55 protein-coding genes, 1 tRNA gene and 3 pseudogenes (2 of these 59 only partly in view) are annotated in these 54,298 nt (G+C 73.0%); 30 read left to right on the top strand and 29 right to left on the bottom strand.

The window, feature by feature from the left end; translation table 11 throughout:
- On the bottom strand, positions 1–111 hold the 5' portion of the coding sequence (locus ACFVUY_RS19535; protein ID WP_387731384.1) for a D-alanyl-D-alanine carboxypeptidase family protein. 1,239 nt of this gene lie to the left of the window's left edge; only the first 111 of its 1,350 coding nucleotides appear in the window; it begins with the start codon at positions 109–111; its stop codon lies beyond the left edge, outside the window.
- A 189-nt stretch (positions 112–300) separates the two neighbouring features.
- Between ACFVUY_RS19535 and ACFVUY_RS19530 the strand changes: the two genes are divergently transcribed.
- The gene (locus ACFVUY_RS19530; protein ID WP_380544189.1) at positions 301–498 is read left to right on the top strand and encodes a hypothetical protein; all 198 of its coding nucleotides are present in this window, start codon (positions 301–303) and stop codon (positions 496–498) included.
- Positions 499–596: 98 nt separating this feature from the next.
- Here ACFVUY_RS19530 and ACFVUY_RS19525 read toward each other — a convergent pair whose 3' ends face one another.
- From ACFVUY_RS19525 to ACFVUY_RS19510, 4 genes are all read right to left on the bottom strand, one after another.
- On the bottom strand, positions 597–1,400 hold the full coding sequence (locus tag ACFVUY_RS19525; protein WP_387731382.1) for a L,D-transpeptidase family protein: 804 nt from the start codon (positions 1,398–1,400) through the stop codon (positions 597–599).
- Positions 1,401–1,504: 104 nt separating this feature from the next.
- Positions 1,505–2,302, bottom strand: a complete 798-nt coding sequence (locus ACFVUY_RS19520) for a hypothetical protein (RefSeq protein WP_387731380.1) — start codon at positions 2,300–2,302, stop codon at positions 1,505–1,507.
- A complete protein-coding gene (locus tag ACFVUY_RS19515; protein WP_387731377.1) occupies positions 2,289–2,813 on the bottom strand; it encodes a SigE family RNA polymerase sigma factor in 525 nt (174 codons plus the stop codon). The genes ACFVUY_RS19520 and ACFVUY_RS19515 overlap by 14 nt, the downstream gene beginning before the upstream one ends.
- Positions 2,814–2,974: 161 nt before the next feature.
- Complete coding sequence (locus ACFVUY_RS19510) at positions 2,975–3,868, bottom strand: TetR/AcrR family transcriptional regulator (RefSeq protein ID WP_387731375.1); 894 nt, start codon at positions 3,866–3,868, stop codon at positions 2,975–2,977.
- A gap of 81 nt (positions 3,869–3,949) precedes the next feature.
- Between ACFVUY_RS19510 and ACFVUY_RS19505 the strand changes: the two genes are divergently transcribed.
- From ACFVUY_RS19505 to ACFVUY_RS19495, 3 genes are all read left to right on the top strand, one after another.
- Positions 3,950–4,801 (top strand): siderophore-interacting protein, encoded by an 852-nt coding sequence (locus ACFVUY_RS19505; RefSeq protein ID WP_387731372.1) that lies wholly within the window; start codon positions 3,950–3,952, stop codon positions 4,799–4,801.
- Between the two features lie 322 nt (positions 4,802–5,123).
- Positions 5,124–8,621, top strand: coding sequence for a S8 family serine peptidase (locus ACFVUY_RS19500; RefSeq protein ID WP_387731370.1), 3,498 nt, complete (start codon positions 5,124–5,126; stop codon positions 8,619–8,621).
- 137 nt (positions 8,622–8,758) lie between these two features.
- Entirely contained in the window at positions 8,759–9,742 is a 984-nt protein-coding gene (locus ACFVUY_RS19495; protein WP_387731367.1) for an alpha/beta fold hydrolase, read from the top strand.
- A 71-nt stretch (positions 9,743–9,813) separates the two neighbouring features.
- Here the strand turns inward: ACFVUY_RS19495 and ACFVUY_RS19490 are convergent, their stop codons facing one another.
- The 3 genes from ACFVUY_RS19490 to ACFVUY_RS19480 form a co-directional block, all read right to left on the bottom strand.
- Positions 9,814–11,238, bottom strand: coding sequence for a VWA domain-containing protein (locus ACFVUY_RS19490; protein ID WP_387731364.1), 1,425 nt, complete (start codon positions 11,236–11,238; stop codon positions 9,814–9,816).
- A complete protein-coding gene (locus tag ACFVUY_RS19485) occupies positions 11,235–12,107 on the bottom strand; it encodes an AAA family ATPase (RefSeq protein ID WP_387731362.1) in 873 nt (290 codons plus the stop codon). The genes ACFVUY_RS19490 and ACFVUY_RS19485 overlap by 4 nt, the downstream gene beginning before the upstream one ends.
- A gap of 185 nt (positions 12,108–12,292) precedes the next feature.
- A complete protein-coding gene (locus ACFVUY_RS19480) occupies positions 12,293–12,961 on the bottom strand; it encodes a Tat pathway signal sequence domain protein (protein ID WP_380544167.1) in 669 nt (222 codons plus the stop codon).
- Between the two features lie 586 nt (positions 12,962–13,547).
- On the opposite strand from ACFVUY_RS19480, the gene ACFVUY_RS19475 reads away from it, so the two are divergent.
- The 4 genes from ACFVUY_RS19475 (at position 13,548) to ACFVUY_RS19460 (ending at position 17,198) form a co-directional block, all read left to right on the top strand.
- A complete protein-coding gene (locus tag ACFVUY_RS19475) occupies positions 13,548–14,276 on the top strand; it encodes a TetR/AcrR family transcriptional regulator (protein WP_359900973.1) in 729 nt (242 codons plus the stop codon).
- 189 nt (positions 14,277–14,465) lie between these two features.
- The gene (locus ACFVUY_RS19470) at positions 14,466–15,122 is read left to right on the top strand and encodes a DUF6230 family protein (protein WP_359900974.1); all 657 of its coding nucleotides are present in this window, start codon (positions 14,466–14,468) and stop codon (positions 15,120–15,122) included.
- Positions 15,123–15,124: 2 nt separating this feature from the next.
- On the top strand, positions 15,125–15,655 hold the full coding sequence (locus ACFVUY_RS19465; protein WP_359900976.1) for a DUF6114 domain-containing protein: 531 nt from the start codon (positions 15,125–15,127) through the stop codon (positions 15,653–15,655).
- 307 nt (positions 15,656–15,962) lie between these two features.
- On the top strand, positions 15,963–17,198 hold the full coding sequence (locus ACFVUY_RS19460) for a globin domain-containing protein (RefSeq protein ID WP_387731359.1): 1,236 nt from the start codon (positions 15,963–15,965) through the stop codon (positions 17,196–17,198).
- A gap of 64 nt (positions 17,199–17,262) precedes the next feature.
- Here the strand turns inward: ACFVUY_RS19460 and ACFVUY_RS19455 are convergent, their stop codons facing one another.
- Entirely contained in the window at positions 17,263–18,666 is a 1,404-nt protein-coding gene (locus ACFVUY_RS19455) for a selenium-binding protein SBP56-related protein (protein ID WP_387687191.1), read from the bottom strand.
- 109 nt (positions 18,667–18,775) lie between these two features.
- On the opposite strand from ACFVUY_RS19455, the gene ACFVUY_RS19450 reads away from it, so the two are divergent.
- The 5 genes from ACFVUY_RS19450 (at position 18,776) to ACFVUY_RS19430 (ending at position 24,595) form a co-directional block, all read left to right on the top strand.
- The gene (locus tag ACFVUY_RS19450) at positions 18,776–21,088 is read left to right on the top strand and encodes a tetratricopeptide repeat protein (RefSeq protein ID WP_387731356.1); all 2,313 of its coding nucleotides are present in this window, start codon (positions 18,776–18,778) and stop codon (positions 21,086–21,088) included.
- Between the two features lie 18 nt (positions 21,089–21,106).
- Complete coding sequence (locus ACFVUY_RS19445) at positions 21,107–22,078, top strand: alpha/beta hydrolase (RefSeq protein ID WP_387731353.1); 972 nt, start codon at positions 21,107–21,109, stop codon at positions 22,076–22,078.
- 89 nt (positions 22,079–22,167) lie between these two features.
- Positions 22,168–22,962, top strand: a complete 795-nt coding sequence (locus tag ACFVUY_RS19440; protein WP_387731639.1) for a spermidine synthase — start codon at positions 22,168–22,170, stop codon at positions 22,960–22,962.
- A 94-nt stretch (positions 22,963–23,056) separates the two neighbouring features.
- Positions 23,057–23,605 carry a hypothetical protein gene (locus tag ACFVUY_RS19435; protein WP_387731350.1) on the top strand — a complete coding sequence of 183 codons (549 nt, stop codon included), beginning with the start codon at positions 23,057–23,059 and terminating at the stop codon, positions 23,603–23,605.
- A 666-nt stretch (positions 23,606–24,271) separates the two neighbouring features.
- Entirely contained in the window at positions 24,272–24,595 is a 324-nt protein-coding gene (locus ACFVUY_RS19430; RefSeq protein WP_387731348.1) for a hypothetical protein, read from the top strand.
- Positions 24,596–24,602: 7 nt separating this feature from the next.
- Here the strand turns inward: ACFVUY_RS19430 and ACFVUY_RS19425 are convergent, their stop codons facing one another.
- The 4 genes from ACFVUY_RS19425 to ACFVUY_RS19410 form a co-directional block, all read right to left on the bottom strand.
- Entirely contained in the window at positions 24,603–24,866 is a 264-nt protein-coding gene (locus ACFVUY_RS19425) for a hypothetical protein (RefSeq protein ID WP_387731345.1), read from the bottom strand.
- A 256-nt stretch (positions 24,867–25,122) separates the two neighbouring features.
- Positions 25,123–25,368: a hypothetical protein gene (locus tag ACFVUY_RS19420; RefSeq protein WP_387731343.1), complete on the bottom strand. Its 246-nt coding sequence runs from the start codon at positions 25,366–25,368 to the stop codon at positions 25,123–25,125.
- Between the two features lie 105 nt (positions 25,369–25,473).
- Positions 25,474–25,602, bottom strand: a complete 129-nt coding sequence (locus tag ACFVUY_RS19415; RefSeq protein WP_387731340.1) for a hypothetical protein — start codon at positions 25,600–25,602, stop codon at positions 25,474–25,476.
- 255 nt (positions 25,603–25,857) lie between these two features.
- The gene (locus ACFVUY_RS19410) at positions 25,858–26,052 is read right to left on the bottom strand and encodes a hypothetical protein (protein WP_387731337.1); all 195 of its coding nucleotides are present in this window, start codon (positions 26,050–26,052) and stop codon (positions 25,858–25,860) included.
- Between the two features lie 618 nt (positions 26,053–26,670).
- On the opposite strand from ACFVUY_RS19410, the gene ACFVUY_RS19405 reads away from it, so the two are divergent.
- Positions 26,671–27,075 carry a RidA family protein gene (locus ACFVUY_RS19405; protein ID WP_387731334.1) on the top strand — a complete coding sequence of 135 codons (405 nt, stop codon included), beginning with the start codon at positions 26,671–26,673 and terminating at the stop codon, positions 27,073–27,075.
- 45 nt (positions 27,076–27,120) lie between these two features.
- Here ACFVUY_RS19405 and ACFVUY_RS19400 read toward each other — a convergent pair.
- Positions 27,121–27,252 (bottom strand): annotated as a pseudogene (locus ACFVUY_RS19400) (IS5/IS1182 family transposase); the annotation flags it as partial.
- 269 nt (positions 27,253–27,521) lie between these two features.
- On the opposite strand from ACFVUY_RS19400, the gene ACFVUY_RS19395 reads away from it, so the two are divergent.
- The gene (locus tag ACFVUY_RS19395; RefSeq protein ID WP_387731332.1) at positions 27,522–27,857 is read left to right on the top strand and encodes an HNH endonuclease; all 336 of its coding nucleotides are present in this window, start codon (positions 27,522–27,524) and stop codon (positions 27,855–27,857) included.
- A complete protein-coding gene (locus tag ACFVUY_RS19390; protein ID WP_387731330.1) occupies positions 27,854–28,021 on the top strand; it encodes a hypothetical protein in 168 nt (55 codons plus the stop codon). The genes ACFVUY_RS19395 and ACFVUY_RS19390 overlap by 4 nt, the downstream gene beginning before the upstream one ends.
- 4 nt (positions 28,022–28,025) lie before the next feature.
- On the opposite strand, the gene ACFVUY_RS19385 is transcribed toward ACFVUY_RS19390, so the two are convergent.
- Positions 28,026–28,436 (bottom strand): hypothetical protein, encoded by a 411-nt coding sequence (locus ACFVUY_RS19385; RefSeq protein ID WP_387731328.1) that lies wholly within the window; start codon positions 28,434–28,436, stop codon positions 28,026–28,028.
- A gap of 221 nt (positions 28,437–28,657) precedes the next feature.
- Between ACFVUY_RS19385 and ACFVUY_RS19380 the strand changes: the two are divergent.
- Positions 28,658–29,286: pseudogene (locus ACFVUY_RS19380) on the top strand (transposase family protein); the annotation flags it as partial.
- Positions 29,287–29,571: 285 nt separating this feature from the next.
- On the opposite strand, the gene ACFVUY_RS19375 reads toward ACFVUY_RS19380, so the two are convergent.
- The gene (locus ACFVUY_RS19375; RefSeq protein WP_387731325.1) at positions 29,572–29,760 is read right to left on the bottom strand and encodes a DUF4177 domain-containing protein; all 189 of its coding nucleotides are present in this window, start codon (positions 29,758–29,760) and stop codon (positions 29,572–29,574) included.
- Positions 29,761–29,899: 139 nt separating this feature from the next.
- On the opposite strand from ACFVUY_RS19375, the gene ACFVUY_RS19370 reads away from it, so the two are divergent.
- Positions 29,900–30,370 carry a hypothetical protein gene (locus tag ACFVUY_RS19370; protein WP_387731323.1) on the top strand — a complete coding sequence of 157 codons (471 nt, stop codon included), beginning with the start codon at positions 29,900–29,902 and terminating at the stop codon, positions 30,368–30,370.
- Positions 30,371–30,422: 52 nt separating this feature from the next.
- Here the strand turns inward: ACFVUY_RS19370 and ACFVUY_RS19365 are convergent, their stop codons facing one another.
- Positions 30,423–30,578, bottom strand: a complete 156-nt coding sequence (locus ACFVUY_RS19365; RefSeq protein ID WP_387731321.1) for a hypothetical protein — start codon at positions 30,576–30,578, stop codon at positions 30,423–30,425.
- 306 nt (positions 30,579–30,884) lie between these two features.
- Between ACFVUY_RS19365 and ACFVUY_RS19360 the strand changes: the two genes are divergently transcribed.
- Complete coding sequence (locus tag ACFVUY_RS19360) at positions 30,885–32,081, top strand: hypothetical protein (RefSeq protein ID WP_387731319.1); 1,197 nt, start codon at positions 30,885–30,887, stop codon at positions 32,079–32,081.
- A 27-nt stretch (positions 32,082–32,108) separates the two neighbouring features.
- Here ACFVUY_RS19360 and ACFVUY_RS19355 read toward each other — a convergent pair whose 3' ends face one another.
- From ACFVUY_RS19355 to ACFVUY_RS19335, 5 genes are all read right to left on the bottom strand, one after another.
- The gene (locus ACFVUY_RS19355) at positions 32,109–32,879 is read right to left on the bottom strand and encodes a hypothetical protein (protein ID WP_387731316.1); all 771 of its coding nucleotides are present in this window, start codon (positions 32,877–32,879) and stop codon (positions 32,109–32,111) included.
- Positions 32,863–34,092: a hypothetical protein gene (locus ACFVUY_RS19350; RefSeq protein ID WP_387731636.1), complete on the bottom strand. Its 1,230-nt coding sequence runs from the start codon at positions 34,090–34,092 to the stop codon at positions 32,863–32,865. Before ACFVUY_RS19350 ends, ACFVUY_RS19355 begins: the two co-directional genes overlap by 17 nt.
- 74 nt (positions 34,093–34,166) lie before the next feature.
- On the bottom strand, positions 34,167–34,841 hold the full coding sequence (locus ACFVUY_RS19345) for a hypothetical protein (RefSeq protein WP_387731313.1): 675 nt from the start codon (positions 34,839–34,841) through the stop codon (positions 34,167–34,169).
- Between the two features lie 85 nt (positions 34,842–34,926).
- Positions 34,927–35,148: a hypothetical protein gene (locus tag ACFVUY_RS19340; RefSeq protein ID WP_387731310.1), complete on the bottom strand. Its 222-nt coding sequence runs from the start codon at positions 35,146–35,148 to the stop codon at positions 34,927–34,929.
- A gap of 42 nt (positions 35,149–35,190) precedes the next feature.
- Entirely contained in the window at positions 35,191–35,343 is a 153-nt protein-coding gene (locus ACFVUY_RS19335) for a hypothetical protein (protein ID WP_387731651.1), read from the bottom strand.
- On the opposite strand from ACFVUY_RS19335, the pseudogene ACFVUY_RS19330 reads away from it, so the two are divergent.
- Positions 35,320–35,523: pseudogene (locus tag ACFVUY_RS19330) on the top strand (SRPBCC family protein); the annotation flags it as partial. The gene ACFVUY_RS19335 and the pseudogene ACFVUY_RS19330 overlap by 24 nt on opposite strands.
- A 103-nt stretch (positions 35,524–35,626) precedes the next feature.
- Here the strand turns inward: ACFVUY_RS19330 and ACFVUY_RS19325 are convergent.
- Both ACFVUY_RS19325 and ACFVUY_RS19320 read right to left on the bottom strand, forming a co-directional pair.
- Positions 35,627–36,208: a hypothetical protein gene (locus tag ACFVUY_RS19325; protein WP_387687232.1), complete on the bottom strand. Its 582-nt coding sequence runs from the start codon at positions 36,206–36,208 to the stop codon at positions 35,627–35,629.
- A 70-nt stretch (positions 36,209–36,278) separates the two neighbouring features.
- Positions 36,279–36,485 (bottom strand): cold-shock protein, encoded by a 207-nt coding sequence (locus ACFVUY_RS19320; RefSeq protein ID WP_387687403.1) that lies wholly within the window; start codon positions 36,483–36,485, stop codon positions 36,279–36,281.
- A gap of 635 nt (positions 36,486–37,120) precedes the next feature.
- Here ACFVUY_RS19320 and ACFVUY_RS19315 point away from each other — a divergent pair.
- From ACFVUY_RS19315 to ACFVUY_RS19300, 4 genes are all read left to right on the top strand, one after another.
- Positions 37,121–37,933 carry a class I SAM-dependent methyltransferase gene (locus ACFVUY_RS19315; RefSeq protein WP_387731307.1) on the top strand — a complete coding sequence of 271 codons (813 nt, stop codon included), beginning with the start codon at positions 37,121–37,123 and terminating at the stop codon, positions 37,931–37,933.
- 202 nt (positions 37,934–38,135) lie between these two features.
- Positions 38,136–38,801, top strand: a complete 666-nt coding sequence (locus ACFVUY_RS19310) for a DedA family protein (RefSeq protein WP_387731305.1) — start codon at positions 38,136–38,138, stop codon at positions 38,799–38,801.
- Positions 38,802–38,959: 158 nt separating this feature from the next.
- Positions 38,960–39,631 carry an O-methyltransferase gene (locus tag ACFVUY_RS19305; protein ID WP_387731303.1) on the top strand — a complete coding sequence of 224 codons (672 nt, stop codon included), beginning with the start codon at positions 38,960–38,962 and terminating at the stop codon, positions 39,629–39,631.
- Positions 39,632–39,798: 167 nt separating this feature from the next.
- Positions 39,799–40,698 carry a Gfo/Idh/MocA family protein gene (locus ACFVUY_RS19300; protein WP_387731301.1) on the top strand — a complete coding sequence of 300 codons (900 nt, stop codon included), beginning with the start codon at positions 39,799–39,801 and terminating at the stop codon, positions 40,696–40,698.
- A 181-nt stretch (positions 40,699–40,879) separates the two neighbouring features.
- Here ACFVUY_RS19300 and ACFVUY_RS19295 read toward each other — a convergent pair whose 3' ends face one another.
- Together ACFVUY_RS19295 and ACFVUY_RS19290 are read right to left on the bottom strand one after the other, a co-directional pair.
- Positions 40,880–41,386, bottom strand: a complete 507-nt coding sequence (locus ACFVUY_RS19295; protein ID WP_387731298.1) for a GNAT family N-acetyltransferase — start codon at positions 41,384–41,386, stop codon at positions 40,880–40,882.
- Between the two features lie 223 nt (positions 41,387–41,609).
- A complete protein-coding gene (locus ACFVUY_RS19290; RefSeq protein ID WP_387687244.1) occupies positions 41,610–42,740 on the bottom strand; it encodes a hypothetical protein in 1,131 nt (376 codons plus the stop codon).
- A 542-nt stretch (positions 42,741–43,282) separates the two neighbouring features.
- Between ACFVUY_RS19290 and ACFVUY_RS19285 the strand changes: the two genes are divergently transcribed.
- The 3 genes from ACFVUY_RS19285 to ACFVUY_RS19275 all read left to right on the top strand — a co-directional run bounded on the left by ACFVUY_RS19285 (position 43,283) and on the right by ACFVUY_RS19275 (position 48,733).
- Positions 43,283–45,151, top strand: a complete 1,869-nt coding sequence (locus ACFVUY_RS19285; RefSeq protein WP_387731295.1) for a transglycosylase domain-containing protein — start codon at positions 43,283–43,285, stop codon at positions 45,149–45,151.
- 138 nt (positions 45,152–45,289) lie between these two features.
- Entirely contained in the window at positions 45,290–45,541 is a 252-nt protein-coding gene (locus ACFVUY_RS19280; RefSeq protein ID WP_387731292.1) for a ribosomal protein L7/L12, read from the top strand.
- Between the two features lie 132 nt (positions 45,542–45,673).
- Positions 45,674–48,733: an ATP-binding protein gene (locus ACFVUY_RS19275; protein WP_387731290.1), complete on the top strand. Its 3,060-nt coding sequence runs from the start codon at positions 45,674–45,676 to the stop codon at positions 48,731–48,733.
- A 308-nt stretch (positions 48,734–49,041) separates the two neighbouring features.
- Here ACFVUY_RS19275 and ACFVUY_RS19270 read toward each other — a convergent pair whose 3' ends face one another.
- Positions 49,042–50,259, bottom strand: coding sequence for an alpha/beta fold hydrolase (locus tag ACFVUY_RS19270; protein ID WP_387731288.1), 1,218 nt, complete (start codon positions 50,257–50,259; stop codon positions 49,042–49,044).
- A 107-nt stretch (positions 50,260–50,366) separates the two neighbouring features.
- On the opposite strand from ACFVUY_RS19270, the gene ACFVUY_RS19265 reads away from it, so the two are divergent.
- Positions 50,367–51,002: a TetR-like C-terminal domain-containing protein gene (locus ACFVUY_RS19265; protein ID WP_387687260.1), complete on the top strand. Its 636-nt coding sequence runs from the start codon at positions 50,367–50,369 to the stop codon at positions 51,000–51,002.
- Positions 51,003–51,203: 201 nt separating this feature from the next.
- Here the strand turns inward: ACFVUY_RS19265 and ACFVUY_RS19260 are convergent, their stop codons facing one another.
- Entirely contained in the window at positions 51,204–51,647 is a 444-nt protein-coding gene (locus tag ACFVUY_RS19260; protein ID WP_359909300.1) for a hypothetical protein, read from the bottom strand.
- 171 nt (positions 51,648–51,818) lie between these two features.
- Positions 51,819–52,517: a hypothetical protein gene (locus tag ACFVUY_RS19255; RefSeq protein ID WP_387731285.1), complete on the bottom strand. Its 699-nt coding sequence runs from the start codon at positions 52,515–52,517 to the stop codon at positions 51,819–51,821.
- Positions 52,518–52,730: 213 nt separating this feature from the next.
- Between ACFVUY_RS19255 and ACFVUY_RS19250 the strand changes: the two genes are divergently transcribed.
- Positions 52,731–52,802, top strand: a tRNA-Ser gene (locus tag ACFVUY_RS19250).
- A 3-nt stretch (positions 52,803–52,805) separates the two neighbouring features.
- Positions 52,806–54,298, top strand: the 5' portion of a protein-coding gene (locus tag ACFVUY_RS19245; protein ID WP_387731283.1) for a hypothetical protein. It continues 946 nt past the right edge of the window; only the first 1,493 of its 2,439 coding nucleotides appear in the window; its start codon is at positions 52,806–52,808; its stop codon lies beyond the right edge, outside the window.

Here is a 54,298-nt window from a genome sequence, read left to right as displayed (position 1 = left end):
GGCGAGGGCCGCCGGGGCGGCGACGGAGAGCACCAGGGCGGCACAGGCGGCGGTCCCGGCCGCGGCCCTGGTGACGTACGGGGACTTCTGCTGCTCACGCTTGGGCTGCACACGGCGAACGTACCCGCGCCGCCGCCGGGCCGCCGGGCCTGCTGCTCCGTCCGGAGTTCTGCGGACGCGTGCGGAGCCCGGGGGCCGCCCGGAGCCGTGCGGACCGTGCGGAAGGGACGACTTTGGTGGCGCGGGTCCGCACCGAAAGTCGGACGTCCGGCGACCGGCCGCCTTCCTAGGCTCGGGGGCATGAAGACCCTGCTCGGCTACCTCGGTTCGGTGTTGATCGTCGGCGGCGCCTCGGGCCTGTTGTCCACCTGGATCGAGGGCTTCCGGCTGTTCGGCTTCGTCCGGGTCCTGGTGCCGGCGGGCCACGAGATCGCCGGGTACGCGACCCTGGTGGTGCTCGGTGTCCTGCTGACGCTCCCCGCCGCCCGGCACGGTTAGCGGGGTGGGGTGGGGCGGCCGGGCGGCGGGGAGCGGTGGCGCGGCGGCGAACCGCGGTGCGGCCGCCGCCGACGGGGTCCGCACCGGGCGCCCGGCCCTCAGCGGGCCAGGGCCGGGGCGTCGCCCATGACCACCACCGGGTGCAGGGCGGGGTCGAGGGCGAGGAGCAGTTCGCGCATCCGGTCGGGGGTCAGGCCGATGCAGCCGTGGGTGGGCCCGCCGTGGTCGACGTGCAGCCAGATGCCACCGCCGTACTGCCCGCCGCGCGGGCGGCGCCGGTCGAGCGGGGAGGCGCCGGGCACGCGGTTGTAGTCGATGGCCACCACGAAGTCGAAGGCCCCGGCGAGTGGCTCGCCCGCGAAACCGGTGCCGGAGATGCTGAAGTCGTCGGTGTGGTCGTAGGGCAGCCGGGTGCCCGGGTCGGGCAGGCGTCCGCCGGCGTCGCCGAGGGTGAACACGCCGATGGGCGAGCGCAGATCGCCCTCGTGGTGGTCCGAGGTCCAGCCGTGCAGGGCGTTGCGGGTGGGCCAGGTCGGGCCGGCGAGCCAGCCCGTGCCGTCGTCGCGGTAGAGGACGGCGCGGCCGGTCGAGGCGTCGGGGCCGTCGCCGGTGACGACCAGCGCCTGCCGCGTCCCGGCGGGCACGGCCGCCAGCAGGCGGGGCCCGATCCCGGGCAGTCGGCGCGGCAGTTCGGGCGGAGCGGGCCGGGCGGCCACGGCGGCCGCGGTGGGGTGCGGCGTGGGCGCTGCGGGCGCGGGGGCGCCGGGGGCGCCGGGGGCGCCGGGGGCGCCCGGGGTGTCGGGGACGGCCGCGGCCGGCGGCACGGGCCCTGCGGCGGTGTTGGGCGCGCAGCTCACGAGGAGCAGCGCCAGCCCGGCCAGGGCGCGACGGGGTAGGGACATGGCGGTTCGGCCTTCGGGACAGGAGCTTCCGGAAAGGAACTCGGGGAGAGGGGCTTCGGGAGGAGCCGGGAGAGGAACGCCGGGGAGGGAGGAGGGAGTTCGGATCAGCCGCGCGGGGTGTTCGCCGGCGTGCTGCCGCCTCCGGAGGTGGTCCGCAGGGAGTCGAGCACCTGGCGTACCTGTCGCAGTGTCGGGTCGGACGGCTCGCGCAGGCAGGCCGTCAGCTCGATCAGCGCGGGACGGCCGCCCCGGACGACGACGCGGTGCCCGACGAGCTGCCGGGTGCCGCCGTACGTCGTGCAGAACGCCTCGGGCCTGCCCTCGGTGAGGGTGGCCGGGCCTGCGGCGGCCTGCTGGATCCGGGCCTGGTCGTCGACCAGTTGGAGCATGACGAAGGCGTCGTCGGCGGTGAGCGGTCCGACGGGCACGCAGAGGCCGCCCTCCGGGCAGGACGACTTCACGTCGAGCGGGTGGGTGGCCAGGAAGCCGATACCGTCCCGGGGGTCGTCGGTGAGGCCGTCGCGGGTGCGCCAGCCGTGCGGTACGTCGACGGACACGTCCGGCAGGGCCGGGAAGCGGAGGGTCGCCTCCGGGGGCGGGACCGTGGCCACGGCGGACGGTGCCGCCGCTGGCCCCGCGGCCGCTCCTCGTTCCGGGGCCGGGGCGACGGCCGGTGCGGCCGCCAGCGCCGCGGCGACCAGCCCGCCGGTCAGTCCGGCGCCGATCGTGGCGGTCCGCCGCCGGGAGCGGGTGCGGGCGGCGCGGGCGCGGACCCGGTCCATCCGGTCCTCGGGGGCGTCCAGGTCCGGTACGGCCCGCTGGAGCAGGAACCGCAGCTCCTGTTCCTCGTCGCCGCCGGCGGGCCCGTGCGCGTCCGGGTCCAGCAGGTCACATCCGGTCACGGTGTCCTCCGTCCAGCAGCAGTTCCCGGGTGGGCAGCCGGCCGCGCAGGGCGGCCAGTGCGTGGTGCGTCTGGCTCTTGACCGTGCCGGTGGAGCAGCGCAGCGCCTCGGCGGTCTCCTCCACGCTGAGGTCCTCGAAGAAGCGCAGCACGACCACGGCCCGCTGACGCGGCGGCAGCGCCCGGACGGCCTGGGCGACGACCCGCCCGACCACCACGTCCTCGTACGGGTCCGCGCCCGGCGACGGCCGGTCCGGCAGTTCGCCGTGCGGCAGTTCCCCGGTCCAGCGGCGGCGCCACCAGGAGACGTGGCAGTTGACCAGGACCTTGCGCAGGTACGCCTCGGGACGGTCGGGGGCGATCCGCTCCCACTTGGGCCAGACCTTGGCCAGTGCGGTCTGCAGCAGGTCCTCGGCCTGGTGCCGGTCGCCGGTCAGCATCCAGGCCGTGCGCAGCAGCTTCGGTCCGCAGGCGGAGACGAACTCCTCGAAGTCCGGTGTCGCGTCCCTCATCGTGCTGTCCCCGCCATGGTGCTCGTGCCGTTCCCGTTCGCTGCGGCGGCCTGGTCGGCCGCGGTGGTGGTCTCATTCTCACGGCTGCTGAACGCGATGGGTGACGGGGCGGGTTGCCTGCCTGCGGAAAAAAGTTTTTCGGGCCGGCTCCCGGGGCCGCGTCACCGCGGATCCGTCGGGAGGCCCTCCGCCGCGATGCCGTCGAGCAGCACGGCGAGCCCGCTGCGGAAGGCCTCCCGGTGGCCGTCCTCCGGGGCGCCGCCGCCTTCGCTCTGCAGGGCGACGAGCAGGGGGAAGCGTTCCGCGAAGTCCGGGGCGAGTTCGACCAGTCGGGCGGAGCGGCCGGCCCACCAGTCCTCGTCGGTGACGCCGGTCGCGGCGGCCGCGCCGCGCGCGTCGGCGGTGGTGGCGGCCAGGCCGCGGACGAACTGCCAGAGTGCGGCGACCGCCCCGCGCAGCCGCCGGGGAGCCAGCGCGGCCGGTCGCAGCGCGCGCAACAGCGCCTCCATCGCGGCGAGTTCGGCGGGGCCGAGCACCGGGCGGGCCTGCGAGACCTGGAGCACCCAGGGGTGGCGCAGGTAGCAGTCGTACAGGTTCTCGGCCCAGGCGGTGACGGCCCCCCTCCAGTCCTCGGCGGCAAAGAGGTCGTCCGGGAGTTCGTCGGGGAGTCCGTCGGGGAGTCCGGACGGGAATTCGGCGGGGCGCTCACCGGGGTGCTCACCGGGGAGTTCGGAGGGGTATTCGGCGGGGCGTTCGGTCGGGCGTTCGACCGGGAGCTCGGCGAGCACCCGGTCGTGCATCAGGTCGAGCAGTTCGGCCTTGCCGGGCACGTAGGTGTAGAGCGCCATCGCGGTGCGGCCGAGCCGTTCGCCCACGGCGCGCATCGACAGTGCGGCCATGCCCTCGGCGTCGGCCACCGCGATTCCGGCCGACACGATCGCGTCCACGCTCAGGCCCGGCTTGGGGCCGCTGCGCCCGGTGCGCGGTTCCGCGGGCGCACCCCAGAGCAGGGCGAGCGAGCGATGGGCGTCGCCCTGTCCGGCGTAGACGGTCATCCGACATCTCCTTATGGCGTAAAGTATCGCCCCTGCGGCAACTCTTTATGCCGTAAGGTTACCAACCGAAGGGGTTTCGCGATGACATTGCCCGTCACCTTCGTCGAGGTCGTCGAGGTCCGCCGGATCACGCCGCGCACCGCCCGGATCACCTTCGCCGCCGAGGAACTGCCCGACGCCGTCGGTACCGCCCCCGACCAGCAGCTCAAGCTCTGCTTCCCCCGCCCCGGCCAGCGCGAGCCGGTACTGCCCGCCCGGCAGGACGACCCGATGGGCTGGTACCGGGCCTACCTGGCGATCCCCGAGGAGCGGCGCCCGCTGCTGCGCGGCTTCACCCTGCGCGGCCGGCGCCCCGGCACCCGGCTGGTCGAGATCGACTTCGTGCTGCACGGCGACACCGGGCCGGCCGCCGCCTGGGCGCTGCGGGCCGCGCCGGGGGACCGGCTCGGGATGGTCGGCCCCTCCGCGCTGTACGCCCCGCCGGTCCCGTTCGCCGAGGCCGCGGCGGCGGCCGACTGGGTGCTGCTGGCCGGTGACGAGACCGCGCTGCCGGCGCTCGCGACGCTGGTCGGGGCGCTGCCCGCCGGGGTGCCGGCGGTGGCGTACGTCGAGGTCGCGGACGAGGCCGAGCGGCAGCCGCTGGAGGGGCCGGAGGGCCTCGCCGTGCACTGGCTGCACCGGGACGGCGCCGCCCCGGGCGCCGTGCTGACCGGGGCCGTCCGGTCCGCCGAGCTGCCGCCGGGCCGGCCGTTCGCCTGGCTGGCCGGCGAGGCGGGGGCGGTCCGGGCGCTGCGCCGCCACCTGGTCGAGGAGCGCGGGGTGCCGAAGGCGTCCGTCGACTTCACCGGCTACTGGCGCCACCGGCTGACCCAGGACGACGCGCCGACCGCCGAGGACCTGGCGGACGTTCAGGAGCGGCTGGCCGGGTACTGACCGGGGCGGGCCGGGCGGGCCGGGCGGACCGGACGGCGGGTGGGCGGCGGTCTCGGCAGGAGCCGGACGCGCCGGTTCGCCGGGCAGGTCGTTTCGCCGGGCGGTGGCGCGGGAAGGGAGCCGCCACCGCCCTTCCCGCGGTGGAGTCGCTCCGGGGCCGGTAAGGGCCGATCGGCTGAAAGATGATGATTCGGCCCGATTTCCTCCGTGAATTTTACTGATTGATGGTCAACTTTACTTTCTGATGGGGATTTACCCCCTTGTCGTGATCCTCTCAGGTGCGTTGGAATGCGTCAGCTATCCATCTGACGAGAGGATTTATATGATCGGCTGGCGGAAAACCCAGCTGGCGGCGGCCGTCACGGTCACCGCCGCGTCGATGGTCCTGAGCCTCGGGACCATGGCGAGCGCGGCCCCGGCCCCCGACCCGCAGAACGCCCAGGCGGCGTCCGCGGACGGGGCCCCGGTGCCGGTGATCGTGATTCTGAAGGACCAGATCGCGGACGCCCCGGCCGACCACGGCCACCTCGGCGCCCGGCAGCAGAAGACCGCCGACGCCCAGGCGCCGCTGCTGAAGAAGGTCAAGGCGGCCGGCGGCACCGACATCAAGAGCTTCGTGGTCGGCAACGCCTTCTCGGCCACGGTCAGCCCCGCCCTGCGCGCCCAGCTCCAGGCGGACCCGGCCGTCTCCACCGTGGTGGCCGACGCCCAGGTCCAGGTCGCCCCGGCAGCCGCCGGAAAGGCGAAGGCGGCCAAGGACGCGGCCGCCGCCGGCGCCAAGGCGCCCAAGGCCGATGCCGCTCCGCAGGCCGTTTCGGGCAGTAACGGCCAGGGGGCGGAGGAGAACGCGACCAACACGGTCTGCCCCTCCGACCCGAGCAAGCCGCTGCTGGAGCCCGAGGGCCTCTACTCGACCCGGGCCGTCACCGGCAACGGCAAGCCCGGCGTGGAGGACCTGGCCACCGGCAAGGGCGTCAAGGTCGCCTACATCGCCGACGGCCTCGACCCCAACAACCCGGACTTCATCCGGGCCGACGGCTCGCACGCCGTGGTCGACTACCAGGACTTCGCGGGCGACGGCTGGGACGCGCCGACCGGTGCGGCCGAGGCCTTCGGCGACGCCTCGGCGGTCATCGCCCAGGGCCGCCAGGTCTACGACGTCTCCAAGTTCGTGAACTCCTCGCACCCGCTCCCGGCCGGCTGCAACATCCGCATCCGCGGCCTCGCCCCGGACGCCGACCTGGTCGCGCTGAAGGCCGGCGGCGAGATGATGTCCAACTCCTCGATCCTGCAGTCGATCGACTACGCGGTGCGGGTCGCCCACGTCGACGTGCTGAACGAGTCCTTCGGCGGCAACGTCACCCCGGACAGCGGCGCGCACGACACCATCTCGCTCTTCAACGAGCAGGCCGTCAAGGCCGGTGTCACCGTCGCCGTCTCCAGCGGTGACGCCGGCATCAGCGGCACGGTCGGCACCCCGGCCACCGACCCGTACGTGATCGCGGTCGGCGCCTCCACCGACAACCAGAACTACCAGCAGACCGGCTACGCGGCCTCCCAGTTCTCCAACCGGACCTGGAGCAACAGCCGGATCTCCGCGCTCTCCTCGGGCGGCTTCACCCAGGCCGGCCGGACCGTCGACCTGGTCGCCCCGGGCGAGTCGGACTGGGCGCTGTGCACGCCCGACACCAGCAAGTACACCGACTGCACGGGCTACAACGGCCAGCCCTCGCCGATCCAGCCGTTCGGCGGCACCAGCCAGTCGGCCCCGTTCGTCACCGGCGCCGCGGCCCTGGTCATCCAGGCCTACCGCGACACCCACGGCGGCGACTCGCCCGCCCCGGCGCTGGTGAAGAAGTTCCTCACCGGCACCGCCACCGACCTCGGCGTGCCGGCCGAGGAGCAGGGCGCCGGCCTGCTGAACGTCCGCGCCGCCGTCGAGGCCGCCCGCGGCTACGACGACGGGGACGGCACCGACGGCGCCAAGACCGTCGTGGTCAACACCGGCCAGGTCGACATCGCCGGCGCCCCCGGCTCGACCCATACCGCCGACGTGTCCGTCACCAACACCAGTGACACCACCCAGACGGTGAGCGCCGCGACCCGCAGCTTCGCCCCGCAGTCGGGCAACCAGCAGACCGTCCAGCTGGACCCGTCCTCGAAGGACACCTTCAAGTACGCGACCAACGGCGCGGACTGGGTGCAGAAGCAGGTCAAGTTCACCGTCCCGGCCGGCGCCGACCGCCTCGCGGCCTCGATCGCCTGGCAGGGCGCGCCCAACCCGGTCACCAACGGACCGGTGGTCCGCATGACGCTGCTCGACCCCTCGGGCCGCTTCGAGACCAACACCCGTCCGCAGGGCGGCGCCACCCCGGCGAACTTCGGCCTGGTGGACGTTCCGCACCCGGTGGCCGGCGAGTGGACCGCGATCCTCTACACCCCGGCCGGCAAGGCCGGCTACAGCGGCGCCGTCCAGCTGGGCACCGCCACCCAGCGCGCGGTGCCGGCCGGCACCGTGAGCCCGAACACCACCGACCTGAAGCCGGGCCAGACCAAGACCCTCAAGGTCCAGCTCACCACCCCGGCCACCAGCGGTGACTCCAGCGAGGCCGTCCTGGTCTCCAGCTCCAACGGCAACACCACCAGCGTCCCGGTCGTGCTGCGCAGCCTCGTCCCGGTCAACCAGGGCAAGGGCACCTTCACCGGCACCGTCACCGGTGGCAACGGCCGCAGCGCCTCGCCGACCCAGAGCTTCGCGTACGCCTTCGACGTCCCGAAGGGCCAGAAGGACCTGCGGGTCGGCGTGACCGTCGGCAAGGACCCGAAGCTGCTCATGCAGGGCGCGCTGATCAGCCCGAACGGCACCCCGGTCGACATCGAGGGCAACGGGCAGTTCGACGCCCAGGGCAACCTGTCCGGCACCGGCAACGGCGTCTCGGCCACCGCCGTCAACCCGGCCGCCGGCCGCTGGCGCTTCGTCCTGAACGTGCTCGGCCCGGTCAGCGGCCAGGAGCTCGCCCAGGACTTCGCCGGCACCGTCGCGTTCAACCAGAACCAGGCCACCGCGGCCGGTCTGCCGAACGACGCCCGCACCAAGCTGGCGGCCGGCAAGCCGGTCACCGTCCAGGTGAACTACACCAACAACACCGTCGCGACCCAGCGGATCGCGGCCGACGGCCGGCTGGACCGCCGGGTCGACCTGGCGCTGGTGCCGCAGGGCGCCTCGGCGACCGTCAGCCTGCCGCTGAGCCTCAGCTCCGCGGTGCCGTCCTTCCTGGTGCCCCCGGGCACCGACCGGCTCAAGGCCGTGGCGGCGTCCTCGACGCCGGCGCAGATCGAGCTGAGCGCCACCACCGGCTCGCCGGACCTGTTCGGCGACCTGAAGAAGGCCCAGGACGGCTCGACCGTCTCGGTGGTCACCGACAACGGCACCGCCGAGCAGCCGGTCGTCCCCGGCACCTGGGGCACCTTCGTCCAGCAGATCGGCCCGTTCGGCAGCGGCTCCGCGCCCGCCGGCACCTCCACCATCACGGCCACCGCGCACACCCAGGCCTTCGACCCGGCGCTGACCTCCAGCACCGGTGACCCGTACGCCGCCTCGGTGAACGCCTCGGCCGCGGCCGCCACCCCGGTGACCGTCGCCCCCGGCGCCACCGGCTCGCTCCAGGTGACGCTGACCCCGACCGGCCCGAAGGGCAGCACCGTCAAGGGCGTGCTGTACCTGGTGTCCGGCCCGACCGGCGTGGCCACCGCCAACAACGTCCTGAACACCACCGGTTCGGTGCTCGCGGCGATCCCGTACAGCTACACCGTGAACTGACGCTACGTCAACTGCTTCAAGACCGAGGCCGTCCCGGGATTCCGGGGCGGCCTCGGCCGCTTCCGCCGCCCGGAGCCGGCGGGGTTCCGGGGGCGGTCGGCTGGGCAGGGTCGGAAGTGACGGCATGTCTTCACCGGATGGGGAGTGGCGAGTTGAACGACGCGATCAAGCACGGCGAGATCGAGGTGAACGGCGTCCGGCTGCACTACGCGGAGCAGGGCGAAGGCCCGCTGGTCCTGCTGCTGCACGGCTTTCCGGAGAGCTGGTACTCCTGGCGCCACCAGTTCGCGCCGCTCGCCGAGGCCGGCTACCGGGTCGTCGCGCCGGACCAGCGCGGATTCGCCCGCAGCGACCGGCCCGAGCGGGTGGACCAGTACAGCCTGCTGCACCTGGTCGGCGACGTGACGGCGCTGATCGGCGCGCTCGGCGAGGAACGGGCGGTCGTGGTCGGGCACGACTGGGGCGCGCCGGTGGCCTGGGCCACCGCGGCGCTGCGGCCGGACCTGGTGCGCGCGGTGGCCGGGCTGAGCGTGCCGCCGCTGCCGGTGGGCGGGCCGCCGCCGCTGGAGGCCGCCCGGGCGGCCTTCGGCGAGGGCTACTACCAGGTCTACTTCCAGGAGCCCGGCCGGGCCGACGCCGAACTGGCCGCGGACGTCCGGACCAGCCTGCGCCGCATCCTGTCCGCGAAGTCGCCGGACGGCACGCCGCGCGTGTGGATCGTCCCCGAGGGCCAGGGACTGCTGGACAGCCTCCCGGAGCCGGAACGCCTGCCGGACTGGCTCACCGAGGCGGACCTCGACGCCTTCGAGGCCGACTACGCCCCGCACGGCGAGAAGGCCTTCACCGGCGGGCTCAACTGGTACCGCAACCTCGACCGCAACGCCGAACTGCTGGCCGCCTTCACCGGGGTGACGGTCGACGTGCCCGCGCTCTTCGTGGTGGGGGAGCAGGACCTCGTCAACGCGATGGTCCCGCGCCCGGTGCTGGACCACCTGCTGAGCCGGGTGCCCAGGCTGCACGGGCACGTCCGGCTGCCGGAGACCGGGCACTGGACGCAGCAGGAGCGCCCGGCCGAGGTCAACGCGGCGCTGCTGGACTTCCTGGCGCACGTCGACAAGTAGACCCCGGGGCACCGGTCGCGGCCGTCCGGGGACGGGGGCCGCGACCGGCGCCCCGCACCGTCGGACCGGCGTCAGACCGGCAGCAGGCGGGCGATCAGCTCGCCGAGGCGGCGCGCGTTGCGGCAGGAGTGCATCTCCACCACGCCCGCGTACACGAGGGCGGCGGAGTCGCCGGTCGGCCAGAGCGAGGGCTGCTCGGGGTTGAGCCAGAACACCCGGCGGGCCCGGCCGGCGATCCGGCGCAGCGCGTCCGCGTTGGGGTCGCGCTGGTTGTTCCTGGCGTCGCCGAGGACCAGCACGCAGGTGCGCGGGCCGACGGCGTCCAGGTGCCGCTCGGCGAACTCGCCGAGCGCGGCGCCGTAGTCGCTGTTGCCGTGGTAGCCCGTCACCCCGGCCTCGGCGAGGATCCGCGCGGCCAGGCGGGCCGGGTCGTCGCCGCCGCGCAGCAGGCCGGTCACCTCGGCGGTGCGGTTGACGAACGCGAACACCCGGACCTTGCTGAACTGTTCGCTCATCGCCTGCACCAGCAGCATGGTGAAGTCGGCGAAGCCCGCCACCGAGCCGGAGACGTCGCACAGCAGCACCAGCTCCGGGCGGGCCGGGCGGCGCAGCCGGTACGCGGGGCGCAGCGGCACCCCGCCGGTGCTCAGCGAGCGGCGCAGGGTGCGGCGCAGGTCGATCTCGCCGCGGGCGGCGCGGCGGCGCCGGGCGGCCAGCCGGGTGGCCAGCTTGCGGGCCAAGGGGTGGACGGTGCGGCGCAGTTCGGCGAGCTGGTCGCGCCCCGCGTAGAGGAAGTCGACCAGGTCGGCGGTGGGGGCGACGGCGCGTTCGGCGATCCGCTCGGGGCCGCGCAGCTCGGCGACCCGGCGGCGGGCCTCGCCGGCGGCCAGGGCGCGGAAGTCCTGGATGCGGCGGCGGATCTCGTCGGCGAGCACCAGGTCGGAGAGGTCCGGGGCGCTCCGCCGCTCGCGCAGGGCGGCCAGGACGCGGGCGAGCAGCGTCTCGGGGGCGAGCCGGCCGAGCGCCTGCTGGGCGGACCAGCCGTCCGAGCCCGGCGTGCCGCCGGCGCCGTACCGGCCGAACGCCTCCACTACCTCGCCGGCCAGCCGGGCCTGGGCGGCGCGGTCGTCGTCGGCCAGCGCGGCGGCCAGGCGTTCGCGCAGCTGCTCGCGCAGCGGGTCGGGGCGGCCGAAGCGCGGCGGCTCGGGGTCGTCGGGGACGGGCGGCGGGTCGGCCCGGACGGCCTCCGGGGTGCCGACACCGAGGGGGAAGAACAGGTCGAAGGCGGCGTCGAAGACGCCCCGCTGGCCCTCCGAGCGCAGCAGGGCCGCGGCCACACCGGCCCGCATCTGCTCGCGGTCGGCGAAACCGAGGACCTCCAGCACGGCGGCGGCGTCCACCGTCTCGGCCGGGCCGATCCGCAGGCCGTGCCCGCGCAGGGCGCGGACCAGGCCGGTGAGGCGGGCGGCGGTGTCGGCCCGCGGGGGCGCCGTCACGCGAGGGTGAGCTTCTGGGCGGCCTTGCGGACGTCGTCCTGGTGCTTGAGGATCACCCCGAGGGTCTCCCGGACGACCGTCCCGTCGAGGGTGTCGGCGCCGAGGGCGAGCAGGGTGCGGGCCCAGTCGATGGTCTCGGCGACGGACGGCGCCTTGCGCAGGTCCATCGCGCGCAGCGCGCCGACGACCCGGACCAGCGACTCGGCCAGCGTCCCGTCCAGGCCGGGCACCTTGAGGCGGACGATCCGGCGCTCCAACTCGGCCTCGGGGTAGTCGAGGTGGAGGAAGAGGCAGCGGCGGCGCAGCGCCTCGGAGAGCTCGCGGGTGGCGTTCGAGGTGAGCAGGACGAAGGGGCGGCGGGTGGCGGTGATGGTGCCGAGCTCGGGGACGGTGACCTGGAAGTCGCTGAGCACCTCCAGCAGCAGCGCCTCCACCTCGACGTCGGCCTTGTCCATCTCGTCGATCAGCAGCACCGTCGGCTCCTCGCCGCGGATCGCGGTGAGCAGCGGGCGGGTGAGCAGGAACTCCTCGCCGAAGATGTCGGTGCGGGCCTCCTGCCAGCCCTCGTCGCGGCCGGCTGTGATCCGCAGCAACTGCTTGGCGTGGTTCCACTCGTAGAGCGCGCGGGCCTCGTCGATGCCCTCGTAGCACTGGAGCCGGACCAGCCGGGCGTGGCCGATCGCGGCCACCGCCTTGGCGAGTTCGGTCTTGCCGACCCCGGCCGGGCCCTCGACCAGCAGCGGCTTTCCGAGCCGGTCGGCGAGGAAGACGGTGGTGGCCACGGCCGTGGAGGCCAGGTAGCCGGTGGCGGCCAGCTGTTCGGTGGCGTCCGCCACCGAGGTGAAGAAACCCGTGCCGTTGTCGCTCATCCGCTCGCCCCGTTCCGGTTCGCCGTCTCCGTGCGGCGCCACCCTACCGGCCGGTCACTTCGCTGTCCCGGGGGTGGGCGTCCGGGGCCGGGGGCGTGCCGGGGGAGCGGTCGGCGCGGCGGCGCACGGCCCGGTGAGGGTGCCGTACGCCGCCGCCGACGGGACGGGCCGGGAGGGCCCTGGCGTCAGTTGACGAACAGGGCCGGGCTGCCGGCGACCGAGGTGTCGAGGACCGGGCCGTAGGTGGCGCTGAAGTAGCCGGTCGCGAAGCACAGGCTCGGCCCGGAGGCCAGGGCGAACGGCTGGCCGGTGAAGCCGATGGTGTTGCCGGTGTTGGAGGTGGTGCCGTTGATCCCGGTGGTGTTCTGGTAGTTGCAGCTGATGCTGCCCAGGATGGTGTTGAGCACCACGGTGGTGCCCATCACGCCGGCCGCGCCGGGGGTGAGCTTGACCGGGTTGCCGGGGCCGTCGCTGACGGTGTTGGTGAACGGCAGGCTGGTGACCGTGACGCTCTTGACGCCGGTGACGCCGATGACGTTGGAGGTGCAGGAGCCGAAGGTCTGGGTGTTGAGCTGCTCGGTGGCGCTGCCCGGCGCGGCCGGGTTGGAGGTCACCGTCGCCGAGAAGGAGGAGGCGGCACACTTGACGCCGGTCGTCCCGGTGGCGCTGTTGTAGAAGGTCGCGGAGGTGCCGGAGACCAGGTTGGCGGTCAGTACGTCGCCGACGGCGACGGCCGGGCCGGTCGGGCTGCCGGTGGTCAGGACCGCGCCGGCGGCCTGGGCGGGGGCGACGGCCGCGCCGGTGAGGGCGAGTGCGGCGAGGGCGGCGGTGGCGAGGGTGCGGCTGATGCGCATGAGGGTGCCTCTCTCCGTCCGACGGACGGGTGGGGGAATCCCCGCGTGCGGGTGTGGTGGTGTGCACGACGGGGGAGGTGCATGGCGTACCGGAGTGCTTCGTACCGGAGGGCTTCGTGCCGGTGGTTCGGCGCCGGTGGCCCGGTGCCGGGGCAGCGCCCCGCGGGCTTCGGCACCGGCCGGCGTGCGGGCGGGCCCGGCGCCACGGGCCCGCCCGCTCGGTACGGCGGTGCGGACGTACGCAAGGGTGGGCGTACGGCGGTGCGGTGGTACGGCATTGCGGTGGCACGGTCCTGCGGTGGTGGTGCGGCGTTGCGGTGGCACGGTCGTGCGTACGGACGGCGGCGTGGAACACCAACGGCACCGCGCCGTTCGGTCGGGGACGTGCGGTGCCGTGGGGCACGTCGACGGCTGCCGCCGTCGCGCCCCGTCTCCGCCGTGGTCCCGTGGCCCGGGCGTTCGTCCGGGCTCCCCGGAGCCTCCGGAGGTCCGGCCGGTGGGGGCCTGCTGGCCCACCGGTTGGAAACCTGTCAGTGTTGTAAACCCAGTGTTCCGTCAATGTCAATACAGGACACAGGAGTTGGTGATGGATCGGAAGAACCTCCGTGGAGCCGACGTGGTCCTGCTGCCGGGCGCCCGGACCGGCCGCGATCCGGCCCGCTCGATCAAGCCCGGGCCGCGCCGGCTGCCCGCCGGCGTGGTCGCCGCGACCCAGCGCGAGCGGCTGCTGGACGGCCTGGTGCGGACCGTCGCCGAGCGCGGCTACCAGCACGCGACGATCAGCGACATCTGCCGCGCGGCGGGCGTGACCAGGCCGGTCTTCTACGAGCTGTTCAGCGGCAAGGAGGACGCCTTCCTGGCCGCGCACCGGCACGGCACCGGTGTGGTGATCCGGCGGATGGCGGCGGCCTTCACGGCCGAATCCGACTGGTGCCGGGGCATCCGGAAGGCGCTCGGTGCGATGCTCCAACTTCTCGCCGGAACACCGGCGTTCGCCACGATGGCGGTGATCGAGGTCGAGGCGGTCGGCCCGGCGGGCCGACGTGAGCGGGCCCAACTGCTGACCAGGTTCCGGGCGTTCTTCGACGAGGTGCCCCAACTGCCGGGCGGGGTCGACTCGAAGGAGATGGTGGACTCGGTGGTGGGCGGCGTCTACAGCGCGATCTACCGGTGGATCGACTCCGGCCGGACCGAACAACTGATGGAACTGCTACCGGTGTTGAGCATGTTCTGTCTGTCGCCGTTCCTCGGCCCGGCGGAAGCGGCCGAGAGGATGGGGGTGCGGGACTGGCCGAAGCGGGTCGCCGATTGGTGAAGATCCCTTCGTGCACCCGTATTGACCCGGCCAATACCGGGCAGTAGCTTCCCAGTTACTTACCGCGTGCTGACCGGACCCGCCCCGCTGCCGAGGGGCGGACGGCCCGGTCGCGCCCGGGGAACGCTGTCCGCGCCAGGACAACGTGCCAAGTGCCTGCAGACCCATCCACCCACAGGGAGCACACACATGGCCATGTCCGAGGACGCCGCCACGGCGGCCGAGACCCCGCAGACGCCGAGCGGGCCGAGAAGAGGACGGGTCCGGCTGAAGCGCACCGCCCTGATGGCCGTCCCGGCCGTCGCCGCCGGGGGCGTCCTGATGGCGCTCACCGCCCAGGGCGTGCTCGCCGCCCAGTTCTCCATCTCCGGAATGCCGTTCACCATCACCGCGGACAAGCTGGACGGCGAGGGCTTCGCCCAGTTCGGCGCGCTGGACTCGATGATCCCCGACAGCCCCAACGCCGGCTCCACCGGCGGTCAGGTGCTGGTCGCGGTGTCGGCGATCAAGAAGGCCGAGATCACCAACCTGTGCCAGAGCGTCGACCTCGGCGGCATCAACCTGGTGATCCACGCGGGCGACGGCGGCACCCCCGTCACCGCCTCCGACCTCACCACCGACTCCGACCTGCTGTCCGGTGACGCGGAGTTCAAGAACATCGAGATCGGCGGCGACGCCAGCACCTACACCAAGGCCGGCCCGGTCGGCAAGGGCGGTGCCGGTGTCTTCGGCCAGCAGGCCGACCACGTCACCCTGACCCACCTGAACCAGCACAACTACGCGAGCACCGCCGTCGGGTTCAAGCTGCCCAACCTGCGGCTGAGCTTCAGCTCCACGGGCTGCTGACCATGACGGAGTCCGTACCGGAGCCGGCCGGCACCGGCGAGGGCACCGCGGCACGGGCCGAGGGGGTGGCCGCCGAGGGGACGGCGGCCGCGCCCGCCCAGGCCGCGGCGGCCACCGCCGCCGAGCCGACCGCGCGCCCGACCAAGCGCGACTGGCGGGGCAAGCGGCCGTTCTGGGGCGGGCTGCTGGTGACGCTCGGCGGCGCCGAGATCCTCTTCACCCTGAAGGCCCCGCTGCCCGTCATCCTGCACATCGGGATGCAGGGGCTGGCCGGGTACCTGGTGCCGGCGGTGATGATGCTGTGCGGCCTGCTGATCCTGTTCAATCCGGCGCAGCGGCTGTTCTACTCCATCCTCGCCGTGCTGGCCTCGCTGGCCAGCTGGCTCACCTCCAACCTGGGCGGCTTCGTGATCGGGATGCTGCTCGGAGTGGTCGGCGCCTGTCTCACCTTCGGGTGGCTGCCCGAACAGCCGCTGCGCCAGGGCCGGCAGCGGCGGCTGGAGCGCCGGGAGACGCACCGGGCAGGGGTCTGACGACGGCGGTGCCCCGGGTCCTGGTGGTGGGAGAGCACCGGGGCGTGGGGCACCCGCCCGTCGCACCCGTTCCTTCGCGGCCGTCCTGCCGCGGGTGTCCTTCGGCCGCTGTCCTTCCGGGGTCGTGCCCGCCCTTCCGGGGCCGTACCGGCTCTTCCGGGCGGTCCGGTCCGCGGTGGCCGAGAACCATCCCGGTCCACACGTACCAACGCAAGGGGTCGATGGTCCCGGGTTCCTCCGGGGCGATCGGCCCTTCTCGCGCTCGGCGACCCGGCAGTTGACTGGACGGGACATGGACAACAGCAGCATGAGCACTGGCACCGCCACCGCCACCGCCGAGTACGACCGCCTGATCGCCCGCCATCACGCGATGCGCCTGCGACGCCAACTCCTCGCCCCGTCCTCCTCGGGCGGCGGCGACTTCGGGTACGGCGCGTACGGCGAGGACGGCGGCTACGACGGCGCCGCCGACCAGCACCTGATCCGGCGCGACCTCGACCTGATCTCCCCGCTCGCGGATCTGATCGACCACCTCTACGCGGTGATGTTCAGCCATCGCCCGTATCTGCGACCGCTCTTCCCCGCTTCGATGGAGTTCCAGCAGCTCCACCTGGAACGGATCTTCCACCACCTGATCGACCACCTCGACCGCCCGGCCGAACTGGAGCAGACACTGCGCCAACTCGGCCGCGACCACCGGAAGCTGGGTGTCCGGCCGGTGCACTACGAGGCCTTCGAGGAGGCCCTGTGCGCGGCCGTGCGGCACCGGGCCGGCGAGCGCTGGACCGAGGACCTGGAGGGCGCCTGGGTGCGGATGCTGCGTTTCGCCGTCGGCGCGATGGTGGCCGGAGCCGACTCCGCGCTCACCGAACCCCCGTACTGGCACGCCGTGGTGACCGGCCACGAACGCCGCCGCCCCGACCTCGCCGTGCTGCGGGTGCGCACCGGCGAGCCGTACCCGTACCGGGCCGGGCAGTACGGCACCGTCGAGCACCCGGCGCTGCCGCACACCTGGCGGCAGTACTCGATGGGCTGCGCCCCGCGCGCCGACAACGAGCTGGAGTTCCACGTCCGCCGCACCGGCCCCGGCGGGGTCAGCGCCGCCCTGGTCGAGCACATCGCCGTCGGCGACCGGCTGCGCCTCGGCCCGCCGCGCGGCAGCCTGCTGCCCGACGACGACGCCCGCGACCTGCTGCTGGTCGCGGGAGGCACCGGCCTCGCCCCGATGAAGGCGATCATCGAGCAGCAGACCACCAGCCGGCCGACCGGCCGCCGGGTCCACCTGTTCGTCGGCGCCCGGGAGCGCGCGGACCTCTACGACTGGCAGTCGCTGGCCGAACTCGGCCAGCACAAGCCGTGGTTGACCGTCACCCCGGTCACCGTCGGCGAGCTCGCCGACACCGTCGCCTCGGCCGGCGACTGGCGCGAGCACCTGGCCTGCGTCACCGGGCCGATCGGCATGGTCGGCTCCGTCCGCACCCGGCTGGCGGCGGCCGGGCTGCCGTCCACGCAGGTGCGGTTCGACCAGGCGCTGTTCCGGTGACGCCGGCCGGACGGCCGTCGGACCGGCGGCCGCCGACCGGGCGGCCGTCCGCTCCGTCGGCCGGTCAGCGGTAGCAGTAGGAGTCGGAGGAGGCGTCGCCGCCCGCCAGGTGGGTCTGGTGGACGCGCAGGCCCCGGAAGTCGGCGCCGTGCGGGAAGAAGCGCTCGTCGACGCTCAGCCCGCCGGCCTCCGGGTCGGCGTCCAGCTTGACCATCCAGGGCTCGATGCCCTCCGGGTAGAACTGGTCGTCCCAGGCGCCGTAGAGCGAGTTGGTGAGGTACAGCCGCCGGCCGTCCCGGCTGATCTCCACCATCTGCGGCGCCCCGCTCAGCGGACGGCCGGGCTCCGCCGGGTGCGGGGTGCGGGCGGCGATCCCGCCGAGCCGCACCGAGCCCGCCAGGCGGGGGTGGAACGGGTCCGAGACGTCGTACTGGAACAGCTCCCCGGTGCCCCACGCCGAGACGTACAGCCAGCGGTCGTCCACCGACAGGTTGATGTCCGTGACCAGCGGCGGCACCGCGCCGAACGGCTGCAGCGCGGGCGGCAGGTCCTCGGCCTTGGCCGGCTCGGCGGGGATCTCGATCACCTTGCGCGCGGTGAACGCCGGCCCGTCCCGGTACCAGAGCCACACCGAGGAGGAGAGGTCCTCGACGTTGGTGACCACGCCGACGAAGCCCCACTCCGCCTGCGGATCGTGCGCCGGGCGCAGCTCCAGCACCATCTGGTACTGGTCGCCGAGGTCCACCCGCTGGAGGTGGCGCCCGGAGTCCAGCTCCCAGAAGTGCAGCGCGTGGCCGTACTTGCGCCCGAGCAGGAGGTCCGGCACCACCCCGTCCTCGACCATCGACGGGGTGCCCCACTCGCTGGTGATGCCCACGTTGGTGCCCAGGTGCCACCAGACGTCGTACGCGAAGTGCTGCGGACCGCGCTCGGTCTCCCAGGGGCGCAGCACCTCGAAGGTGGTGTGGTCGAGCAGCGCCACCCCGCCCGGCCCGTCCTCGCCGTCGGCGCCGCCGAGGCAGGAGAGGAAGACGCCGTCGGGGCCGCAGTGCAGGGTGTGCGGGCGCGAGTAGCCGGCCTTGGCGGCCAGTTCCTCGGCCTCGATCGTCTTCACCAGGCGCGGGCGGACCGGGTCGGGCCGGGTGTCCAGGACGTGCAGCCGGGAGGAGCGCAGCCCGGGCAGCAGCAGGTAGCGCCGCTCGGGGTTCTCGTGGCAGGCGTGGGCGAGGGCGCTGGAGCAGGCGTTCCAGCCGAAGTGGTGCAACTCGTCGCCGAGCGTGGGCAGTTCGGCGAAGTTCAGAACCTTCCCGTAGCTCGCCGAGTCCGGATCGGTGTCGACGCTCAGCAGTGCGTCCGGCTGCTGCCCCGACCGGTCGAACCCGGCCACGTACGCCAGCTTCTCCGGCGGAGCGGCGATCGCCTCGGCGGCCGAACGGTAGAGCGACGGATCGGTATGCCCGTGCTGCATGCAAACTCCCCAACTCGCCTGGTCTGTCCGGGAAGCGTTCCACAGAACCACCGGCGCACAGGAGGCGCACGAGAAGCGGCCGGGAGGCGCGGGCGGCTACCCTGACCGGGTGCACAACAGCATTCGCGGGGGGAACTTCCACGGCCCGGTCGTCCAGGCGCACACCGCGCATGTGACGGTCACCCCCCGGCCGCCCACCATCGCCGGCCTCCCGCCGCTCCCCTCCGCCTTCACCGGACGGAAACAGGACCTCGCCGAACTCCGGGCCCTGCTGACCACGGACGGCCCGCCGACGGTGACGGTCACCGGCCTCGGCGGCATCGGCAAGACGACGCTGGCGATCGCCGTCGGCCATGCCCTCCTGGACGCCGAGCACTTCTCCGCGGCCCTCCTCGTCGACCTCCGGGGCTACGACGAGACCCCGGTCGAGGCCGGGCAGGCCCTCGACACCCTGCTGCGCGCCCTCAGCGTCCCGGCGGAGCACATCCCCCCGGATCCGGAGACCCGGGCCGCCCTCTACCGCGCCCGGCTGGAGCAGCACGGCGGCGGCGTCCTGGTCGTCGCCGACAACGCCTCCGCCGCCGACCAGGTCCGCCTCCTCCAGCCGCCGTCCACCCGCCACCGCCTCCTGGTCACCTCCCGCGAGACCCTCCCCGGCCTCGGCGCCCGCCTCCACCGCCTCGGCGTCCTCGGACCCGAGGCGGCCGTCGCCCTCCTCGACACCGTCGTCCGCGCCGCCCGCGCGGACGACGAGCGGGTCATGGCCGACCCGGCGGCCGCCCGTCGCATCGCGGAGCTGTGCAGCCGCCTCCCGCTCGCCCTGCGGCTCGCCGCCGCCCAGCTCGTCCTGGACCCGCACCTCCGCTCCGACGAGCTCGGCACGGACCTGGCCGATCACGCCGCCCGGCTCGACCTCCTGGACGACGGCGAGGTCGGCATCCGCATCGTGCTCGACCGCTCGTACCGGAGGCTCACCGAGCCGCAGGCGGAGCTGTTCCGGCTGCTGGCCCTCAACCTCGGTCCCGACATCTCGACCGAGGCCGCCGCCGCACTGGCCGACGGGAAGGTCCGCGAGGTCCGCTCCCGGCTCGCCCGGCTCGTCGGCAGCGCGCTGGTCGAACAGACGGCGGGCGGCCGCTGGTACCTCCACGACCTGGTCCGGGACTACGCCCTGGAACACGCCGGTCGCCACCGGGCGGCCGGCGGGAGCGCCCTGCAGCGCCTGCTGGTGCACTACGCGCAGACGGCCGTGGCCGCCGACGAGGAGATCGAGGCGCTTCCCGGAAGGCCGGGCCCCGGCCGGTTCCGCGACCGGGGCGAGGCCCTGGCGTGGCTGGAGTGCGAGCGCGCCAACCTGGTCGTGACCGTGCGTCTGGCGGCGGCGATCGGCCTTCCCTCGGTGGCGATGCCGCTGTCCTCGGCGCTGGTCGGCCATCTGGTCCGGTGGTGCCGGAACGACGACGCCGTCGCGATGACGACGGCGGCGCTGTCCGCCGCCCTCGCCGTCGGGATCAGGTCCGAGGAGGCGACGGCGTGGCACAACCTCGGCTTCGCACAGGGCCGGGCCCGCCGGTTCGAGGAGGCGATGGAGGCCCTGCTGACCGCCGGCGAGATCTTCCAGGAGGTCGACGACCGGAAAGGGGAGGCCTCGGCCTACGCGAACCTCGCCGAAGTCCTGGCGAGCCTGCACCAGCGGCAGCCGGCCATCGCCGCGACCCGGCACGCCCTCACCCTGGTGCACGGCCGGGGCGACCCGCGATGGGAGGCCCGGTTGTCGTTCAACCTCGGCATCCTGCTGATCGACGCGGAACAGCTGGACGAGGCCGACGAGACGTTCCGCCGGACGGCAACGGTCTTCCGGGACCTCGGTGACCGGAGCGGCGAAGGGATGTCCTGGGGCTGCGTCGCCCAGATCCTCAGCCTCCGGGGTCGTTACGACGAGGCGATCGAGGTCCATCAGCGGGCGCGGATCACCTGCCAGGAGGCCGGCGACCGGTACAACGAAGCGCTGGTGCTGGGCGATCTCGGCGTCACCCTCGTCCGGGCGGGCCGGGCCGGGGAAGCGGTGGACGCACACGAGCGGGCCGGCCGCCTGCTGCGGGAGACGGGGAACCCTCAGGGGGAGAGCCTGAGCCTGCGCAACCTCGGTATCGCCCTGCGGCGCGTCGGGAGGGCGGACGAAGCCCTGGCGGCCCACCGGCGGTCCCTGGCCGTCTGTCAGGAACTCGGCGACCGCACCGGTGAGGGCAGCACCTGGACCGCACTCCGAGCCGTGTTCGAGGACCTCGGCCGGCACGAGGAGGCCGAGGAGGCCCGCCGGCAGGCCGATCGTGCCATCGACGACGCCTGTGCGGCGCTCTCCGAAAGCATTGCGATCATCACATCCCAGCAGGTCGGCGATGCCGGGGACGAGCAGGGTTGAGCCAGTACAGTCACCCTCATGGAGTTCCGTGAAGACATCCTGGGTGCCCCCTACGAGGCCGCCGAGCTGACGCTGCGGCCGGACGACGAAGGGGCGGTGTGCGCGACACTCGTCCGCCGGCCGGTGCCCGGCGCGGACCGGGCCGTGCTGTACATCCACGGGTACAACGACTACTTCTTCCAGACCAACCTCGCGGACCACTACACCGCGCTCGGCTTCTCCTTCTACGCCCTCGACCTGCGCAAGTACGGCCGCTCGCTGCGCCCCCACCAGTCGCCGAACTTCGTCCGCGACCTCGCCGAGTACGACGAGGAGATCGACGAGGCCGTCCGGATCATCCGCGAAGTGGACGGGCACCGTCAGCTGCTGCTCAACGGGCACTCCACCGGCGGGCTGATCGGGGCCCTGTGGGCCGGCCGCCGGGCCGGGCGCGGGGTGGTGGACGGGCTGTTCCTCAACAGTCCGTTCCTGTCGATGCCGGTCGGGCCCGCGGCCCGCACCCTCGGCGGGCCCGCCGTGACGGCGGTCGGGCGGCTGGCGCCGACCCGCGTCCTGCCGTCCGCGCTCAACCCGCACTACACCCACAGCCTGCACAAGGACCACCAGGGCGAGTGGGACTTCGACCTCACCCTCAAGCGCCCCGAGAGCTTCCCGCTGTACGCGGGCTGGCTGTCGGCGATCCACCAGGGCCACCGGCGGCTGCACCGGGGACTGGGCATCGACGTGCCGGTGCTGCTGATGGCCTCGACCCGGTCCATCTCCACCACCAAGTGGCACAGCGCGCTGCACCACGCCGACGCCGTCCTGCGCGCCGACGACATCGCCGCGCAGGCGCCGCGGCTCGGCCGGCACGTCACCGTCGTGCGGATCAAGGGCGGCATGCACGACCTGGTGCTGTCCGGTGCGCAGGCCCGCACCGAGGTGTTCGCCGAACTGGACCGCTGGCTCACCGCCTACCTCGACGTCGAGCCCGTCGGGGAGCACGCGTGACCTTCCCGCAGCACGAGGGCGCCGAGGACGACGAGCACGACGAGCCGGTGCCCGTCGGGCGGCGGACCGACCTCGGCTTCGCCAAGCTCATGCCCGACCTCGACCGGGACGGCGGCTGGCTGCTCACCCTGGACGGCACCCCCCAGTCCTACGTCGACCTCGCCGACCCGACCCACCTGGAGTTCGAGTACACCCGGCGCCTCGGCCACCTCGCCGACGCCCTCGCCCCCGCCGGACAGCCGCTCGACGCGCTGCACCTCGGCGGCGGCGCCCTCACCCTGCCCCGCTACCTGGCCGCCACCCGACCCGGCTCCCGGCAACGGGTGGCGGAGGTGGACGGACCGCTGCTGGAACTGGTCGCCGAACAGCTGCCCTGGCAGGGCCCCGGCGCGGACATCACCGCGACCGTCGGCGACGCCCGGAAGGCCCTCGCCGAGACCCCGGCCGGCTCGCAGGACCTGGTGATCGCCGACGTCTTCCACGGCTCGCGCACCCCCGCCCACCTCACCTCCGTGGAATTCCTGCGCCTGGCCGCGGCCGTGCTGCGCCCCGGCGGCTGCTACGCGGCGAACCTGGCGGACGGCCCGCCACTGGCCTTCGCCAAGGCGCAGGCGGCGACGGTGCGGGCGGTGTTCCCGTACGTCTGCCTGGTGGCGGAGGCGCCGGTGCTGCGCGGACGCCGGTACGGCAACATCCTGCTGGCCGGCTCGACGGCGCCCCTGCCGGTGGCCGAGCTGACCCGGCTGCTCGCCGGCGACATCTTCCCCGCCCGGCTCACCGACGGGGACGACCTGGCGGACCTGGTCGGCCGGACCGCCCCGGTCACCGACGCCGAGGCCACCGACTCCCCACCCCCACCGGACGGCGCGTTCAGCATCGGCTGAGCCCAGGCCCCGCATGCACGGCGGCCGGAAATCCGGTGGGCCTCCTCCTTCCGCCCGGGTAGCGTGCGGGGACGATCCCGGAGGAGGCGAGGCGATGCGGCCGCTGCTGCTGGTGGACGTCGACGGACCGCTGAACCCGTGCGCGGCGAAGCCCTACCGGCGGCCCGAGGGCTACGAGACCCACCGGTTGATGACGCCGCGCTGGGAGGCGGCCGAGCGCCGTCGGCTCACGGCCTGGGGCCTTCCCCACAAGGCGCCGAAGCCCCTGCGGGTCTGGCTCAACCCGGCCCACGGCCCGGCCCTCGCGGCGCTGCCCTTCGACCTGGCGTGGGCGACGACGTGGCAGGAGGAGGCCAACGCCTTCATCGGTCCCTTGCTGGGGCTGCCCGGCCTGCCGTACATCCCCTGGTCCGAGCCGCGGCCCGAGCCGGGCGGCGGGGTGTTCTGGAAGACCCCGCAGATCGTCGCCTGGGCGAAGGGCCGCCCGTTCGCCTGGGTCGACGACCTGATCACGGACGCCGACCGGGCCTGGGTCGAAGCCCACCACCCAGGCCCGGCGCTGCTCCACCACGTCGACCCGAAGGTCGGCCTGACGGCCCAGGACTTCGCCCGGCTGGCGGACTGGTCCGACGCGCTCGGCTGACCGCACGAACGAGCCGGGAGTTCGTGGGTCACCCAGAGGCTGGCGGCGGCTAGCTCCAGGCGGGGGTGAGCGCGGCCCGCAGCGCGGCGCGGCGCTGGGGACCCGCGCGCGGGCGATGCAGTCGGCGCAGATCACCCCAGGGCGGTGCCGCCTCCGGGTATCCAGGGGGCGCGGGCGGGGGTGTGCACTGGTGTCTCCTGGGGAGGGGCCTGTGGTCACGCTGGGTGGTGGAGGGGGAGTGCGGCGTAAGGGCCATGTCGGTAGTGTCGTTTTACTGACACTCTTAGAAAGATCTATACACAGCACTCTTACGGTGGGGCTCAATGCCAACGGGGGGCCGACACCCGGCACTTCGACACCGGCCCCACCCCGGGTGGACGGGGTGGGGCCTGGTGCCGGTGGGGGCTCTGTCGGTCGGTGCCGGCCCTTCGACCCGCGACCCGGCAGGACCGAATGGCGAGCCCGTCAGCCGTATTCTGGGCGCGCCCTCGCACGAGTGACACATGGTGGTTCGTGGGCGGATGGGCGCTATATCTGGACGCACGATCACCCTCGGCGGCGAGGCCGAGGTCACCCGCCAGCGCCCACACGCCACGACAGTGCGCAGGCACCCCACCTTCAACGGGAGTACACGTGAACGTGCGCAGGAAGATCACCGTCTTGGTCATGGCCACCGCGTTGACGGCCGGCCTGGCCGCGATCGGTTTCCCGGCATCCGCCGCAGACTGCGGTGTCCGTTCCGATGGCCGGCTGTACTGCGAGCACAAGGCCGGAGCCAAGGGCTACGAGCAGCGCTCCTACCGCTCGCTGTCCAAGGGCCAACTCGGCGGCACCTTCGATTGGTTCGAGTGCTGGGGCCACGGCGACCCGCACGCGGGCGGCAACAACATCTGGTACTGGACCCAGCTCGACAACGGTGCGTGGGGCAACGTGCCCGCCTTCGACGTCAGCAGTCCAGTGGATCCGGCTCCCGGTCTGCGCGAGTGCTGACCCTGGCTCAGCGGTGTGCGGTGGCGAGGTGTCGCTCACGGCACTCGTCGGTGTAGCCCTTGCCTGCGTTCTTCGTCTCCCACCCGCAGGTGCAGACGGCCCGGGAGTACGCCCGGCCGGGGCAGCCCTCGGTGAGCGGCTTGCCGCTGCTGGTGTGCTTGTGGGTGGGCGGGCATTCGGTGCCGTCGGCGTGGTGGTCGGTGCGGGGCGCCTTGAACGTGGCCGCGGGGGCGTTCTTCTTCGGCCAGCTGGCCCGGGGCGGGGCGGTCACAGCTGGTGCACACGGCCTCGGCGTACTCGACGTCCAGGCCGATGATCGTGAGCTGTGGAGGGAGGTCCGCATCCGGGTGGTCGACCCGGAGGAACGCTGGGGCTGTGATCACGAGGGTTTCGCCGCACTGGCAGCGAAGGAGTTCGGTGGTGGTCGTCGGGGCGGGCATGGCGCTGTTCCTTCGGGGCGGGGGTGGGGCCCGGTGTCTGAGGGGCCACGGCGGGGCCGGAGCGTGTCCGGCCGCCCCCGAAGCGGCTCAGGCCTGTGTGCCGGTCAGTGCCTGCGTGAACGGCCGCATGGCGTCCGTGATGATCCGGTCCTGTTCGTTCGACGCGTCCCGGCCGCAGTCGGCGCAGCGGACCGTGGACAGTTCGAGTTCGAGGCCGGACAGGTCGGCGGTTGCGGTGCCGTCGGGGAGGCGGCGGACGACGAAGCACAGCGGGGCGGAGGCTTCGAGGGTCCCTCCGCAGTAGAGGCACTGGAAGCGGTCGCCGTCGGTCATGGCCGGCTCCGGGGTTGTTGGGGAGGTGAGGGGGCGGGTCTGGTGTCTGTGCACCCTTGGCGTGGACCCTGCGCGGGGGCTGGGCCGCCACCAGGGGGGCACAGCTCAGAGCGACCGGAAGACGTAGTTGCCCGCTGTGTGGGTGTAGTCGCACTCCCACGCGGTCATGTCCAGGGAGGCACGCCACCCCCGGCAGCTCTCGCGTACCGCGCGGTATTCGGCGTCCGTATCCATGAGCTGGTCGTGGGCGAAGTCCTCCAAGTCGTCCCACTGGCCGCAGCAGGCGTCTTCGAAGGCGGCTACGGCGTACTCGGCGCTGCCCTACGTACGCGGCGTAGGCGGTGAGGGCTTCCAGCTCGGCGACGACTCCGGCGTCCTCGGCAAGCTCGGTCAGGTAGTCGGCGGTGCGGCTCATGGTGGTCTCTCTCGGGCCGGTGCGGGGGCGGTGGGCAGGTTCGTTGCGGTGGTGCGGTTCGGGCGGGGCGGTGGTTAGCGGGAGAGCCAGTCGCAGGCGTACGCGCTGTCCTGGTCGCAGGCGTCGGCCATCGCGTCGGTCCATCCGTCGTTGAAGGCTTCGACCTTGACGGCGTCGGCCGGTGCGGCGGTTGTGTGGCCAACCAGCCAGCCGCCGAAGGCGGTTGCGGCGGACAGGGCGATCGCGGCGAGGATGCGGCGGGGGTTCATCGCGGGTGCTCCGAGGGGTTGAGCCGGGGTGGTCAGCGGGCGTCGCGGTCGCGGTCGTAGGCGTTCACCGGCACGGGCCCCAGAGTGGCCACACCCGGACCTTGGACGGCCCGCTTGACCAGGGCCGGAACCTTGCGCCCCGTGGGCGACAAGGCCCGTCAGCAGGGCCGCAGCGATCCCGCCGCCCCAGTTGCCGGTCTGCCACGGGTTACCCGCCAGCAGCATGACCAGAGCGAGGCGGCGGGGACAAGATTCTTACGCACAGTGACCGCGTTCAGGGCCGAGGGGCGCGGCCATTGCGCGCCGCCATTCGGGGGATTTCGAGTCGGATGCTCTGGCGGTGCATTTCGTCCGTGGCAGCGGCATTTCGTCTTTGCTGTGCCGGTGAAACGGGCTGGCCGACGAATGTGGTGAGGACGCAGGGCGCCTCGTCGTGGCGTAGAGGTTCCACTCACCACACCGGTGCCCGGAGGAGCCCCCTGCAGCCAATTTTGTGCGCGCAGAGAAAACTTGGATGGCGCTACCAGAAAAGAATCGTTTATGCGGACCCGTAACTTCTATGCGCAAGGGGCCTGTCTGCAACTGGCGGCTCCACGCGCTGTATCAAGGGAGTGAGTCATGAGTTCTCAGGTGAGGGCATTCGGGTTCGGCATGCCGTGGGAATCGTTGTACGGGTACAGTCAGGCCACCCAGGTCGGTGACACGGTTTATGTGTCGGGGCAGCTGTCTCATGACCGTCACGGCAACTTCGTGGGTGCCGGCGAATTCGAACTGCAGGTCCGCACCGCGCTGGAGAATCTGGACCTGGTGCTGAGGCATTTCGGGGCCGAGCGTAGCCAGATAGTGGAGACCACGGTTCTGGTGAGGAACCTGCGGGAGAACTTCGACGCGACAGCACGCCTCCACGCCCAGTACTTCGGGGAGCATCGGCCCACCAGCACGGTCATGGGCGTTTCCGACTTGGCGCTGCCGGACCAACTCGTGGAGATCGGCGCGCTCGTGCGTCTCGATGTGAAGCCGTAGGCGAGGAGGCCGGCCTGATTCCCTCGGCCTCTTTCATCCTGAATAGTTGCGGGTCCGGCGGTGCTCGCACAGCAGCCAGGCAACATGCTCGACGAGCTCATGCGGGACGTCGAGCGTGGCTCGATACGGAACCGACAGAGCCCCTTCGGTCGCCGGTGTGATGAGTGGAATCACCACGCCGACGACGAGGGGCCCTGCCTGGTCACCGCACCCGCTGACCAGCCCATTTCACCCACCAGCACAGGGGGCCGCGGGTGTCGGCCGGCGTGTTGACCGGGCGGCCTAAATACATGTGGAGGCGGTTCGCGCGCGTGCGCGCACCTGTTGCTGCGGCACTCCGGCCGGCCTCCCCTCGCAGCCCCGTCAGGGCAACGCTCCCCGATCGGTCCTCTCTCCCCGGTCGTGGTCGAGCACCTGGCGGGGCCCTGCGCTTCAAGGAGGCTGCCATGTCAGCGAGTTCACGCCGGACGACTCCGCTTCCTGCGCACTGGGCCAGCCTTCGCCGCGCGGTGATGAACCGCGACGGCTGGATGTGCCAGCACATCCGCTACGACACCGGCGAGCCGTGCGCCGAGCCCGCGCGCCACTGCGACCACATCGTCCCCGCCTCCGAAGGCGGCTCCGAAGGCGGCTCCGACGACCCCGCCAACCTCCGCGCCTTGCGCGACTGGCACGTGCTCCGCAAGGACGCGGCCGACGCCGGCCGGGCCCGCAAGAGGACCGCCGCGGACCGCTGGCAGCCCGCCCGAACCCGCCGTCGCCACCCCGGGGAGGTCCGTTGAACGTCGACCCGACCGAGAAGAACCCGGCGATGATCCGCGCCGCGCTGGTCGCGCTGTGCGAGACGGAACTCGACCTCGAACCGACCGACCTCGCGCTGATCGACATCGCCGCGCCGATGCTCGCCCGCGACGCCATCGCCGCCCGCTGGGGCAACCGAGTCTGACGGCCTACTTCCCTCGATACCACGACACGTCGGAGCAGTCTTTGATCGCCTTGTCAGCGCTGGCCTTCTCCGCATCCTTGGCCGCGCCCTCCTGGCGTCCCATTGCCGGATCGGCGGGATGCTTGGCGGCGAGATCGGCATACTTGGCGGCGAGGTCGGCAGCAGTCGCGTCACTGAGCAGGTCTGAGCGAAGGGTTGCGTCGTTGGCGCTGGCGGCAGCGTCCCGGAGCCTGCTGGCATACAGGTACATGGCGGCTGGATAGCCAAGCACTAACAGGTCGTTCGAGGAGGCTCCAGCTGCCGCTTCAAACGCGTTGCACGCCTTGATGTCGCCTGCATGCGGGTCGGGGTGTCCAGCGAGTTGGCGGAAGCCGAAGAACGCCAGCACACCGACAAGGACACCGGTGATCGCCAAGCGGAATGCGAGCTTTCTGCCTCTCCCGCCCTCCCGCTTGTCGTGTGCCCCGGCGTCCCCATCCTGAGCTTTTGCCATCCGGCCCCCTCGGCCCAGCGATTGTCTCAGCGGAGTCATCGTAGGCGACGAGGCTTGGGCAAACGCGCCAACTTCCATATCCTGCAACGCCGTTGCTAAAGGATGTCCCGTAACTGCTGGCCTGTTCCCGCGTTGGTCACGGCATGGGCGGGGTGATCTCGGCGAGCGATCCGATGTGGATCGAGCCGTTCTCGGGGTTGAGCGAGTCGCAGTTCCGCAAGCTGGTCGCGTTGGTGCGCCGTCGTGGCGGTGACGTCCAGCGCGGCCGGCCGTGGCGGCTATGCCTGGAGGACCGGGTGCTGCTGGTCGCCACTTACTGGCGGACCAACCTGACCTTGCGGCAGGTCGCCCCATTGTTCGGGATCTCGAAGTCCGCTGCGGACCGGGTGCTGGACCACCTCGCACCACTGCTGGCAATCCCGCCCGCCCGCCCGCCCGCCCGCCCGCCCGCCCGCCCGCCCGCCGGCAGCAGCAGGACACCGTACTGATCGTGGACGGCACCCTGGTGCCCACCCGCGACCGAACGATCGCGGCCTCCAGCAAGAACTACCGGTACTCGACCAACCAGCAGGTGGTGATCGACGCCAACAGCCGACTGGCCGTCGCCGTCGGCCTGCCCCTGCCGGGCAACCGCAACGACTGCCAGGCCTTCACCGAGTCGGGCGTCGACCGTGCCTGCCGGGACGCGCCGGTCCTGGCGGACGGCGGCTACCAGGGGACCGGCGCCCTGATTCCGCACCGGCGCCGTCGCGGACAGGAGCCCCCGCCAGACCATGGCCCTGGGCGATCGTGCAGGCGACGGTGACCTCCACCGGATACGGAGTATCCGGGCCGAGCTCGCCCATCGCCGCGAAGATCGGGGCCTTGTCGAACAGCGACCAGCGCCGTCCCGCCGCATCCGTGAACTGAACCTCGACCACCCCGGGCCACGGCTCATCGTCCGCCCAGCGGACCGCCTCACATCGCAACTCAATCACGAACGCCCCCACGGCTGACCAAGGTCATCAACGAGCGCCAGTATGCCGCGAGACGTCAGGCCCCGGTTACGGGACAACCTTCAGTGAACGGCGCGCTTCAGCAGCACTTCGCGGTGGACAACTTCCGTGGAGCTTCCGACCTTCTCAACGTAGCGGTTCGCACTCACCGCCTCCCAGCCCTGCGAGCCCAGAGCGTTCAGCTCTGAAAGATCGACGTTCCAGCCACTCACTCTCACGTCGATGATCTTGTACTCCCAGCTCGCTCCCACAGGTTTCCCTTCGCCCTAGCGGTGGCGTCCTCTGCCGATGGTGGCATGCGCACTCGTAGGCGCGCTGGGAGTTCAGCGAGCTCCTCGGGCACCCCGCGCCGCCCAATTGGCATACCCAACACCAGAATCCAGGAGAGACGTGCCCGAGGCCCCGACCCCGGCCGAGGCGATCCCCGGTGGCGTGGCCCACCCGGACACCCCGCACGCATCCGAAGAGTCCAAGGCCCCGGCCCCGGAGGGCGGCGAGGAGGGCCCGGCCCCGAAGCCGGTGGAGCCGGACTACCGGGCGCTGTACGAGAAGATCCAGGCCGAACTGGACACCGCCCGCGAGCGCGGCCAGGAGGCCGGCGTCGAGGCGGACGAGTTGCGCGCGCAGGTGGCCCAGCTCCAGGAGCAGGCCCTTCGGGGCCGGATCGCCGCCGAGTACGCGCTGCCGCCGGTCCTCGCCGCCCTCGTCCAGGGCTCCGACGAGGCCGCCGTCCGCGCGCACGCCGAGCAGCTGGCCACCGTCGCCGTCCCGAAGCCCGTGCCGGCCGCGGGCGGGCTGACCCCGCACTCCGAGCCCGACCTGTACAAGGGCCTGGCCAAGGAGCTGCGCCGCCGCCGCTAAGGCATCTGACCCCCGAGGTGGGCGGGCGTGCGGTGTCAGGCTTCAGCCGCCGTCATTCCGAGGCGGTGTCCGCCTTGTCCAGCTCATCGACAAGCGCGGCCTCGTTCGGCGGGGGTGCATTCTCCCCCCGGAGCGGCTTGACGATGGTGTGTGTAATGACCTGCCCGCTGATCTGCTTGCTGTCCAGCCTCTGCTGACCTTCTGCCATGTCCCGTCTCCTTCTTCCGTGTCCGATGGGTTCGTTCGTTGACATGCTCCCTTTCGGGGCGACTGCGCGACGAGGGGATTACGAGACATCGGACGATGCCGTCGGCTTGAAACGATCACCCAAAACCTGAGACCGCCCTGCTCCGGGGCGGCCTTCCGTCTTCCCGAGGAACAGCGCCATCTCTCTCAATCCGAACCGCGTCAACGCCTTCCAGAACCCGGACAAGCTCGTCCAGGCGGCTCTCGCCAATCTGAAGGACTCCGTGGTCCTGGCGGGCATGTTCGACGCCGGGCCGCGTCCGAGTTCGTGAACGCGACCGGCCAGGTCATCAACATCCGCCGCCCCGCCCGCCTGAAGGGTGCTGAGGAGGCGATCGACGCCAAGCGCAAGTTCAACGACGCCTCCACCTGGATTCAGTCGGAGAAATTGAACGAGGGCCTGCTGACGGTCAAGCTCGACACCCACGCCTACTCCGCGGTGGACCTCTCCGACGCCGAATTCTCCCTGGATCTCCTGTCGTTCGGCGAGCAGGTCATGGTCCCGCAGATCGACTCCATCACCGAGCGTCTGGAGAACAAGGTCGTCTCCGCGATGACCGCGTTCCCCGAGGTCGCCACCACCGCGAAGATCCCGGCGGACCTCACCAAGGCGGCCTCCGACGAGCAGGCCGGCCAGATGATCCGCAAGGCGCTCACCCGCCTGCGCGTGCAGCTCAACAAGGAGAACATCCCCGCCGAGGGCCGGACCGTCGTCCTGGGCTCGGAGGCTGCGTTCAACCTGCTGGAACGCGGGCGTACCCGCGTGACCGTCCACACCGTCCACACCGTCCGCGTGATCGATGACGGCTACGGCGATCAGCGGCCGACACCCGGCCCGAGCAACACGTACTCGGCGTGGGTCGCCCCGGTCGGCGACGCCGCAGTCGGACACGAGGCGCTTGCCCGGCACGTCCAGGATCTTGAGCACGTCGTCCGCACCCTTACGGCTTTACCGCGAGGAGTCGTAGACCCACAGGCAGTCCGACTCGCCCTCCAGCAGCGCGTGCACTGCCGAATCGAAGTCCGGACGCTTCACCCCCTCTTTGTACGCGTTCAGGTTCTCGCGGAAGATCCGGCGGACCTCGTATCGGTTGGTCCTTGCCCACTCGCGACCCTTCACCTCCTGGGCCCTCAGCGACAGGATGTCCCGGGTCGCCGTGCCCCGGACGACCTGCGATTTCCGAAGAAGCAGGTCGACGAGTCGCATCGGTCCGGCAGGCTCCGTGCCATGGTTCCACTCTCCAGTCAGCAGCGCGGGCTCGCACTCTGGAGGTGCAAGGGCGACCCGTCGCTCTGGCAGGAGGAGGCCAACGCCTTCATCGGTCCCTTGCTGGGGCTGCCCGGCCTGCCGTACATCCCCTGGTCCGAGCCGAGGCCCGATCCGGGCGGCGGGGTGTTCTGGAAGACCCCGCAGATCGTCGCCTGCGAAGGGCCGCCCGTTCACTGGTCCGACGCGCTCGGCTGACCGCACGAGCGAGCCGGGCCTTCGAGGTCAGACGGGCGGCATCAGGTCGCTCTCGCTGATGGTGTACGTCAGCGGTGGGTAGACGAAGTCCGTTTCCGTGTTCTCACGGCGCCGCAGTCGGTAGAACTCGTGCCTCTGCTCCTCGTCGGCCGGCACGAGGCGTTCACCGTGGGGGAGGTGCGCCTGTCCGTCGCGAAACCGGACGAGTGTTTTTGACGTTCGGAAGGTTACGCCCAGCCATTGGTTGTCCGCCGTGCGGGCGGGCGGGTCCAGGACGATCTTGTGTCTGAGTCGCCGGTTCGAGTCGACCGAGAACGCGACGATACTGTGGTGGGTGAGAGGGATCTCGAACTTCTCGCCATCGGGCTCCTTCGATTCGAAGATCAGCTTCCTCGGCGGGCTCGCGTCGGGATGCTGGTAGCAGGAGAAGACGGCGATGAACGAATCGTCGGCCAGATCGAGGGCCTGGTCGGAATGGCTGCCCATGGTTGCGTAGGCGTTCGTATAGCTCTCGATGAGAGCGTTGTTGAAGCCGACCGAGAGCGCCGTACGTTCTTGAACCTGTCGTGCCAGCCGTTCGTGCACCGCCCGGAAGCGCTGCGTCGGGCTGCTGTAGCGAGTGGTGGTCCGTACGAGGGGCGCATCACCCGTCTCGTCGATCCTGGCGAGCACAGCGCCTCGGCGGCCCTTTCCCACGTCTTCCAGGCGGGCCGACGCGGACAGTTCCGCGAAGAGGTTCTCCTCGGTGGGCAGTTCGCACGAGAGGATCTCGTCCGAGATCCTAGATGCGGGGGGCAAGGTAGTCTCCCGTGTTCATGCTGAAGAGGAATTCGTCGCCGTAGTCGATGAAGGACGAGGTCCTGTTCTCCTCGGCGTACAGCCTGCGCAGCTCGTCCATGCCGGCCGGTGTGGGCGGCTCCAACTCCACCGGTTCTCCGTCCCGTTCGAGGAACGTGCGGCCGTCCTTGTGGACGGCTTCGGTGTTCGAGCAGCGCACCACGTAGCCCAGGCGGGTCGGGAGCAACTCGGCGTCCAGCGACGAGGGCCGGATCTCGTGGGTGTAGAGGCGGTTGGTGGACAGCGGCATGAAGAACACGGAGCCGGGGTGGAGGGTGACGGTGAACTGCGGGGGGAGTGCGGCCCCGTCGAGTTCCGCGGTCCGCTCCTTGAGGCGGAAGTGGAGCCTGGTCAGCCCGCTGGCGCCCTTCACCCCGAAGTCGAAGGCGTCCTCGGCCAGGGGCTGCAGCTTGTCGAGCCGGTCGTAGAAGGTGCAGAAGGCCATGATGCCGTTGGCGGGCATGTCCTTGGTCTTGTCGGCATGGGCCGAGATCTTCGCCTTGGACTGCTTGCGCTCGGCCGTGGCAAGGGTGTTGTGGTAGATCTGCGCGAGGACGTGGTTCAGCGGTGCCTGGTTCCGGAAGACGGCGGCGGCCTCGCGGTTCAGCGCTTCGACGATGAGCGTGTCGGTCGGGCGGAAGCTCTCGGTCGGCCCCGAGAGATTGGTGGAGCAGCGGAGCAGGCGGAAATGCAGTTCGTCACCGTTGCGCGTGACGGGCGTCAGGTAGATCCCGCTGCGATGGGCCGCGCCGGGCTTGGTGGACTCCGTCAGGGACTGGAACGCGTGTTCCGTGCGGATCCGCCCGAAATGGTCGTCGCCGAGTCCGAAAAAGCGGCGGTAGTGCACGCCGACGCCGTGTACGCGGACGGGGACCCGGCCGAGGTCGACGAGGCTCCAGGGTTCGCCGACGTCCTCGTGGTAGCCGTGCGAAAGTTCCCGGATGACGAATACCCGTGCAGCCGAGTGCAGTTGACGGCCGTTGATCCCGGACACGTCGCCACACAGGTAGACCGTCCTCCGAGCGAGGTCGGGCGAGCCGGAGGCAAGCTCCTCCGGCGTGATCGTGGACCCGAAGAAGTCCCTGATCACGTCGTTGTCCTGCAGCATCGAAGGTGCGACCAGGATGTTGCCCGCATCCTCGATGCGGGCTTCCGTCGGCTCTGTCGTGTGCATCAAACGGTACCTGTCATTCGCGGATCCTGGTGGATTCTCAAAACCGTGGACCTGGCCGTGGCCATGGCCCGCACTCATTCATTCAATTCGGGGTAGTAGCCGCGCTGGTACGTCGACAGCTCGGAGACGGCGAGCTCTGCGTCGCCCCGACAGATCACGCAGACGCGGCGCCGGTGGCACCCGGGGCAGTTGACCCGCCCACGGGTCTCGTCGGGCAGCCAGCCGCGTCCCCCGCAGTCGGAGCACCAGCCCAGGCCTTCGCACTCGTAGCAGAGCACGAATCCGGCCGTGACGGTCTCGGCCGTGCGCACCGGCTCGGGTCGCCGGAACTCCTCCGGCTCGTACAGGGCCATCGCCGGTGTCTGCCCGCTGAACCACACGGTGGACGTGTGGTCGACCGTACGGATCTCGATGGTGCAGCCGTCGCGGCGGCCGGTGACCACGATGCGGGGCGTTCCCTTGGCGTCCTCCTGCGAGGTCGCGACCGCCCAGCCCGCGGTGTGGAGCAGCGCGGCCGCGCGAGCGGCGGTGTCGGCGGCGCCGGCGTTCGCGGGGCGCTTCCCCGTGCTGCCGCTGGCCGAGTACCGGTAGCGGAGCGGTTCGTGCCAGTCGACGACCTGTGGCGTGTCGAGCTGCGGCAGGCCGGGATCGCTGCCGGGGGCCAAGTCGTCGATCAGCTCGACCAGTTGTGACCGCAGGGCCCGGCCCAGCCGGTCCAGCTCTTCCCGTGCGCCCGGTACGGGTCCCATGACGCCCCCTCCTCGCCCGGCGCTGCCGCCGCCGGGCGGCCCGCTCGATCCCCGGGAGTCTATGCGGTGTTCGTCTCACCGAGCGTCATGGACGGTGAGGGCCGAGCCGGGCGAGGAGGTCGTCGGCGCACTCCTCGGCGAGTTCCTCGGCGTGTTCGGGGAGTTGTGCGCCGGCCCGCAGGTGGCGTCGGACCAGTGCGAGCGGCAGCTCGATCAGGGCGAGCACCACGCGTTCGACGGACCGGGGGTCCTCGGTCGGCGACCCGGCCCCCAGCAGTACGGCGAGGGCGGCGAGCGCGCCGTGCACATTCCGGTTGCCGAGATCCGCGCGCAGCCGGTGTTCCTCCGATCAGTCCGCGCGCCCGAAGTCGTCGGGGCCGTAGACGAGCAGGGCCGCCTCCTGCGGGTGGGCCCGGGCCCATGCGACCACTTGACGGGCCGCCGCCCGGGCGGTCTGCCGCGCGTCGGCGGTCGTGGCGAGCGGCACACCCTGCTGCGCCACGCGCTCGTGCTGACCGCCCGCGGCCCGGCGCGACTCGGCTGGCCGCTCGCCTGGCGGCCGCTCCACGACGCGCTTCTGGAGGACAGCCTGGATCGCGCGGAGAGGGCCTGTACGGGCGCGGTGGCCCGCCCGGCGCGGTGGAGCCCGTACGTACGGTTGCTGCGCGCGATCGTTCGCTGATCGCCGGCCCGGGCCGGTCCGCCGAACCGGCCGCCCGGACAGGCGAGTTCCGCGGAGCCCGGGTCGCCGTGAGCCGGGGTCGCCGTGAGCCCGCCCCGGCGGGTCAGAGCCCGAAGTGCTCGACGGCCCGTTCGGCGACCTCGTCGGGCTCCAGGCGGGTGTTGTCGATCAGCAGGTGCGCACCCGGGATGTGCGCGAAGTCGTCGACCGAGTTGAGCCGGTACCTGGCGTCCATGTCGAGCAGATTGCCGTTGGACCAGTCCAGATCGCGCTTGGACGGCTTCTCCGCCAGGCGGGTCTCCCCGGCGTTGCGCTCCAGCCGCACGCTCTGGTCGGCGGACAGCTCCAGGAACAGCACGCGCGAGCCGCGTTCGCGGAACGGGGCCGCATAGCGCTCGACCAGCGCGGTGTCGTCCGGGTCGTCGAAGTCCCAGACCAGGGTGAACACCAGGCCGGGCAGGTCGCTGGCAGCCGCCTCGGCGAAGATCTGCTCACGGAAGTCGTGGTTGAGGCGCTGGAACTGCGGCGACCCGTAGGGGAACAGCCGCAGCAGCGGCTCGATGGTCAGGTGGTTGTGGAAGAGCTTGTACCCCGTGCGCGCGGCCACGGCCTCGCCCACGGTCATCTTCCCGACCGCGGCGGGCCCGATGACGAAGAGCAGGGTCGGGCTCGTGGTGTCGGGCATCGCGCCAGGATAGGGCTGCGGAGCGATCTTGGTCGAGCGCGCCCCGGACACCCGCCGGATCGGCAGGTCCTCAGTCGAGCGGAACGACGAGGACGGCCTGCGGGCCTTTGGGGGTCTGTTCGACCTGGTACTCGACCCGCTCGCCCTCCCGCAACGTGCGGTACCCGGTCCCGACGATGGCCGAGTAGTGGACGAACACGTCCGGACCGGGAACGTCCGGCACGATGAAGCCGTACCCCTTCTCGGCGTTGAACCACTTCACGGTGCCGAAGTTGATCAGGGCGCGGTGGGTCGCGGCCGGCGGCCCGGCAGCCGCCGCCCACCCCGGGGCGGCGGCCGCCAGCAGCGCGCCGAGCGCGAGGAGCGGGGCGCACACCAGGGCGGTCACACGGCCACGGCCACGGACGGGGACGGGGACGGGGACGGAAGGTGACATCGGGGACCTCCTCGCGAGTCGGCGGCCCGCCGCCACGGAGCGCGGCCGGTCCTCGCACCCGCGCCGGCCATGCGTTCGACCGCGCCGGGGACGATGCGCCATGGGACTCCTCCTCGAACCCGGTGATGACGGCGCGTCCAGGATCGTCCGGGCAGTCGGTGCGCCGACAGGGCGTGCGAGGCGGGGCGTGGAGCACGGCGGGACCGGCCGATCGGGGACACGCGCCCGACGGCACGCCGTCAGGACGACGACGGCCGGCGGTCAGCGGCTGGGCGAACCCGATCGCGCGGCACCGGTCCGCGCGGGCCGGTCATGGGGCGCCGGACCCGGTCGGCGCGTCGACGGGAGGGAAGGGGCGGATGGGGTGTCAGAATCGGCGGGTTCATGCCCATGACGGGAACGCGGCCGGAACACCGGCCGGAACGCGGCGGGACCACGGCGGAGACGCGACGGGACCAGGTCCGAAGGAGCGAGCGATGAGTGTCGGGGTGCGGCCGGAGCTGGGACAGGTGTCGGAGACGGCGCTGTGGACGCTGTGGCACCGGGCGGTGGAGGCGCGGCGGCCGGACACCGTGCTGCCGGACCCGAAGGCGGTCGAGCTGGTGGACCGGATCGACTACCCGTTCGCGACGCGGTTCGGGGAGAACGCCTTGGTGAGCCAGCTCCAGGCGCTGCGGGCGGCCTGCTTCGACCGCGAGGTGTCCGACTTCCTGACCCGCTGCCCGCGCGGCACCGTGGTCGGGCTCGGGGACGGCCTGGAGACCCAGGCCTGGCGGGTCGACAACGGCCGGGCGAACTGGCTGTCGGTGGACCTGGCGGAGACCGCCGCGCTGCGTCGGCAGCTGCTGCCGCCGGACGAGCGGCACCGGATCGTCGCCCACTCGGTCACCGACCCGGGCTGGATGGACGGGGTGGACCCGGCGAACGGGGTGCTGATCAGCGCCGAGGGGGTGCTGATGTACCTGCGGCCGCAGGAGGTCCGCGGCCTGATCGCGGCCTGCGCCGAGCGCTTCCCCGGCGGGGCCATGGTGCTGGACGCGGTGCCGCGCTGGTTCAGCCGGCGGGCCGTCGAGGGCAAGCTGCGGGACCGGCACTACCAGGCGCCGCCGATGCCGTTCGGGATGGACGCGGACGAGTGCGGCCTGCTGGCCACCGCGCACCCGGGGGTCGTCGACGTGCGGGAGGTGTACCCGGAGGGCGGACGCCCGCCGCTGAGCATCCTGCTGCCGCTCGTGCGCCGGATCAAGCAGCGCCCGTCCGTGGTCGCGCTGCGTTTTGCCCAATCTTGAAGAAACGCCGGTCGACCTGGAACCATGGTGTCGGGGCGTACGTCGTAACCACGGGTGATCGGCCGGGGGGACAGGCCGCCCGGCACGTTAGGCTCGCTCTGGGGGAGCGGCCCGGGTGCCGCCATCGGACGAATTTGCCGGGACGGGCACGCTGCTCCAGGGGGAGGGCGGCCGGTCCCGTCCTGCCACGGAGGTACTGGCCTTGCACATCGACGCCTGGATCGAGGGGATTCCGCCGACGGCGGTGTACGCCGTTGTCGGTCTGATCATCGGGCTGGAGTCGCTGGGCATTCCGCTGCCCGGCGAGATCGCCCTGGTCACGGCGTCCCTCATGGCGGTCAAGGGTGTGGTGAGCCCGTGGGGCGTCGCCATCTGCGCGATCGCCGGCGCGATCATCGGCGACTCGATCGGCTACTCGATCGGGCGCAAGGGGGGCAAGCCGCTCTTCGAGAAGCTGGGACGCAAGTTCCCCAAGCACTTCGGGCCCTCCCACCTGGCCACCGCCGAGCGCTCGTTCCACAAGTGGGGCATGTGGGCGGTCTTCTTCGGCCGCTTCATCGCCCTGCTGCGCATCTTCGCCGGTCCGCTCGCGGGCGCGCTGAAGATGCCGTACTGGAAGTTCCTGATCGCCAACGTGCTGGGCGGCGTGGTCTGGGCCGGCGGTACGACGCTGCTGGTCTACAAGGTCGGCAAGAGCATCGAGCCCTGGCTGGCCCGGTTCTCGTGGGCGGGCCTGGCGGCGGCGCTGGTGATCGGCCTGCTGTCGGCCTGGATCATGAAGCGCCGCGCCGCCAAGACGCACGCGAAGATCGAGGCGGAGGAGGCGGCCAAGGCCGCCGCCGCGGCGAAGGAGCCGGTCGCCGACTGACCACCCCGCCGGCCGGCTCCCCGGTCGGCCCCCGGCAGGGTCCCGGTCGATCGTCCGACCGGTCCCGGACCGGTCGTCCACCACCACCGTCGTGGTGCCCTCGGGCCCTCGGAGTAGCATCGGTCGGGTACTGCCGATCTTGCACTCCGGAGGGCCCGATGACTTCGCAGCCGACCTGGGACGCCGTGGACGCCTACTTCTCCGAGCGGCTGGTCGGACACGACCCGGTGCTGGAGCAGGCCGCGGCCGCCGCCCGCGCGGCCGGGCTGCCGAACATCGCGGTGGCCCCCAACCAGGGCAAGCTGCTGCACCTGCTGGCACTGACCCAGGGCGCGAAGCGGATCCTGGAGGTCGGCACGCTCGGCGGCTACAGCGCCATCTGGCTGGCCCGGGCGCTGCCCGCGGACGGCACCCTGATCACCCTGGAGCTGGACCCCCGGCACGCCGAGGTCGCCCGGGGCAACCTGGCGGCCGCCGGGCTGTCCGGGATCGCCGAGGTGCGGGTGGGCCGGGCCGCCGACTCGCTGGCCGAACTGGTGGAGCAGGGCGCGGACCCCTTCGACCTGGTCTTCATCGACGCCGACAAGCCGAGCAACCCCGAGTACTTCCGCCGGGCGCTCCAACTGACCCGGCCGGGCTCGCTGATCATCGTCGACAACGTGGTGCGCGGCGGCGCGGTCGCCGACCCGGCCGGCACCGACCCGGCGGTGGTCGGCACCCGGGCGCTGCACGACCTGATCGCGGCCGAGCCGAGCGTCACCGCGACCTCGGTGCAGACGGTCGGCAGCAAGGGCTACGACGGCTTCACCCTGGCCCGCGTCCAGGGCTGAGAGCCCGGGGCCGAGAGCCCGGGGCTGAGAGCCCGGGGCCGAGACCCGCGCCGCCAGGGCGTACGCGGGCTCACCCGCACCACCGGCGCTCATCCGCGCCCACCTGTACCACTCACCCCACTCGTACCACGCGCGCTCGCTCGCGCGGACCGGAGAACGGAGACATCGTGCGGATCGGACTGCTGGGAACCGGCCCCTGGGCGGGGCGGGTGCACGCGCCCGTCCTGGCCGAGCACCCCGGGCTGGAGTTCACCGGCGTCTGGGGCCGCCGACCGGAGGCGGCCGAGGCGCTGGGCGCCGCGCACGGCGTCCCCGGGTACGCGGACCTCGACCGGCTGCTGGCCGAGGTGGACGCGGTCTCCATCGCGCTGCCCCCGACCGTGCAGGCGGGTCTCGCGGTACGGGCCGCAGAGGCCGGCTGCCACCTGCTGCTGGACAAGCCGGTCGCGCTGACCGTGCCGGACGCCCGGGCCGTGGCCGAGGCGGTGCGCGAGCACAAGGTCGCCTCGGTGGTCTTCTTCACCGTGCGCTTCGGCGGCGAGCAGATCCCGTGGATCGAGCGGCAGGCGGAGCTCGGCGGCTGGTTCACCGGCCGCTCGGACTGGCTCGGCTCGGTGTTCGCGCCCGGCAGCACCAGCCCGTACGCGGCCTCGCCGTGGCGGGTGGAGAAGGGCGCGCTGTGGGACGTCGGCCCGCACGCGCTGTCCGTGCTGCTGCCGGTCCTGGGCGACGCGACGCAGGTGACGGCGGCGACCGGCCCGCTGGACACCGTGCACCTGGTGGTGCGGCACGCCGGCGGCGCCTCCAGCACGCTCGCGCTCAGTCTGACCGCGCCGCTCGCGGCGGGCGGGACGGGCATGGAGCTGCGCGGTGAGCACGGCGTGGTGCAGCTGCCCCCGCGCGGCGAGGGCCCGGCCGCGGCCCTGCACCGGGCACTGGACGCGCTGCGGGCCTCTGCCGCCTCCGGCGAGCCGCACCCCTGCGGGGCGGACTTCGGCCTGCGGGTGGTGGAGATCCTGGTCGGCGCCGAGCGTTCGCTGGCGAGCGGCGGCCCGGTGGAGGTCTGAGCGGTCGACGCGGCCGGGCCCGGGGGGGCGGGACCGGGGGTGCGGAAAGGCGCCGGGTAGGGACGGATGGTTCGGAAAGGCGCCGGGCGGGGACCGGCGGTTCGGAAGGACGCCGGGTAGGGACCGATGGTTCGGAAAGGCGCCGGGCGGGGCACGTGGGTGCCCCGCCCGGCGCCGTCCGTCAGATGCCGAACGGCGCGGCGTAGCGGACGGTGCCCGCGGGCAGCGGGTGGTCGGCGTCCAGGGAGAGGGCCATCAGCGCCTCGTCCGGGACGTCGATGGTCAGGCCGATGCCGTGGGCGCCGGCGCGGGTGAAGCCGAACCGCGGGTAGTAGTCCGGGTGGCCCAGGACGACGACGTGGCGCTCGCCCAGGCCCCGTGCCGCGTCGAGGGCGGCGCGGACGGCGGCGGAGCCGGCGCCGGTGCGCTGGTACGCGGGGAGCACGGCGCACGGGGCCAGGCACAGGGCCGGGACGTCGCCGATGTGGCAGCGGGTCAGCAGGGCGTGGCCGACGGCGGTGCCGTGCTCGTCGGCGGCGACGAGGGACAGGCCCTCGATCCAGGAGGCGTCGGCGCGCAGCGCGTCGACGAGGTCGGCCTCGGCGGGGGTTCCGAAGGCGGCGAGGTTGATGTCGCGGACGGTCGGGACGTCGGTGCCGGTCTCGGCACGCGTGATCCAGTTGCGCATGGTGGACGGGGATCCGTTCCTGAGGAGTGTTCGTGCGGGCCTCGCGAGCTCACGCTCCCGGCGAGGCGGGACAGGAGGGGGTCAGACCGCGGCCCGGGACGTGAGGGAGACCCGGACGCTGCGCATGGCGGCCCTGAGCGCGGTCATCAACCCCACCTCCCTCTTTCCTCTGCTCCTGTTGCCCTGTGTCGGCACGTACCGCGGACGAGTGTACCCGGACCGCTCAGACCGGCGGCACCGGTGGCAGCGACGGCCCGGCCGGCGGCGGGGCCGAGGACGGCCGGCGGTCGGCGGGGCGGGCCGGCGGGATGACCGGGGCGCGGAAGTCGCGCGGGCCGGTCCACAGTGCCGGGACGGCGTCGCTGCGGCGGGCCAGTTCGTACGCCAGGGCCTCGTAGTTGACCCGCCAGCCGTGGAAGTGCGCCCAGGCCTCCTCGACCGGGCGTTCACGCGGGAAACCGGCCGCGGTGATCATCGCGACGGCGCCCAGGTACTCGGCGTAGGTCAGCCGGATCGGGACGTCCGGGTCCGGGTCCGTGTCGAAGTCGATCCGCAGCGAGCGGGCGATGTCGCGCAGCGCGGTGAAGCCGGCCCGGAGCACCAGCCGGGCCTCGGGCGGGGCCGAACGCGGGCAGAGCGCCAGGTGCAGGGCGGCGGCGTCCATCACGGCGATCAGTCCGACCACCCAGCTGCGGTTGGGCTGCGGTGAGCGGAAGGAGAGCAGCACCGGGTAGTTGGAGTGGCTCTCGCCGATGTCGGCGGCCAGCCGCTCCCAGTCCCGGTAGAGCTGGGGGAGCGCGGTCTCGGTGTCCACCAGGGACTGGCGGGCCAGCAGCTCGGGGCCCCAGGCGGGCTCGCCGGCCCGGGACTGCAGCAGCGTCACCTCGGTCTCGCGGCGCTGGTAGGCGGCGTAGAGGGTCGGCAGGTAGGAGATCTGGAGGGCGATCACCAGCGGGCCGCTGGCGGCGGCCAGGAAGTCGATCGCGGAGAGGTGCAGCCGGTCGCCGCTGGCGAAGCCGAGGGTGAACAGACTGGACCCGGCCTCGCGCACGGACACCGACCAGCTGAGCTCCGAGGTGCCGTGCAGCAGCAGGGTGTAGGCGGTCAGCATGCAGCTGAGCCACACCCCGAGCATGCCCAGCAGCACCAGCGGCGCCAGCCAGGTGAGTGCCCGGTCCTGCGCGTGGTAGCCGCGGCCCGGTCCGGCGGCCAGCCGCAGCAGCCCGCGCAGCATCCGCCAGAGCCGCATCACCAGCGCCGAGTAGAGCCCGCGCGGAACGACCAGCGTGCGCAGGATGCTGCCGACGATCAGCAGGAGCAGCATCGCGCCGACGGCGGTCTGGATCATCCTCATGGCGTCATTCTGGCGGTACGCCGGGGCTGTCGCGGACCGGTGCCCGCGCGGGTCGGCCGTCGGCCGTCCGTCCACCTGCCGCCCGCCTGCCGTCCGTGGCCCGGGCGCCCGGGTTCACCGCATCGAGTATGACCATGATCACACCAAGGCGAGGCATACGTACTGATGTTCCCACCGCGTCTATGTGTACGGAGGATCACGCCCACGAGCGAATCGGAGACCGGACTGTGCGTGCCCAGCAAGACAGCGCCGCCGAAGAGGAGAAGCCCGGGCGGCGACGGTGGCGCTTCCCACCGCGTCGGAGGCCGTTACGGGCGTGGCGCCCGTTCCGGGGGCGGCGCCCGTCCCCGGGGCCGCCCCTGAGCCCGTCCCCGGACCCCTCCCCGAGTCCGTCCCAGAGCCCGTCAACGGACCCGTGCCGGTCCCCGGACCCGGGCGTCTCCCCGCGTTCACCCCTGCGCCGGTTCCTGCGGATCGACTACCCGCGCCGCGGACGGCGCGGAGTCCGCCGCTGGCTCCCCTCCTGGCGGCAGCAGGTGCTGGTGGCCGGGACCGGGGCGGCGGTGCTGACGGGCTGGCTGGCCTGGTTCTACACGAACACCGCCGTCCCGGAGGACCTCAACTCCTTTGCCACCCAGCAGAACAACGTCTACTACTGGGCGGACGGCACCGAGATGGCGCGGATCGGCCCGACCAACCGGCAGGAGGTGCCACTCGCCCAGGTGCCGGAGCCGGTGCAGTGGGCGGTACTGGCCGCCGAGAACGAGACCTTCTACACCGACCCGGGCATCTCCGTGACCGGCATCGGCCGTGCCGTCGTCCAGATGGTCACCGGCGGCGACACCCAGGGCGGCTCCACCATCACCCAGCAGTACGTCAAGAACATCTACCTGAACCAGCGTCAGGACATGTCCCGCAAACTCAGCGAGATCGCCATCGCGATCAAGCTGGACGACCGGATGAGCAAGCAGGACATCCTGGCCGGCTACCTGAACACCAGCTGGTTCGGGCGCGGCAGTTACGGCATCGAGCGCGCCGCGGCCGCCTACTACGGCAAGGACGTCTCCCAGCTCGACCCGAGCGAAGGCGCCTTCCTGGCAGCCCTGTTGAAAGGCGCCGGGCAGTACGACCCGGCGATCAGCGCGGGGAACCGGGAACGGGCCGAGGAGCGCTGGTCCTGGATCCTGGACCGGATGGTGGAGGTGGGCAAGCTGTCCGCCGCCGAGCGCGCCGGGTACACGGTGTTCCCCGAGCCCAAGCCGCAGCCGAAGTCGGCGGGGCTGAGCGGCCAGATCGGGTACCTGGTGGACACGGCCCGCGCCTACGTGGAGAGCCACAGCGACATCACCCCGGCCCAGTTCGACCTCGGCGGCTACCAGATCCGCACCACCTTCGAGAAGCCGAAGGTCGACGCCCTGGTCGCCGCCGTCCAGCAGGGCACCGCGGGGATCGACCCGGACAACCGGGAGTCCGACAAGCTCCTGAAGGTCGGCGCCGCCTCAGTGGCCCCGGACGGCCGGGTCGTCGCGCTCTACGGCGGCCCCGACTACCTGAAGCAGGGCTTCAACAACGCCAACACCACGACGGTGCCGATCGGTTCGGCGTTCACCCCGGTGGTGTACGCCGCCGGGCTCGGCGAGGGAGTGCAGCGCCGGCGCGGCGGCGACCGCACCCCGGTCGCGCCCACCACCACCTACAACGGCGACGACGGGGTGAACGTGATGACCCCGGAAGGGCCGTACTGGGGACGGGACGGGAAGATCGTCAAGACCGCCAACGACGGCAAGCGGAACTGGGGCAGCGTCACCCTGCGGAACGCGGTCGAACAGTCCGTCAACGGGCCGCTGATGCAGCTCGGCATGGACGTCGGCCTGGACAAGGTGCAGAAGACCGCCACCGACCTCGGCCTGCTCCCCAACAGCCTCGGCGAACTCGTCCCGGCCCTCGGCGTCGGCAACTCCACCCCCAGCGCCCTGCGCACCGCCGACGCGTACGCCGCCTTCGCGGCCGGCGGCTCCCACACCGACCCGTACTCGGTCCTCAGGATCTCCCGCAACGGCGTCCAGCTCCCCATGCGCCTGCCGGCCGCCACCCAGGCACTCACCCCGGCGGTCGCGGGCGAGGTGGACGCGGCACTCAAGGGCTCCGTCCGCGACGGGGCCGCCAAGCCGGCGGCGGAGGCCGGCCCGAACCTGGCCGCCAAACCCGGCACCACCGCGGACCGCACGGCGGGCTGGTTCGTCGGCTACAACGGGCAGCTGTCGACGGCGGTCACCGTGTTCCGCGCGGACCTGAAGGACATGAAGCTCCTCTCCCTCGAAGGCCTGGGCGGCGCCACCCCGGACACCTCCGACGCCACCGTGCCGGCCCGGATCTGGACCACCTACATGAAGACGGCCACCGGACAGTAGGCCGCCCGCCGCGGGGACCGTGCTGCACGGTCCCCGCAGCCGACGTCCGGTCGCGGTCCCTCGGGCCGGGCGAATTTCGGTCGACCGGGTGTTGCGGCAGTGTCTACTCTCCGGGCAAGGGCTGGGGGCGGGGGAGCGGTGGCGGCGGACGGGTACTTCGAGTTGGTCTGTGACGCGGGGCCCATCCGCGTGGTGGTGACCGATGCGGGGCCGCGCGTGCTGGAGGTCGCGAAGGCCGTCAGGCGTCGGACCGGGCTCAGCCTGTGGCACGGCAAGGCCCTGCTCGGTCGGCTGCCCGCGGTTGTCCTCGATGACGTGACGTCGGACCTCGCCGAGGCCGTGGCGGCCGAATTGCGAGCCGCCGGAGCGACGGTCGAGGTGCGGTACTGACGAGGGGCGGGGAGCGGCGGCGGACCGCGGGGTCGGTGGCCGCTGTTGATCAGTGCCCGGACTAGTGTCAGGGTCGTGCCGAGGTCGGTGGGCGCCACCCGATCGGGCGGCGGGGCGGGCCTCGGTGCGGTCGTGAGCATTGAGGGACTGAAGCGGATGAAGATGACGTTCGGGCTGCTGGGGCCCCTGACGGTCGATGTGGACGCCGTGCCGCAGGCGCTGCCGCGGGCCACCGTGCTGCGGGGGCTGCTGGGGGCCCTGCTGCTCGCGGAGGGGGAACGGCTGCCCGTGGGGCGGCTGCTGGACCTCGTGTGGGCGGAGCAGTCGGACCGGGTCGGCCGGGGCGCGGTGCACACCGGGATGTCGCGGCTGCGCACCTGGCTCGGGCGGTTCGGGGACGAGGCGGTGGCGCTGGAGTCCGACGGGCAGGGCTACCGGCTGGTGACCGGGCCGGACGCGGTGGACCTCGGACGGTTCCGCAGACTCGCCGCCGACGGGGACCCGGCCGGGGCGATCGGCCTGCGGCGCGGCCCGGTGCTGGCCGGGCTGGAACGGGTGAACCGCGAGGACCCGCTGGTCACGGCCGTGGAGCACGAAGTGCGCGCCACCGCCCTGGCGCTGGCCCGGTCCGCGACGGCCGCCGGAGCGTCCCGGACCGCCGTCCCCGCCCTGACGGCGCTCGCCGAGGAGTACCCGTTCGACGAGCCCCTGCAGGCCGCCCTGCTGGAGCTGCTGGCGGCGGACGGTCGGGCGGCCGAGGCGCTGCGCCGCTTCCAGGCGTTGCGCCGGCGGCTGTCCGAGGAACTCGGGATCGAGCCGGGCGAGCAGGTGCGGAACGTCTTCCTGGCGCTGCTGGCGCAGGACCGGGAGGGCGCCCGACCGGAGCCCGGGCCCGCCCGCGTGCCCTCTCAACTCCCCAGGGACATCCCGGACTTCACCGGACGCGACGAGCAGGTGCGGATCGTGCTGGACGCCCTGGCGGCCGGCCGGGTACCGGTGATCGCGGGCATGGGCGGCATCGGCAAGACCGCGCTGGCCGTCCGCGCCGCCCACCTCGCCGCCGTCGACTACCCGGACGGCCGGCTCTACGCGGACCTGCGCGGGGCCGACGAGACGCCCGCCGACCCGGCCGGCGTCCTGGCCGCCTTCCTGCGCGCCCTCGGCGCCGACCCCCGGGAGATCCCGGCCTCCCTGGAGGAGCGTTCCGCGCTGTACCGCACCCTGCTCGCCGGCCGCCGCACGCTCGTCCTCCTCGACAACGCCGCGGGGGAGCAGCAGCTCGTCCCGCTGCTCCCGGGCACACCGGTGGCTGCGGACGACCGGCCGGGCAGCGGGTCCGGCGACGGGCCGGGCGACGGGTCCGGCGAACGGCCCGGTGCCCGACCGGCCGTCCTCGTCACCAGCCGCGCCGCGCTCACCGCCCTGCCCGGCTCCCGGCTCGTCGACCTGCACGAACTCGACGCCCCCCACGCCCGGACGCTGCTGCGCCGCATCCTCGGGGACCAGCGGGTCGCCGCCGAACCGGTGGCCGCCGCCCAGATCGTCGAGCTGTGCGGCGGCATGCCGCTGGCGGTCCGCATCGCCGGGGCCCGCCTGGCCGCCCGGCCGCGCTGGACCCTGGCTCGGCTCGCCCACCTGCTGCGCGACGAACGGCGACGGCTCGACGAGCTGGCCGCGGGAAACCTGGCCGTACGGGCGGGCTTCGCCGTCGGCTACGCCCGGCTGTCGGAGCCGACCCGCCGCACGTTCCGGCTGCTCGGACTGCTCGACGCGCCCGACTTCGCACCGTGGGCCGCGGCGGCGATGGCCGGCATCCCGCCGGAGCAGGCCGAGCGGCAGCTGGAGGAGCTGATCGACGCCCAACTCCTGCAGGAGACCGGCACGGAGCCGCACCTGCGCTACCGCTTCCACGACCTCGTCCGGCTGTACGCGCGCGAGCACGCCGAGGCCGCGGACGCACCGGCCGCGCGCACCGCCGCGCTCGAACGGGCCTTCGGCGCCTGGCTCTGGCTGGCCGAGCAGGCGGCCGACCAGGTGCCCGGGCCGTGCTTCGCGCCGATCCACGGCACCGCACCCCGCCACCCGATGCCGTCCGGCGTCGCGGCGGCGCTGCTGGACGACCCGATGGCCTGGTTCGACGCCGAGCAGCCGGCCCTGAACACGAGCGCCCGGCAGGCCGCCGCGCTGCGCATGGTGCCGGTGGCGTGGGACCTCGCCGCCTGCCAGGAGAAGTACTGCGACGTGCGCGGCCTGTACGACGACTGGCGCACCACCCACCTGACCGTCCTCCAGGCCTGCCGGACCGCCGGCGACACCCTGGGCACGGCCGTGCTCACCCGCGGCCTGATCGAGGTGACGACCTGGACCACCCCGGCCGACGGCTCCGGGACGACCGTCGACCTGGCGGACGGCACCGAGACGATGGTCGCGCTGGAGGACCGCGCCCGGCACCTGCAGCGGCTGTTCGAGCAGGTCGGGGAGGAGCGCGGGACCGCCGACGCCCTCGTCCTGACGGCCTGGAGCCTGGTGGCCCAGGGCCGCGAGCAGGAGGCCCTGGAGGCCGGCCACCGCGCCCTGGACCTCGCCACCGCCCACGACCACCCGGGCGGCGAGGCCCGGGCGCACCAGATCATCGCCATCGCCCATGGGGAGACGGACCTCGACCGGACGATCGAGCACCTCACCGAGACGCTGCGGCTGGCCCGGCTGATCGGCAACACCCGTTTCGAGGTGACCGCCATCCAGTTCCTGGGGGCCGCCCACGGCCGGGCCGGCCAGGTGGAGCGGGCCGGCGAGCTGCTCCTCCACTCGCTCGCGATGGCCCGCTGCCTCAAGGACCGCTACGTGGAGGCGTTCTCGCTGCTCTACCTGGCCGTGCTGTACGCGGGCACCGGCGACGGCCGCGCCCGGGAGACGGCGGAGGCCGCACTGGCGATCGCCCGCCGGTTCGACCTGGGGCACCACCTCGCCCAGGCCCTCGGCATCCTGGGGGAGCTGGACCTGGCGGCGGGCGACCACGCCTCGGCGGTCGCGTACCTGGAGGAGTCGGTGCTGGTGTGGCGGGCCCGCGGCTGGCGCTCCTTCCTGGCGGAGGCGCTGCGCGCGCTCGGCCGGGCGTACCGGGCGGCCGGGCTGCCGGAGTCGGCCGCGCGGGTGCTGGAGGAGGCGCGGGAGCTGAGCGACATCCGGTAGGCGGCGTGGGGCGGCGCGGGGCGGGGCGGCGCGTGGTGGCGATGGCGAGCGGTCAGGGATCGGTAAGCGATCGGTAAGGCCGGGCTGCCTACGATCGATCTCCACGTACAGGACAGACGCACCCGTATCCGGCCGCAGGCCTGGTCGACGCGCCCGTCCCGTACGCGCCGCATGGGCAGCCGGTCGGGTTCGCGCAGGGGACGGACCCGGCCGGAGGTGCATCCGCGGGGGTGTCCTGCGGGCGTGGTCGGCGGTCGGCACGGGGCGGGGCGGGTCGGCGCAGGGCGGTCGGCCGGCGGGCGCGCCCGTCAGCTCGCGGGCCCGGCTGCCCGCGCCAGGGTGGTGTCCAGCCAGTCGAAGACCGTCTGGTGGAGGCGGAACATGGCGCCCATGTGGCAGTGTTCGCCCGCGCCCTCGGCCTCGGTCAGGGTGACGAGCGTGTGGGGGCAGGTCAGCGCGGCCTGGACCCGCTGGGGCTGGCCGCGGAAGAACTGGTCGTTCTCGGCGTCCAGGACGAGGGTGGGGCAGTCGATGAGCCGGGCGACGCCGTCGAGGGTGTAGTCGGCGGTGCGGCGGATGTAGTCCGCCACCGATGCGGCGCCGAACGTCCACACCCCGTTGCGCAGGGCCCACCGCAACTGGGTGCTCGCCTGCATGAGCAGAGCCATGACCGGCTCCACGAGGTCGTCCCGGCCGGCCTCGATCCACTCGCGCAGGAACGGCGGCATGAACCGGTCGTGGGCCTCCCCGAAGCTGTACAGGCCGTCGTCCAGCACCAGGGCGGCCGGGCGGTGTTCGTGGGCGGCGGCGCGTGCGGCCAGGTAGCCGCCGAGGCTGTAGCCGAACAGGACCAGCCCGTCGGCGGCGATCTCGGGGCGGGTCAGCGCGTAGTCGACCACCGGGGTCACCACGGCCTCCCAGTCCGGGCGGAAGGCGAGCCGCTGCTCGCGCAGCGCCGCGCCCTGGCCCGGACCGTCGTAGGCGAGGACGTTGTAGCCGCGGCGCAGCGCGGCCGCGGCGACGGCGAAGTACGCCTCCTCCAGCGTGGAGTCGAAGCCGCTGGTGAACAGGACGGTGGGGCGCCGGGCGCCGGAGTCGTCGACGAGGAACAGGTAGCCGGGCAGGCCGGTGTCCTGGTAGGGGATGGTCACGGCCTCGACGGGGGTGTCCAGCAGGGCCGCCGCGGCGGCGAAGGTCTCCCGGGAGAGCGTGGAGAGGCTCTTGGCCTCGGGGTCGTTCGCGGGGTCGTCGCGGCGGTAGAACTCGGCGGTGCGGTAGTAGTTCGACGCGCGCAGCAGGGCTTCGCGGGCGCTGACCCGGTGCCCGGCCGTCAGGGCGCGGTTGCCGATGCCGTGGACGCGCTCGGCGGTGGCCTTCCACTCGCGCAGCCAGGTCGCCTCGTCGCCTTCGCCGATGTTCCGGGCGGTGGCCACGACCTCGCCCAGGTCGGCGCCGCCGTAGTTGGCGAATCCGGCCGCCCGGAGCGTTTCGAAGGAGAACGACTCGTCCTCGAAGAGGAACCGCATGGGTACTCCACTCCCGACACTGTTGAGACGGAACGGTTCCGTCTCGCCTAAACGCTAGCCCCCGCCCAGTCGAGACGCAAGCGTTCCGCCTGGTGTAGGTTCGGGGAATGTCCAACACGCCCGCGCCCCGGCCCGCGACCCCCGGCCCCTCCGAGCAGCCCGCGCGCCGGACGCCCGGCGGGCCGGTGCTCCAGGACTCCGTGACCGAGGCGATCGCCGCCGCCTTCTTCGAGGAACTGGCAGACGTCGGCTACGCCCGGCTCTCCCTGGAGGCGGTCGCCAAGCGGGCCGGGGCGGGCAAGGCCGCCATCTACCGCCGCTGGCCGTCGAAGCTCGACATGACCGTCGCCCTGATCCGGGCCGTGGCCGTGGACGCCTCCGAGATCGAGGACACCGGCACCCTGCGCGGCGACGTCCTGGCCTTCCTCACCGAGATCGACGGGGCGCTGCGCCACCGGCTCCCGTCGAAGATCATCCCCGATCTGCTCGCCGAAAGCGGTCGCAACCCCGAGCTGGCGCAGGTGCTGATGACCGCCGTCCGCGACACCCGCCGGGGCAAGGCCACCGGCCTGCTGGAACGGGCGGTCGACCGCGGCGAACTCCCCGCCGATGTGGACCGCGAGCTCGCGCTCGACTTCCTCGCCGGCCCGCTGTACTGGCGCCTCGCGGTCGTCCGTACGGCGACCGCCCCGGACTACCTCGACCGCCTCACCGACAAGCTCCTCGCCGCCTTCGCCGCCTGACGGTCGAGGCCGGCGCGGCGTCGCCGGCCGAGACTGCGTCGCCCCGGGACCTAAAGGCGTGTTCGGCGTGCTCCGGCCCGCACCCGCTGGTGCGGGCCGGAGCCGCCGGACTCCTCGGTCGCCGGCGGTTCGTACGGCGGTGTACGGCGGTGTACGGCGGCGCCCCCTCGCGGTGGAGGGGGCGCCGCCGTACGGGTGCGCTCAGATCTTGACGGTGAGCCAGGCGCCGAGGCCGCTGCAGCCGCGGGCGTCGTAGGTGGTGCTGCGGTAGCCCGCCGGGATCGGCGAGTACGGGCAGGTCCAGATGCCGTTGCGGACCTGCTCGTGGAACCAGGCGCCGACGCCGCTGCAGCCCTTGACGTCGTAGTTCGTCAGCACGTAGCCGGAGACGATGGGCGAGCCGGAGCAGGTCCACAGCCGGTTCTGGGCGGGCTGCTGGTACCACGAGCCGTGGTTGTTGCAGCCGCCGGCGTTGTACATGGTGATGACGTAGCCGGCCGGGACGGGCGCCCCGGAGCAGCTCCAGCCGCCGGCCGCGGAGGCCGTGCCGGCGGCCGTCGTGCCGGTGAGCGCGGCCGCGAGGACGGCGACCGTGGCGGCGGCCCGTCCCGTACGGGTCATCAGCTTGCGGAGGATCCTGGTCACGGCGACACCGTTCCGATCGGTCGTCTCCCCGCCGTGGGCACGGCGCGGGAGGGCGTAACAACGGGGATGCGCCGCACCCTAGTGGCGGTGATCAGGCCGCTGATAGATCCTCATCGGTGGATTTTTGTACCTGACCGAAAACGATCGATCGCATTCCGGTGGGCCCGGCCGCTACGGGCAGGTCTCGCCGAACTTCACAGCCGTCACACTGACCGGCTGACCGGCGAGGGCAGCGCCCGGAGCCGGATCCTGGCCGCACACCTGCCAGTTCGACTGCACCAGGACGGCGCGGTTCTTCGGGCCGGCGTCCTTGGCGCTGAGGGACGTGTTGCCCGGCAGCGAATCCCGCACCACCGAGACGGCCTTGCCCTTGAAGTCGGGCATGGTGGATCCGGCCTTGGCGGGCCCGTTGGCGCCCTGGTCCTGGGCGGGGCAGTTCTCCTCCAGCTTCACCGCCCCCATGTCGATCCTCGTACCGGTGGGGTGGCTGCCCGGGGCCGGGTTCTGCGTGCAGACCTTCCAGTTGCGGTCCAGGATCTGGTTGCGGTCGCGACCGAGCGCGTCGTGACTGGTCAGGAGGAAGAACCCGGCGCCCTGCGCGGTGTCCTGGGCGGACTGCAGCCCCATGCCGACGAAGTTCGGGAGCACGGCCGTTCCGGCGGCGGCGGCAGGCGCGCCCGTTGCGGGTGCGGGGGCTGTGGGGGCTGCATCGGCTGTGGGCGCAGCTGCGGGTGCGGCCTGCGAGGGGGCGCCGGCTGCCGACGGGCCCGACGTGGCGCCGGAGCCGCTCCCGGTGGAGTCCTTCGGGTCGCAGGCGGAGAGGCCGAGAGCGGCCGTGATGGCCAGCAGGGCGGTGACGGTACGACGCATGGTCCCCCCATGACGTGACAGTTGTGGCAGGGGAACCGTAGCGATCGGTTCCGGGGGATACCGGTCCCGTGGTCAAGTCGTGATGCAGCCGTGAACAATCATGTCCACGAAGCACTGGCGTCGGAGGCGGTGGACGTGCCGGCGGTGGATGTGCCGACGGTGACGGAAAGCGCGTTGTGTCCGCGCGGGCCGAACGTCTAGTGTCACGCCCGACGGCGTGTAGCTCAGCAGGAGAGCACCGGGCTTGAGACCCGGAGGGCGCAGGGGCGGAACCTGCCACGTCGGCTTATGGACGACGACGCTGATCAGCAGCACTCCACCGGGGCCGGGCTGTCCGTGCAGTACCCGCAGCACCAGTTGGCCTGGGCGCTGCTCACCGCGCTGACCCACTCCGACGGAGAGACCCGCCGCCGTGCCGCGGCCCGCGCCGACCGCTGGCGCGCCGTGCTCGCCGGAGCCGCCGCCGGAACGTCGGCGATCGGCTCGCGCACCCCGCTCCCCGGGCTGCCCGCCTGGGTGACGCCCGAGGTCGTCCGCGGCGGCTTCGCCACCTCCGCCGCGAGCGCGGAGGGGCCGCTCCAGCCGTACGAGCGCGAGGCCGCGGCCCTCGCCGGGGTGCCGGCCGACCGCCGGGCCCTCTTCGCCCACTGCCTCACCGAGCCCGGCCTGGCCCGGCTGTACGAGCTGCTCGACAGCGGCCGCTACGAGGTCGCGGTGCCCGAGGAGGCGGCGCTGCTGACGGTCGCCTGGCTGGTCCGGGCCGGGGACACGGCCGCCGCGCTCGAACTCGTCGACACCCTCGAACCGTTCGCCGCCCGGCTGCGCTTCACACCCCGGCCCTCCGCGCTGCCCGCACCGGACCCCGAGGCGGTGCACCGGCACACCGTCGGCGAGGCCGTCGACTCCCTCGTCGGCCGCCGGCCGAACGCCGCCGTGGAGGCGCAGCGCGAGGCCCTCGCCGTCTGGCAGCCCTTCGGCGACCGGCTGCTCGCCCACTGGCTGGAGGCCGCCGACCCGGAGGCCACCGGCGTGGAGACCGTCGACCCGGAGGCCGTCGACCCGGAGGCCGTCGAGCCGAAGACCACCGGCGACACCGGACGGATACCGGCGGGCGTACCCGACGGCCCCTGGCGGGAGCGCGGCGCGCTGCTGCTGCGCCAGTACGGGGAACTCGCCGCGGCCCACACCCGCTGCACCAAGCACCGCGACCCGAAGGAGAACCTCGGCATCCTGCGCGCCGCCCTGGAGGAGGCCGTCGCCGGCCGGCCGCTGGACGCCCGCCGGCTGGGACTGCTGCGGCACGCGGTGGACTCCATGGTGCGCCGCCGCGGCCGGCCGGGATCGGCCGCGCACACCGAACTGCGCGCCCGCCAGGCCGTCCAGGCGGCGCGGCCCTCGTACCACGACCTCGCCCAGCTCGTGCTGCGCCGGCTCGCCGTACAGCCCCAGGAGACGGGCGCCGCCGAGGTCGGACCGCTGGTCGCCGACGTCACCGCCGCCGAGGCGGCGGAGACCGGACTGCCCGCGGGCACCCCGGTTCCCGCGCCGATCCGCCACCTCGTGGAAGCCACCCTGAGCGCCCCGATCGGCACCCTGGTGGAGCGCGGCGTCGTGCCCTCGGCCGAAGTCCTGGCCGAACTCGTCCCGCAACTCGTCGCCGCCACCGGCGTCGAGGCCTGTCCGGACGCGGCGCTGCGCACCCTCGCCGCCGCGAACTACCGGGCGTTCCGCAACCGCCGCTCGCTGCTCCTGCTGAACCTCGCCGCACAGGTGCGGGTCGA

The sequence above is a fragment of the Kitasatospora sp. NPDC058063 genome (assembly GCF_042885395.1).
GTDB classification, from domain to species: Bacteria; Actinomycetota; Actinomycetes; order Streptomycetales; family Streptomycetaceae; genus Kitasatospora; species Kitasatospora lactacystinica.
This window is presented reverse-complemented; position numbering and strand designations above follow the sequence as displayed.

Bases quoted from the DNA above. Each gene is read 5' to 3' on its own strand.
- ACFVUY_RS19530 (WP_380544189.1), top strand. From the start codon at position 301: ATGAAGACCCTGCTCGGCTACCTCGGTTCGGTGTTGATCGTCGGCGGC.
- ACFVUY_RS19525 (WP_387731382.1), bottom strand. From the start codon at position 1,400: ATGTCCCTACCCCGTCGCGCCCTGGCCGGGCTGGCGCTGCTCCTCGTG.
- ACFVUY_RS19515 (WP_387731377.1), bottom strand. From the start codon at position 2,813: ATGAGGGACGCGACACCGGACTTCGAGGAGTTCGTCTCCGCCTGCGGA.
- ACFVUY_RS19510 (WP_387731375.1), bottom strand. From the start codon at position 3,868: ATGACCGTCTACGCCGGACAGGGCGACGCCCATCGCTCGCTCGCCCTG.
- ACFVUY_RS19505 (WP_387731372.1), top strand. From the start codon at position 3,950: ATGACATTGCCCGTCACCTTCGTCGAGGTCGTCGAGGTCCGCCGGATC.
- ACFVUY_RS19500 (WP_387731370.1), top strand. From the start codon at position 5,124: ATGATCGGCTGGCGGAAAACCCAGCTGGCGGCGGCCGTCACGGTCACC.
- ACFVUY_RS19495 (WP_387731367.1), top strand. From the start codon at position 8,759: ATGGGGAGTGGCGAGTTGAACGACGCGATCAAGCACGGCGAGATCGAG.
- ACFVUY_RS19485 (WP_387731362.1), bottom strand. From the start codon at position 12,107: ATGAGCGACAACGGCACGGGTTTCTTCACCTCGGTGGCGGACGCCACC.
- ACFVUY_RS19480 (WP_380544167.1), bottom strand. From the start codon at position 12,961: ATGCGCATCAGCCGCACCCTCGCCACCGCCGCCCTCGCCGCACTCGCC.
- ACFVUY_RS19475 (WP_359900973.1), top strand. From the start codon at position 13,548: ATGGATCGGAAGAACCTCCGTGGAGCCGACGTGGTCCTGCTGCCGGGC.
- ACFVUY_RS19470 (WP_359900974.1), top strand. From the start codon at position 14,466: ATGGCCATGTCCGAGGACGCCGCCACGGCGGCCGAGACCCCGCAGACG.
- ACFVUY_RS19465 (WP_359900976.1), top strand. From the start codon at position 15,125: ATGACGGAGTCCGTACCGGAGCCGGCCGGCACCGGCGAGGGCACCGCG.
- ACFVUY_RS19460 (WP_387731359.1), top strand. From the start codon at position 15,963: ATGAGCACTGGCACCGCCACCGCCACCGCCGAGTACGACCGCCTGATC.
- ACFVUY_RS19455 (WP_387687191.1), bottom strand. From the start codon at position 18,666: ATGCAGCACGGGCATACCGATCCGTCGCTCTACCGTTCGGCCGCCGAG.
- ACFVUY_RS19445 (WP_387731353.1), top strand. From the start codon at position 21,107: ATGGAGTTCCGTGAAGACATCCTGGGTGCCCCCTACGAGGCCGCCGAG.
- ACFVUY_RS19440 (WP_387731639.1), top strand. From the start codon at position 22,168: ATGCCCGACCTCGACCGGGACGGCGGCTGGCTGCTCACCCTGGACGGC.
- ACFVUY_RS19435 (WP_387731350.1), top strand. From the start codon at position 23,057: ATGCGGCCGCTGCTGCTGGTGGACGTCGACGGACCGCTGAACCCGTGC.
- ACFVUY_RS19430 (WP_387731348.1), top strand. From the start codon at position 24,272: ATGGCCACCGCGTTGACGGCCGGCCTGGCCGCGATCGGTTTCCCGGCA.
- ACFVUY_RS19420 (WP_387731343.1), bottom strand. From the start codon at position 25,368: ATGACCGACGGCGACCGCTTCCAGTGCCTCTACTGCGGAGGGACCCTC.
- ACFVUY_RS19415 (WP_387731340.1), bottom strand. From the start codon at position 25,602: ATGGATACGGACGCCGAATACCGCGCGGTACGCGAGAGCTGCCGGGGG.
- ACFVUY_RS19410 (WP_387731337.1), bottom strand. From the start codon at position 26,052: ATGAACCCCCGCCGCATCCTCGCCGCGATCGCCCTGTCCGCCGCAACC.
- ACFVUY_RS19405 (WP_387731334.1), top strand. From the start codon at position 26,671: ATGAGTTCTCAGGTGAGGGCATTCGGGTTCGGCATGCCGTGGGAATCG.
- ACFVUY_RS19395 (WP_387731332.1), top strand. From the start codon at position 27,522: ATGTCAGCGAGTTCACGCCGGACGACTCCGCTTCCTGCGCACTGGGCC.
- ACFVUY_RS19365 (WP_387731321.1), bottom strand. From the start codon at position 30,578: ATGGCAGAAGGTCAGCAGAGGCTGGACAGCAAGCAGATCAGCGGGCAG.
- ACFVUY_RS19350 (WP_387731636.1), bottom strand. From the start codon at position 34,092: ATGCACACGACAGAGCCGACGGAAGCCCGCATCGAGGATGCGGGCAAC.
- ACFVUY_RS19345 (WP_387731313.1), bottom strand. From the start codon at position 34,841: ATGGGACCCGTACCGGGCGCACGGGAAGAGCTGGACCGGCTGGGCCGG.
- ACFVUY_RS19325 (WP_387687232.1), bottom strand. From the start codon at position 36,208: ATGCCCGACACCACGAGCCCGACCCTGCTCTTCGTCATCGGGCCCGCC.
- ACFVUY_RS19315 (WP_387731307.1), top strand. From the start codon at position 37,121: ATGAGTGTCGGGGTGCGGCCGGAGCTGGGACAGGTGTCGGAGACGGCG.
- ACFVUY_RS19305 (WP_387731303.1), top strand. From the start codon at position 38,960: ATGACTTCGCAGCCGACCTGGGACGCCGTGGACGCCTACTTCTCCGAG.
- ACFVUY_RS19295 (WP_387731298.1), bottom strand. From the start codon at position 41,386: ATGCGCAACTGGATCACGCGTGCCGAGACCGGCACCGACGTCCCGACC.
- ACFVUY_RS19290 (WP_387687244.1), bottom strand. From the start codon at position 42,740: ATGAGGATGATCCAGACCGCCGTCGGCGCGATGCTGCTCCTGCTGATC.
- ACFVUY_RS19270 (WP_387731288.1), bottom strand. From the start codon at position 50,259: ATGCGGTTCCTCTTCGAGGACGAGTCGTTCTCCTTCGAAACGCTCCGG.
- ACFVUY_RS19265 (WP_387687260.1), top strand. From the start codon at position 50,367: ATGTCCAACACGCCCGCGCCCCGGCCCGCGACCCCCGGCCCCTCCGAG.
- ACFVUY_RS19255 (WP_387731285.1), bottom strand. From the start codon at position 52,517: ATGCGTCGTACCGTCACCGCCCTGCTGGCCATCACGGCCGCTCTCGGC.